The 57671-nt window shown below is 65.4% G+C and carries 46 protein-coding genes and 1 tRNA gene (2 of these 47 only partly in view); 26 read left to right on the top strand and 21 right to left on the bottom strand.

Going from position 1 to position 57671, the window contains the following annotated elements:
* Positions 1-228 carry the end of a cytochrome-c peroxidase gene (locus BOO69_RS04715; RefSeq protein ID WP_071973640.1) on the top strand. Its footprint begins 1104 nt before the window's first position, so the window shows 228 of its 1332 coding nt (coding positions 1105-1332); the start codon falls outside the window, past its left edge; its stop codon occupies positions 226-228.
* On the opposite strand, the gene BOO69_RS04720 is transcribed toward BOO69_RS04715, so the two are convergent.
* Together BOO69_RS04720 and BOO69_RS04725 are read right to left on the bottom strand one after the other, a co-directional pair.
* Entirely contained in the window at positions 225-1712 is a 1488-nt protein-coding gene (locus BOO69_RS04720; RefSeq protein WP_071970775.1) for a CRTAC1 family protein, read from the bottom strand. The genes BOO69_RS04715 and BOO69_RS04720 overlap by 4 nt on opposite strands.
* Positions 1709-2974, bottom strand: coding sequence for an ROK family protein (locus BOO69_RS04725; RefSeq protein ID WP_071970776.1), 1266 nt, complete (start codon positions 2972-2974; stop codon positions 1709-1711). The genes BOO69_RS04720 and BOO69_RS04725 overlap by 4 nt, the downstream gene beginning before the upstream one ends.
* A gap of 208 nt (positions 2975-3182) precedes the next feature.
* Between BOO69_RS04725 and xylF the strand changes: the two genes are divergently transcribed.
* The 5 genes from xylF (at position 3183) to BOO69_RS04750 (ending at position 8318) form a co-directional block, all read left to right on the top strand.
* Positions 3183-4214 (top strand): D-xylose ABC transporter substrate-binding protein, encoded by a 1032-nt coding sequence (xylF, locus tag BOO69_RS04730; protein WP_071970777.1) that lies wholly within the window; start codon positions 3183-3185, stop codon positions 4212-4214.
* A gap of 140 nt (positions 4215-4354) precedes the next feature.
* Entirely contained in the window at positions 4355-5656 is a 1302-nt protein-coding gene (locus BOO69_RS04735) for a sugar ABC transporter permease (RefSeq protein ID WP_071970778.1), read from the top strand.
* A complete protein-coding gene (locus BOO69_RS04740; protein ID WP_071973641.1) occupies positions 5656-6405 on the top strand; it encodes an ATP-binding cassette domain-containing protein in 750 nt (249 codons plus the stop codon). The genes BOO69_RS04735 and BOO69_RS04740 overlap by 1 nt, the downstream gene beginning before the upstream one ends.
* A complete protein-coding gene (gene xylB / locus BOO69_RS04745) occupies positions 6405-7841 on the top strand; it encodes a xylulokinase (protein ID WP_156874858.1) in 1437 nt (478 codons plus the stop codon). Before BOO69_RS04740 ends, xylB begins: the two co-directional genes overlap by 1 nt.
* 3 nt (positions 7842-7844) lie before the next feature.
* Positions 7845-8318 (top strand): CIA30 family protein, encoded by a 474-nt coding sequence (locus BOO69_RS04750; RefSeq protein WP_071970781.1) that lies wholly within the window; start codon positions 7845-7847, stop codon positions 8316-8318.
* Positions 8319-8321: 3 nt separating this feature from the next.
* Here BOO69_RS04750 and BOO69_RS04755 read toward each other — a convergent pair whose 3' ends face one another.
* Entirely contained in the window at positions 8322-9263 is a 942-nt protein-coding gene (locus tag BOO69_RS04755; RefSeq protein WP_071970783.1) for an NAD(P)/FAD-dependent oxidoreductase, read from the bottom strand.
* A 71-nt stretch (positions 9264-9334) separates the two neighbouring features.
* Entirely contained in the window at positions 9335-12733 is a 3399-nt protein-coding gene (locus tag BOO69_RS04760; protein WP_071973642.1) for an indolepyruvate ferredoxin oxidoreductase family protein, read from the bottom strand.
* A 131-nt stretch (positions 12734-12864) separates the two neighbouring features.
* Here BOO69_RS04760 and BOO69_RS04765 point away from each other — a divergent pair, with 131 nt between their 5' ends.
* From BOO69_RS04765 to BOO69_RS04830, 14 genes are all read left to right on the top strand, one after another.
* Positions 12865-13317 carry an Lrp/AsnC family transcriptional regulator gene (locus BOO69_RS04765; protein ID WP_335743934.1) on the top strand — a complete coding sequence of 151 codons (453 nt, stop codon included), beginning with the start codon at positions 12865-12867 and terminating at the stop codon, positions 13315-13317.
* A 103-nt stretch (positions 13318-13420) separates the two neighbouring features.
* Complete coding sequence (locus BOO69_RS04770; protein WP_071973643.1) at positions 13421-14548, top strand: S-(hydroxymethyl)glutathione dehydrogenase/class III alcohol dehydrogenase; 1128 nt, start codon at positions 13421-13423, stop codon at positions 14546-14548.
* Between the two features lie 385 nt (positions 14549-14933).
* The gene (locus BOO69_RS04775) at positions 14934-16142 is read left to right on the top strand and encodes a hypothetical protein (RefSeq protein ID WP_156874859.1); all 1209 of its coding nucleotides are present in this window, start codon (positions 14934-14936) and stop codon (positions 16140-16142) included.
* Between the two features lie 317 nt (positions 16143-16459).
* On the top strand, positions 16460-17767 hold the full coding sequence (locus tag BOO69_RS04780; RefSeq protein WP_071970789.1) for a hypothetical protein: 1308 nt from the start codon (positions 16460-16462) through the stop codon (positions 17765-17767).
* Between the two features lie 169 nt (positions 17768-17936).
* Positions 17937-19127, top strand: a complete 1191-nt coding sequence (locus BOO69_RS04785) for a hypothetical protein (RefSeq protein ID WP_156874860.1) — start codon at positions 17937-17939, stop codon at positions 19125-19127.
* 106 nt (positions 19128-19233) lie between these two features.
* Complete coding sequence (locus tag BOO69_RS04790; protein ID WP_071970794.1) at positions 19234-20454, top strand: TMF family protein; 1221 nt, start codon at positions 19234-19236, stop codon at positions 20452-20454.
* A 117-nt stretch (positions 20455-20571) separates the two neighbouring features.
* Entirely contained in the window at positions 20572-21030 is a 459-nt protein-coding gene (locus BOO69_RS04795; protein ID WP_071970796.1) for a (2Fe-2S)-binding protein, read from the top strand.
* 2 nt (positions 21031-21032) lie between these two features.
* A complete protein-coding gene (locus BOO69_RS04800; RefSeq protein WP_071970797.1) occupies positions 21033-23273 on the top strand; it encodes a xanthine dehydrogenase family protein molybdopterin-binding subunit in 2241 nt (746 codons plus the stop codon).
* A complete protein-coding gene (locus BOO69_RS04805; RefSeq protein ID WP_071970799.1) occupies positions 23273-23839 on the top strand; it encodes a hypothetical protein in 567 nt (188 codons plus the stop codon). Before BOO69_RS04800 ends, BOO69_RS04805 begins: the two co-directional genes overlap by 1 nt.
* Positions 23840-23875: 36 nt before the next feature.
* Complete coding sequence (locus BOO69_RS04810) at positions 23876-24910, top strand: pyridoxal-phosphate dependent enzyme (protein ID WP_071970802.1); 1035 nt, start codon at positions 23876-23878, stop codon at positions 24908-24910.
* An 88-nt stretch (positions 24911-24998) separates the two neighbouring features.
* Positions 24999-25072 (top strand) — tRNA-Gly (locus BOO69_RS04815).
* 89 nt (positions 25073-25161) lie between these two features.
* Positions 25162-26964, top strand: coding sequence for an ABC transporter transmembrane domain-containing protein (locus BOO69_RS04820; RefSeq protein WP_071970804.1), 1803 nt, complete (start codon positions 25162-25164; stop codon positions 26962-26964).
* A 149-nt stretch (positions 26965-27113) separates the two neighbouring features.
* On the top strand, positions 27114-28979 hold the full coding sequence (locus BOO69_RS04825) for an acyl-CoA synthetase (protein WP_071970806.1): 1866 nt from the start codon (positions 27114-27116) through the stop codon (positions 28977-28979).
* Entirely contained in the window at positions 28976-29926 is a 951-nt protein-coding gene (locus tag BOO69_RS04830; RefSeq protein WP_071970808.1) for an alpha/beta hydrolase, read from the top strand. Before BOO69_RS04825 ends, BOO69_RS04830 begins: the two co-directional genes overlap by 4 nt.
* A gap of 33 nt (positions 29927-29959) precedes the next feature.
* Here the strand turns inward: BOO69_RS04830 and BOO69_RS04835 are convergent, their stop codons facing one another.
* Entirely contained in the window at positions 29960-30796 is an 837-nt protein-coding gene (locus tag BOO69_RS04835; RefSeq protein WP_071970810.1) for an alkaline phosphatase family protein, read from the bottom strand.
* 67 nt (positions 30797-30863) lie between these two features.
* A complete protein-coding gene (locus BOO69_RS04840; RefSeq protein ID WP_257786726.1) occupies positions 30864-31826 on the bottom strand; it encodes an NAD(P)H-binding protein in 963 nt (320 codons plus the stop codon).
* Positions 31827-31968: 142 nt separating this feature from the next.
* On the opposite strand from BOO69_RS04840, the gene BOO69_RS04845 reads away from it, so the two are divergent.
* Positions 31969-32151, top strand: a complete 183-nt coding sequence (locus BOO69_RS04845; protein ID WP_083545453.1) for a hypothetical protein — start codon at positions 31969-31971, stop codon at positions 32149-32151.
* Positions 32152-32157: 6 nt separating this feature from the next.
* Positions 32158-32991 (top strand): hypothetical protein, encoded by an 834-nt coding sequence (locus BOO69_RS04850; RefSeq protein WP_071970814.1) that lies wholly within the window; start codon positions 32158-32160, stop codon positions 32989-32991.
* 21 nt (positions 32992-33012) lie between these two features.
* Here the strand turns inward: BOO69_RS04850 and BOO69_RS04855 are convergent, their stop codons facing one another.
* From BOO69_RS04855 to BOO69_RS04875, 5 genes are all read right to left on the bottom strand, one after another.
* Entirely contained in the window at positions 33013-34650 is a 1638-nt protein-coding gene (locus BOO69_RS04855; RefSeq protein ID WP_071970815.1) for an ABC transporter ATP-binding protein, read from the bottom strand.
* Complete coding sequence (locus BOO69_RS04860) at positions 34647-35462, bottom strand: ABC transporter permease (RefSeq protein WP_071970818.1); 816 nt, start codon at positions 35460-35462, stop codon at positions 34647-34649. Before BOO69_RS04860 ends, BOO69_RS04855 begins: the two co-directional genes overlap by 4 nt.
* Positions 35463-35586: 124 nt before the next feature.
* Positions 35587-36543: an ABC transporter permease gene (locus BOO69_RS04865; RefSeq protein WP_071970820.1), complete on the bottom strand. Its 957-nt coding sequence runs from the start codon at positions 36541-36543 to the stop codon at positions 35587-35589.
* Between the two features lie 16 nt (positions 36544-36559).
* Positions 36560-38158: an ABC transporter substrate-binding protein gene (locus BOO69_RS04870; protein WP_071970822.1), complete on the bottom strand. Its 1599-nt coding sequence runs from the start codon at positions 38156-38158 to the stop codon at positions 36560-36562.
* A gap of 122 nt (positions 38159-38280) precedes the next feature.
* Positions 38281-40275, bottom strand: coding sequence for a CocE/NonD family hydrolase (locus BOO69_RS04875; RefSeq protein ID WP_071970824.1), 1995 nt, complete (start codon positions 40273-40275; stop codon positions 38281-38283).
* A gap of 312 nt (positions 40276-40587) precedes the next feature.
* On the opposite strand from BOO69_RS04875, the gene BOO69_RS04880 reads away from it, so the two are divergent.
* From BOO69_RS04880 to BOO69_RS04895, 4 genes are all read left to right on the top strand, one after another.
* The gene (locus BOO69_RS04880; protein WP_071970826.1) at positions 40588-44388 is read left to right on the top strand and encodes a BapA/Bap/LapF family prefix-like domain-containing protein; all 3801 of its coding nucleotides are present in this window, start codon (positions 40588-40590) and stop codon (positions 44386-44388) included.
* Positions 44389-44462: 74 nt separating this feature from the next.
* Positions 44463-45785: a TolC family protein gene (locus BOO69_RS04885; RefSeq protein ID WP_071970828.1), complete on the top strand. Its 1323-nt coding sequence runs from the start codon at positions 44463-44465 to the stop codon at positions 45783-45785.
* Positions 45782-48001, top strand: coding sequence for an ATP-binding cassette domain-containing protein (locus tag BOO69_RS04890; protein WP_071970830.1), 2220 nt, complete (start codon positions 45782-45784; stop codon positions 47999-48001). Before BOO69_RS04885 ends, BOO69_RS04890 begins: the two co-directional genes overlap by 4 nt.
* Entirely contained in the window at positions 47998-49188 is a 1191-nt protein-coding gene (locus BOO69_RS04895) for a beta-barrel domain-containing protein (protein ID WP_071970832.1), read from the top strand. The genes BOO69_RS04890 and BOO69_RS04895 overlap by 4 nt, the downstream gene beginning before the upstream one ends.
* A 24-nt stretch (positions 49189-49212) precedes the next feature.
* On the opposite strand, the gene dtd is transcribed toward BOO69_RS04895, so the two are convergent.
* The 10 genes from dtd to BOO69_RS04945 all read right to left on the bottom strand — a co-directional run.
* Positions 49213-49659, bottom strand: a complete 447-nt coding sequence (gene dtd, locus BOO69_RS04900; protein WP_071970833.1) for a D-aminoacyl-tRNA deacylase — start codon at positions 49657-49659, stop codon at positions 49213-49215.
* A complete protein-coding gene (locus BOO69_RS04905) occupies positions 49659-50333 on the bottom strand; it encodes a nitroreductase (RefSeq protein ID WP_071970835.1) in 675 nt (224 codons plus the stop codon). Before BOO69_RS04905 ends, dtd begins: the two co-directional genes overlap by 1 nt.
* Positions 50330-51433, bottom strand: coding sequence for a TFIIB-type zinc finger domain-containing protein (locus BOO69_RS04910; RefSeq protein ID WP_071970837.1), 1104 nt, complete (start codon positions 51431-51433; stop codon positions 50330-50332). Before BOO69_RS04910 ends, BOO69_RS04905 begins: the two co-directional genes overlap by 4 nt.
* A gap of 65 nt (positions 51434-51498) precedes the next feature.
* Entirely contained in the window at positions 51499-52053 is a 555-nt protein-coding gene (locus BOO69_RS04915) for a cytochrome b/b6 domain-containing protein (protein ID WP_071970838.1), read from the bottom strand.
* A gap of 3 nt (positions 52054-52056) precedes the next feature.
* Positions 52057-52482 carry a hypothetical protein gene (locus BOO69_RS04920; RefSeq protein ID WP_071970840.1) on the bottom strand — a complete coding sequence of 142 codons (426 nt, stop codon included), beginning with the start codon at positions 52480-52482 and terminating at the stop codon, positions 52057-52059.
* On the bottom strand, positions 52479-52967 hold the full coding sequence (locus BOO69_RS04925; protein WP_071970842.1) for a cytochrome b: 489 nt from the start codon (positions 52965-52967) through the stop codon (positions 52479-52481). The genes BOO69_RS04920 and BOO69_RS04925 overlap by 4 nt, the downstream gene beginning before the upstream one ends.
* A 120-nt stretch (positions 52968-53087) precedes the next feature.
* Positions 53088-54209 carry an SPFH domain-containing protein gene (locus BOO69_RS04930; RefSeq protein ID WP_071970843.1) on the bottom strand — a complete coding sequence of 374 codons (1122 nt, stop codon included), beginning with the start codon at positions 54207-54209 and terminating at the stop codon, positions 53088-53090.
* A 236-nt stretch (positions 54210-54445) separates the two neighbouring features.
* Positions 54446-56140, bottom strand: coding sequence for a DUF262 domain-containing protein (locus tag BOO69_RS04935; protein WP_071970845.1), 1695 nt, complete (start codon positions 56138-56140; stop codon positions 54446-54448).
* 274 nt (positions 56141-56414) lie between these two features.
* Entirely contained in the window at positions 56415-57374 is a 960-nt protein-coding gene (locus BOO69_RS04940) for a DUF2927 domain-containing protein (RefSeq protein WP_071970847.1), read from the bottom strand.
* 7 nt (positions 57375-57381) lie between these two features.
* On the bottom strand, positions 57382-57671 hold the end of the coding sequence (locus BOO69_RS04945; RefSeq protein WP_071970848.1) for a toxic anion resistance protein. It continues 907 nt past the right edge of the window; the window shows 290 of its 1197 coding nt (coding positions 908-1197); its start codon lies off the right edge, out of view; it ends in the stop codon at positions 57382-57384.

The following is a 57671-nucleotide window of genomic DNA, read 5'->3' on the forward strand; positions in this document are numbered from 1 at the left end:
GACCAGGCGGTCTTGCCGGTCTTCGAGGCCGAGGATTTTGTCGTGATGCGGGATCCTGAACAGGTCGCCGCGATCCTGGGGGCGGTCAGGGCCCCGGCGGTCAAGCTGTCGCCCGGCGAAGTGGCCGAGATCGTCGCCTTTCTTGAGACACTCACCGATCCGGTTGCGGTCAAGGGACGCCTTGGCGTTCCCGAAACGGTGCCCAGCGGGCTGCCGGTGCCGCGCTAGGGCTTCTCGACGAGGTGAACTGTACCCGCGGCAAGGCTGTGCCGTGACTGGCTGCCGTCGGGCCATGTCACCGTGACCGCGGCGCTCTCGGCGCGGCCCAGTCCGAAGTGGCGCGGCAGCAACTGGCCGCCCGCATGTCCGCCGCCGATGACATGTTGCACCGATTGCCGACCCGCGTCCGAGCCGTCCAGCGCGATCACCGCGCCGATGGCATCGCGGTTGCCGCCTTTCTGACGCAGGCGCAGGCCGATCCAGTTGCCGGTGCGCGGTGTCACGTTCCGGTAGATTTCCAGCGGGGCGCGTCGGTTCAGCACCACGAGATCCTGCCGCCCGTCACCATCGAAATCCGCCAGCGCAGCCCCGCGCGACCTTTCGGTGGTGGCCACACCCGCCTCAACGGCGCGCTCCACGAAAGTGCCGTCGGCCTGCTGCATCAGAAGGTTGTTCGGATCGCGGGTGGCGAGGCCCGGCATCTGGTCCACGTTGCCCTTGGCGATGAAGAGATCCGCCCTGCCGTCGTTGTCGATGTCCCCGAACTCGGCGTGCCACCCGGTCGAGGGCCGGCCGTCGTCTCCGATGTGGGGCCGCTGGGCATAGGTGCCGATGGCATAGGGCGCGGCGGCGTAGCTGCCGTCCTCCTGCGCGATCTGCAACAACTGGTCGCCCATCGAGGTCAGCATGACCTCGTCCGCACCGTCGCCCGTCAGGTCGCGCGAGGCGATACCCATGCCCCAGAGCGAGACGTTCTGCCAGCCATCATCCGGCCCGAGAAAACGGCGCTCGTCGATGTCCCACATCTGTTCGTGACCGCCTGTCACGTAGTAGTGCCGGTCATTGGACAATCGCAGGGTGAGGCGGTTGCGCGCGTCCCGCGCGGCCAGCATCGACAGGGGGCAGAAGCCCGGCACGAGGCGTTCGCCGCGGTAGCCTTCCGTCGTCGGCCGCAGGATCGCGTTCTCGTCGCAGGCCTCGAACGGCCCGTCGGGGTCGCTGCGGTCGACGTAGTTGCCGATGGCCAGGGTAGGGCGGGCGTCATTACCCTGCCACCAGGCGGTGAAGGCAGTGCTCCACCTGTCGCTCGCGGGAAGGCCCCACGCGGCGGTGGCATCGGTGAAGCTGCAGTCGGGCCCGCCGCGCAAGGCCATGTTGGCACCCGCGCGCAACACGAAGAGATCGGTGATGCCATCGGCATCCATGTCGATCGGGTAGGCCCCGGTCACCCCGGTGATCGGCGGCAGCGGTGCGGGGTCGAAGCGGAACGCGCCACGGTTGCGGATCAGCGCGGCGGGAGAGGTGCCCCCGGCGGCGAAGATATCGGGCAGGCTGTCGCCGTCACAGTCGAAGACGGCGACGCCCCCGCCGACGAAGTGTTCCCAACCGCCGGTGTAGGCATGATCGGGCAAGGCTGCGGAATGGTCTTCGAACAGCGGATCGGCCTGCGCCGCCGCGGCGAGCAGGCCGGTGGCAAGGACGGCAGCTTTCATGCGGCTTCCCCCTCGCCGCCGATGAGGCTGTCGGTCAGGGCCGACAGCGCCAGCGCCGTGGCACCGCGCGCCCAGACCAGATCGCCCCAGGCGTGGATCGCCACCTCGCAAGGGGCGCGGCCCTCCGACAGGGTGAGTTCCTGCATTTCGGTCATCACCTCCGAGGCGTACAGGTAGTCGTACTGCATCCGCTCGCCCGACAGGATGATGAGTTCCGGATCGAACAATTGCACCACGTTCGACAGCCCCACGGACAGGTAGCGGCCCGCGCGCTCGAAGATGGTGCGTGCGGCGCGATTGCCGGACTTGGCGCGCTGGAACAGGGTTTCCAGCAGCATCTGGCTGCTTTGCGGTGTGTCGGGAGACTGGCCGAGGGCGGTGGCGGCTTCCCGGGCGAGGGCATAATCCGCGAGGTAGGCTTCGAGGCAACCGCGCTGGCCGCAGCGGCAGAGCGCCCCGTCGAGCTGCACCTTGGTGTGGCCCAGTTCCAGACCCATGCCGCGCGCCCCGCGGTAGAGCCGGTTGTTCAGCACCAGCCCCATGCCGACGCCGTTCTCGATGGTGACGACGGCGAAATCGCTTTTCTGGCGGCCCTCACCGAACCACAGTTCGGCCAGGGTCAGCATGTTGGCGTCGTTGTCGATGTAGACCGGCATGTCGAACCGCGCCACGAAGGCGTGGCGCAGGTTCTGGTCGCGGTCGGCCAGCAGCGCCGACCAGGCGATCGTCCCGGTGTCGTATTCGATGATCCCGGGCATCCCGATGCCCACTGCGCGTATGTCGGCACCAGCCTTGCCGCTCTCCGTGAGCACCCGGTCGATGAGTGCGCCGATCTCGTCCAGCAGTTGCGGCATGGTGCGGGTGGTGTGCTGTGTCGGGAGGGCGGCATCGGCCAGCATGGTCCCGGCAAAGTCCGTCAGGACGGCGGTGTGCCGGTTGTAGGACAGCTTGATCCCGATGACATAGGCCGCTTCCGGCACGACCTGAAGCGCGACAGGGGGGCGTCCGCGCCCCGTTTCGCGGGCCGCGCCCGACACCTCGCGCAAGAGACCCGCCGCGATCAGGTCCGCCGTGAGAGTGGTGGTGGATCCTGCGCTGATATCCAGCGCGCGGGTGATGTCGGCCCTTGCGGCGGAGCCGCTTGCGCGTACATAATCGAAGACCTGAAGGCGCAGCGGCACATGCGTTGCCCGCCCCTTGGTCAACTGTGGGCCGCACCCGGTAAGCGGGGTGTTCGCGAGTTCGGCGCTATGACCATCCATAAGTTCAGTCTCTAAACATAAAGCATCCGAAAATCGGCTTCATCGGGCAATTCTGGCCGAGACTACGGCGTTTTGGAAGAGAAATCTGCAATTGACGGCGCAATCTGCTTATTATTATTTTGACAGCTAAAATAAATTGAGCGACGTTACCATCAGGGTCACGCGACTCGCCTCCTGCGCGACAGGGGGAATCATAAGGGAGGAACAGATGTTCAAGAAAATGCTCGCGGCTGGCATTGCGGTCGCAGGATTCACCTCATACGCATGGGCGGAAAGCCACAGCATGACTGTCGGCGTCAGCTGGTCGAACTTTCAGGAAGAGCGCTGGAAGACCGACGAGGCGGCGATCAAGGAAGCGCTGGAGGCGGCAGGGGCGACCTATGTCTCCGCCGACGCACAGTCGTCCTCGGCCAAGCAGCTCTCCGACGTCGAAAGCCTGATCGCGCAGGGCGTCGATGCGCTCATCATCCTCGCGCAGGACAGCGCGGCCATCGGCCCCGCCGTGGATGCAGCTGCCGCCGAGGGTATTCCGGTTGTCGGTTACGACCGGTTGATCGAGGACAGTCGCGCCTTCTACCTGACCTTCGACAACGTCGAAGTGGGCCGGATGCAGGCCCGCGCGGTGCTGGAGGCGCAGCCGGAAGGCAATTACGTGATGATCAAGGGGTCGCCCACCGATCCGAACGCGGATTTCCTGCGGGGCGGCCAGCAGGAAGTGCTGCAGGAGGCGATTGACGCGGGCAAGATCACCATCGTCGACGAGGCCTACACCGACGGCTGGCTGCCCGCCAACGCGCAGCGCAACATGGAGCAGATCCTGACCGCGAACGACAACAACGTGGACGCGGTCGTCGCCTCCAACGACGGCACAGCCGGTGGTGTTGTCGCGGCGCTGACGGCGCAGGGGATGGAAGGCATTCCGGTCTCCGGCCAGGACGGCGACCACGCTGCCCTGAACCGCGTCGCCAAGGGCACCCAGACCGTGTCCGTCTGGAAGGACGCGCGCGAGCTGGGCAAGGCCGCGGGCGAAATCGCCGTCGAACTGGCCGGCGGAACCGAGATGTCGGCCATCGAGGGCGCGCAGGAGTGGACATCGCCGGGCGGCACCACGCTGACGGCCAAGTTCCTCGCACCCGTGCCGGTGACCGCCGACAACCTGACCGTGGTGACCGACGCCGGATGGATCACGCAGGAGGCGCTCTGCCAGGGCGTGACGGACGGCCCGGCACCCTGCAACTGACGCAGCATCCGGGGGGCGGCATCGGCCGCCCCCCAGACCCGCCGCTGCCCGCCCGCCGCGCGGGTTGACGCACACTCCCACATTCCGCGAGGCGTCGTGCCGTCCTTCGGGGGCCGCCCGCCCATGCGAGGGACAGAGACATGACCGACACCACGACAGATACCCGGCCCAGCCAGAAGGCGCCGAAGCGCAGTTTCCTCAATCAGCTCGAAATCGACACCCGGCTGCTGGGCATGATCGGGGCCTTCGTGCTGGTCGCGCTGGTCTTCAACGTCCTGACGGACGGCCGCTTCCTCACACCGCGCAACATCTTCAACCTGACGATCCAGACCGCATCGGTCGCGATCATGGCGACCGGCATGGTCTTTGTCATCGTGACCCGTCACATCGACCTTTCGGTCGGTGCGGTGCTGGCGGCCTGTTCGGCCCTAATGGCGATGCTTCAGGTGCGCTGGCTGCCGGGCCTCGGCCTTGAAATCGGGCACTGGGCAATCCCGTGGATCGCGATTGCCGGCGGCATCGCGCTCGGGGCAGCGATCGGGGCGTTCAACGGCTGGATGGTGGGCTATCTCGCCATACCCGCGTTCATCGTGACGCTGGGCGGTTTCCTCGTCTGGCGCAACGTGGGCTGGTACATGACCGCGGGTCAGACCATCGGCCCGCTGGACGAGACATTCATGATCTTCGGCGGGATCAACGGCACCTTGGGCGGCCCGCTGAGTTGGGCCATCGGTATCGTGGCGATCCTCGCCTCGGTGGCGCTGATCTTCAACGCGCGCCGGGTCAAGGTGGCGCATGATTTCCCGGTCAAGCCGCTTTGGGCCGAGATCGCGCTTGCGGTGGTCGCCGCCCTCGCCATCGCCGGGTTCATCGCGATCCTGACCGCCTACGAGGTGCCCGAGCGCGTGGTCGCGCGCGAGCCGGCCAAGTACGGCTGCGCCGAGGCCGAAGGCTGCAACGCGGTCTACGGTCTGCCGATCTCGGTCCTGCTGCTGCTGGCCATCGCCATCGTGATGACGGTGATCGCCCGCCGGACCCGGCTGGGTCGCTATATCTTCGCCACCGGCGGCAACCCCGACGCGGCAGAACTGTCGGGCATCAACACGCGGTTGCTGACGGTCAAGATCTTCGCCCTGATCGGCGCGCTTTGCGCGATCTCGGCCATTGTCGCCTCGGCGCGCCTCGCGAACCATTCCAACGATCTGGGCACGCTGGACGAACTGCGCGTCATCGCGGCGGCGGTCATCGGCGGCACCGCCCTGTCTGGCGGCATCGGCACGATCTACGGCGCCATCCTCGGTGCGCTCATCATGCAGTCGCTGCAATCGGGCATGGCCATGGTGGGGGTCGACGCGCCGCTGCAGAATATCGTGGTGGGCGCGGTGCTGGTGTTTGCCGTGTTCATCGACATCGTCTACCGCAGGAAGATGGGAGCGACATGATGACGACACCCCTGGTCGAAATGAAAAACGTCTCAATCGCCTTCGGCGGTGTTCAGGCCGTCGACGACGTCAGCATCACGCTGCACGCCGGCGAGGTCGTGGGATTGCTCGGTCACAACGGCGCCGGTAAATCGACGCTCATCAAGATGCTGTCCGGCGCCTACCGGATGGACTCGGGCGAGATCTGGATCAACGGGGAACGCGCCTCCATCGCCTCGCCGCGGGACGCGCGGAACTACAATATCGAGACGATCTACCAGACGCTCGCGCTGGCCGACAACCTCGACGCGGCCAGCAACCTGTTCCTCGGGCGCGAGCTGACCACGCCGCTGGGCTTCGTCGACGACGACCGGATGGAGGCGGAAACCCGCAAGATCATGGCGCGGCTCAACCCCAACTTCCGCAAGCTGAAGGAGCCTGTTTCGGCCCTGTCGGGCGGGCAGCGGCAGTCGGTGGCGATTGCCCGCGCCGTCTATTTCAACGCGAAGATCCTGATCATGGACGAACCCACGGCGGCGCTGGGGGTGCACGAGACCGCGATGGTGGCGGAACTGATCCAGGAACTGAAGAAGCAGGGGCTCGGCATCTTTCTCATCAGCCACGACACGCGCGAGATGATGGAGCTTTGCGACCGGGTGGCCGTGATGAAGAACGGCCAGATGGTCGGTACCGAACGGGTCGAGGACGTGACCGAGGATGACATCCTGTCGATGATCATCCTGGGCAAGAACCCGCGCGAGGCGGCCTGATGTATATCGGACTGGACCTCGGGACATCGTCGCTCAAGGCGATACTGATCGACGACGCGCAGCAGGTGCTGGCCGAACACGCGGTACCGCTGACCGTCCAGCGGCCCGCCGACGGCTGGTCCGAACAGGATCCGCAAAGCTGGTGCGACGCGGCGGTCAAGGCGCTGGGGGCGCTGGCGGCGGCGCAGGACTGCTCGGGCGTGACGGGCATCGGCCTGTCGGGGCACATGCACGGGGCCACGCTGATCGGCAAGGACGACGCACCGCTCCGGCCCTGCATGCTGTGGAACGACACCCGAAGCCACGCGCAGGCCGCGGCGATGGACGCCAAGGCCCGGTTCCGCGACATCACCGGAAACATCGTGTTCCCCGGCTTCACCGCGCCCAAGGTCGAATGGGTGCGGGAGAACGAACCGGAGATATTCGGCAGGATCGCAAAGGTGCTGCTGCCCAAGGACTACCTTCGGCTGTTCCTGACGGGGGAGCATGTTTCGGAAATGTCGGACGCCGCAGGCACCGCCTGGCTGAATACGGGTGCGCGCGACTGGTCGGACGAGCTGCTGGCCGATTGCAACCTGACCCGTGACCAGATGCCGTCGCTGGTCGAAGGCTCCGCCCCTTCGGGGCGCCTGCGCGCCGATCTCGCGACGCTGCTTGGCCTGCCGCGGGCCGTGGTCGCCGGCGGGGCGGGGGACAACGCCGCGGCGGCGATCGGCGCGGGAGTGGTCGAGGACGGCACGGCCTTTCTGTCGCTCGGGACGTCGGGGGTGCTCTTTGCCGCCACGAACGGCTATCGCCCGGATCCGGAGACGGCGGTGCACAGCTTCTGCCACGCGGTGCCGCGGACCTGGCATCAAATGGGCGTGATCCTCGCCGCCACGGACGCGCTGGAGTGGCTTGCGCGGCTCACGGGCCAGACGGCGGCCGACCTCACCCGCGACCTCGGCGCCGTCGAAGCGCCCGGCCGCACCCTGTTCCTTCCCTATCTCGGCGGCGAACGGACCCCGCACAATGACGCCGCGATCCGTGGCCAGTTCCTGCACCTCGACCACGCAACCGACGCCCGCGCCGCGGCGCGCGCGGTCCTGCAGGGCGTGAGCTATGCCTTCGCGGACTGCAACCGCGCGTTGGCCGCGACCGGTACCCGGATCGAAAGCGCGCTGGCAACGGGGGGCGGCGCGCGTTCGGAACACTGGTTGTCGATGCTGGCCAGCACGCTCGGCTTTCCGCTGGAAGTGCCGCAGGCGGGCGATTTCGGTGCGGCACTGGGGGCTGCGCGACTGGGCCAGATGGCCGCGACCGGTGCGGGGATCGAGATCGCCGGGAAACCGCTGATCGCCCGAACGGTCCAGCCCGATGCCGGCCTGCGCGCGGCGCTTGCCGACGGGCACGAACGGTATCGCGCGGCCTATGACCTTCTGCGCGGGATTGCCTGAGCGATGGAACTGACGCCGGACTGGGAATTCGTCGCTGACACCGTGATGGGCGGTGTCTCCACCGGGGAGGCCCGCCGCGAGGTCGTGGCGGGCCGGAACGCGATGCGGCTGACGGGCGACGTGTCGCTGGAGAACGACGGCGGGTTCGTGCAGATGGCGTTCGACCTGCAACCCGGCGGCGGCCCCATCGATGCCAGCGCCTGGACCGGAGTTGCGTTGGATGTGCGGGGCAACGGCGAGGCATACGACCTGCGTCTGCGCACGTCCGACCTGTCGCGGCCCTGGCAGTCCTTCCGGTGCGACTTCATCGCCGGGCCAGATTGGCAGACGCTCACTTTTCCCTTCTCTGAGTTCGAACCGCATCGGACCGAGGCCACCTTTGATCCCGCGCGCCTGCGCCGGATCGGGGTTCTGGGCATTGGTCGGGTCTTTCACGCGGACGTGGCGGTCGCGGCGGTCCGGCTGGTGAGGGCCTGACCGCTATGCGGTGTCCAGCATTTCCCGTGCAATGGCGCAGCCGCTGAGATACGCCGCTTCGACGCGCGGTCCGATGAAGCCATCGCCGCCGAGGTAGAGCGTGTTGTTGTCGGAAGCGAGGAAGGGCCGGCCCAGCGGGGCGGTCACGCGGGCATAGCGCCAGCGGTGGGCGGCGCGGTGGATCACGCGGGCGGGGTCGATCCGCAGCCGGTCGAGGAACAGCGGCAGCATCGCTTCCACGATGTGGTCCTTTTCCAGTTCGAGGTGCCTGCGGCTCCATTCCGGCGAGGCTTGCGCAACCCAGCAGTTCCCTTCCGGGCGCTCGGGCTTGCCGCCGTCCTGCGCGATCCACGCCAGGTCTGCTTCCGGGGCGCGGTGGTGATCGGGCAGATCGGGAAACGGGCGGTCGAGCGCGACCATCAGGGTCAGGCAGGGATCGTAGGTGATCCGGGACGGCGCGGGGACAAGCGGATGATCCTGCCCCAGAAGGGCGATGATCTGCGGCACGGGCGCGGTGCACACGACACGGTCAAAGGCGAGCCGCTGGCCGTCGATCTCGATCTCCGCGCCATGGCCCGTGTCGCGCATGGCGGTGACGGCATGCCCACGGCGGATGTCCAGACCTTCCGCCATGAACTTGGCCAGTCCTGTCATGCCCGGCACCCCGACGTAGCGGGTCTTGCCGTCCTGCGGCCCGCCGCGGGGCCACGTGCCGGCCTGTCCGGCCGCCTGGGCCCGCGCCAGCAATTCGGCGAAGCCATCGTCTTTCGCCGTGACATACTGGGCGCCGTGGTCGAATTGCAGCCCGTCGCCCGCCCGTCTTGTCGCCATGCGCCCGCCCAAGCCGCGCCCCTTGTCGAAGACGGTGACGTCCCGGCCCGCCCGTTGTAGCAGGCGGGCGCAGGATAGCCCTGCCATGCCCGCGCCGATAACCGCTGTCTTCATGTGCTGCCCCTTCCGTTCGGGGGAAGAGCTAGCGCCTGCGGCGGTCCTGCCAAGCGGTGCGTGGGGCAGCCTCAACCCGCCAGCCGGGTTCCCACCATGTCGCGCACGCGATCGGCGGCCTTTTCCTTGACCGGGCCATATCCCCGGATCTCCATCGGAGCGGCAAGCAGGTCGAGCTTGTCCTCCTGCGGCAGGTCGCTTTGGGCGATCCGGTCCAGCACATCCTCGTACCAGCCGATCAGCGCGACCTCCATCCGGCGGTCCGCTCCGTAGGAGAAGACATCGGCCCAGCTGCCCCGCAGGCCCTTCATGTGGGCCAGCACCCCAAAGACGGAACCCATCCATGGCCCGAACGTCTTCTTGAAAGGGCGCCCCCGCGTATCCCTGCCGGTGGGCCACATCGGCGGCGCGAGGTGGTACCTGACCTTGTAGTCGCCCTCGAACTCTTCGGCGATGCGGTCCGCGAACCCGGTCTGGCTGTGCAGGCGGGCGACCTCGTATTCGTCCTTGTACGCCATCAGCTTGAAAAGCGATTTCGCGGCAGCGCGCTGCATGTCATCGCTTGCGCCGGCCTGCGCGAACCGCGCCAGCGTGTCGGCATACCGACGGGCATAGGCGGCATCCTGATACTCCGTCAGAAAGGCCATGCGCCGGTCGATCAGGGCCTGCACGGTCTGATCCGGTTCCGCCGCACGCGGCAGTTCCAGCTTGTCCGGGGCTGCCGCCATGACACGGCCATAGGCAAAGGCATCCTTGTTCCGGTCGGGGGCCACGCCATTCAGCTCGATCGCCTGGAAAAGCGCGGTGAGAGAGACCGGCACAAGCCCTTTCTGCCAAGCGAACCCCAGCATCATGACGTTCGCGAACACCGCGTCGCCCATCAGGCGTTCCGCCGTCGCGTTCGCGTCGAAGGCCGCGATGTTGTCCTTGCCGACCACGTCCGCGATGACCGCCTCGCGGGTGTCGATCGCCAGGTCCGCGTCCCGGTTCAGCACGAGATCGCCGGTCGGCATTTCCGCGCGGTTCAGGACGATGCGGGTGCCCTTGCGATAGTGGGCCGAGGCCTTGGGGGCCGAACTCACCACCATGTCGCAGCCGATCACGGCGTCGGCGCTGCCTTCCTCGATCCGTACCTGGTGCACGTCGCCGGGGCGGTTGGCCACGCGGACGTACCCGAGGACGGTGCCGAACTTCTGCGCAAAGCCGGTGAAATCGAGCACGGAGGCGCCCTTGCCCTCGAGATGCGCGGCCATGGAGATCAGGGCGCCGACGGTCACCACCCCGGTGCCGCCGACGCCGGTGACAAGAAGGTCATAGGGGGCGTCGAGCCTCGGCAGGTCGGGAGCGGGCAGGGCGGTGGCCATTTCGGCCACGTCAAAGCCCGCGCCGGATTTGCGGCGGCGCGTCGCCCCTTCGATGGTCACGAAGGACGGGCAGAACCCGTTCAGGCACGAGTAGTCCTTGTTGCAGGTGCTGAGGTTGATCTGGCGCTTGGTGCCGAACTCGGTCTTCTTCGGCTCCACGCTGAGGCAGTTGGATTCGAGGCTGCAATCTCCGCAGCCCTCGCACACGAGGTCGTTTATCATCACGAACTTCGGCGGGTCTTCGAGCGTGCCGCGCTTGCGCTTGCGGCGTTTTTCGGTCGCGCACATCTGTTCGTAGATCAGCACGGTGACGCCCGGAATGTCGCGCAGCTCCCGCTGGACGGTATCGAGGTCGCGACGGTGATCGAAGCTGGTCCCGCCCGGGAAGTCGGAGCGGATGAACTTCTCGGGCATGTCCGAGACGACCGCGATCCGCTGCACCCCCTCGGCGCGGGCGGACTGGGCGATGGCGCCGACGGAGACCGGGCCGTCCACCGGTTGCCCCCCGGTCATGGCGACGGCGTCGTTGTAGAGCACCTTGTAGGTGATGTTCGCCTTGGCGGCGACGGCCTGACGGATCGCCAGCGACCCGGAGTGGTACCATGTCCCCTCACCGAGGTTCTGGAACACGTGCTTGCCGCCATTGAACATCGAGGTGGCGATCCATGGCACGCCTTCGCCGCCCATCTGGGCGAACCCGGCGGTGTCGCGGTCCATCCACGAGGCCATGACGTGACAGCCGATGCCCGAATTCGCGGAAGAACCTTCGGGAATCTTGGTCGACGTGTTGTGCGGGCACCCGGAGCAGAAGTAGGGCGTGCGCGTGGCCCCCGGCACGTTGAGCAGGGTCGGCGGCGTGTCGGTCAGCGCCTTTGCCTTTTCAGCCAGCCCTTCATCGGGAAAGAACGTGTGCAGGCGGGCCGCGACGATCGGCACCAGCTTGAGCGGCGACAGCTCGCCGGTCCATGGCACGAGTTCGTCGAGATTTTCGTCGTGCTTGCCGACCATGCGCTTGGGCTTGGAGCCGGGCCAGTCGTAGAACGCCTCCTTGAACTGGCTTTCGATAATGCCGCGCTTTTCCTCGATCACCAGAACTTCCCGCTTGGAGCGGACGAAGGCCAGCGCGTCACGGCGGGCCAGCGGCCAGACCATGCCGATCTTGTAGATGTCGATGCCAAGCGCGCGGCAGCGGTCCTCGGTCAACCCGAGAAGGCGGAGCGCTTCCATCAGGTCGAGATGCCCCTTGCCGGTCGTCACGATCCCGAAGGATGCGTCGGGCAGGTCGTAGATGCGCCGGTCGACGGGGTTCGCTTCGACAAAGGCTTCGACGGCGGCAAGCTTGTCGCGAAGCCGTGTCTCGATCAGGGGGGAGGGCAGATCGCCCAGCCGGACATGCAGGCCCCCCTGCGGTGCGGTATAGTCCGGCTGGACGAAGTCGCGGTCCGCGGCGAGATCCACCGAAGCCCCGGATTCGACGGTTTCCGAGATGGCCTTGAACCCCACCCACGTCCCGGTGAAGCGCGACAGGGCAAAGCCGTATTCGCCGAACGCCTGGTATTCGGCGACACTGGCGGGATTGAGCGTCGGCATGAACCACGACATGAAGGCCACGTCGGATTGATGCGGCATGGAAGAAGAGACGCAGCCGTGGTCGTCGCCCGCGACCACCAGCACTCCCCCCTTGGGCGCGGAACCGTAGGCATTGCCGTGTTTCAGCGCATCGCCGGACCGGTCCACACCCGGCCCCTTGCCGTACCACATGGAAAACACCCCCTCCACCTCGGCGTGGGGGTCCAGATGGGCCTGCTGGGCACCCAGCACGGCCGTGGCCGCCAGATCCTCGTTCACGGCGGGAAGGAACTTGATCCGGTCCTTGTCCAGCCGATCCCTGTTGCGCCACATCTCCTGATCCAGCCCGCCAAGCGGAGACCCGCGGTACCCCGACACGAAGCCGGCGGTGTTCAGGCCCGCGGCGCTGTCCCGCCGGGCCTGATCCAGCATGATGCGCACCAGCGCCTGCGTTCCCGTCATGAAGACACGGCCGCGCGGCAGCGCATAGCGGTCATCCAGTTTGTACGTGGAAAAATTCTCATTCTGCTTGGTCATGGCGGCCTCCTGAAAGATCAACCTAGCATGGGATCGGTGGCATTCCGTGTCTATCTTCGCGCCGAAAAGGCTGATATGCGGGTAACCGGTTCGCAGGAATGCGAGAATCTGGAAATATTGTTCGTACAGACATGGACGCCGTCGACCGCAAGCTCATTCACCAGTTGCAGCAGGATTCCCGGCAGTCAAATGCCCAGCTGGCGGAAAAGCTCAACATCTCGACCTCGGCCTGTTGGCGGCGGGTCAAGGCGCTGGAAGACTCGGGCATCATCGAGCGCTACGGCGCACTGGTGAACCCGGCGGCCATGGGGCTGGGGTTCGAGGCGATCGTACATGTGCATCTTACACGGCACGACACCGAGGCGCTGGCGCGGTTCATTGCGGCGGTTCACCTGCGCGAGGAGGTCACCGAATGCTACGCGACCACCGGGCAGGCGGACTACCACCTGCGCGTCCTGTGCCGCGACATCGAAGCCTATAACGGTTTCCTCGAGGAATTCCTCTTTGTGCAGCCCGCGGTGAACTCCGCGCAGACCAACGTGGTGCTGCGGCGGATCAAGGCGAATGCGCCGTTGGGAGGCTGACCTCGCGTGGCCGCGAAATTGCCGCTCTTCCGGGCTCGCGCGCTTGACATCAAGGCACGGCTTGGGCCTTTTGCCTGAAACCAGAACCGGAGGATATCCCATGATGAAGACCCGTGCCGCCGTCGCCCTCGAGGCGGGAAAACCCCTCGAGATCATGGAAGTGAACCTGGAAGGCCCGAAGAAGGGCGAAGTCCTGATCGAGATCAAGGCCACCGGGATCTGCCATACCGACGAATTCACCCGGTCGGGCGACGATCCCGAAGGCCTGTTTCCGGCGATCCTCGGGCACGAGGGCGCTGGCGTCGTGCTGGAAGTGGGCGAGGGGGTGACCACGCTGAAACCGGGCGATCACGTGATCCCGCTCTATACCCCCGAATGCCGCGAGTGCGCGGCCTGCCTTTCGGGCAAGACCAACCTCTGCACCGCGATCCGGGGCACGCAGGGCAAGGGCCTGATGCCTGACGGCACCTCGCGCTTCTCCTTCGACGACGGGACGCCGATCTATCACTACATGGGCTGTTCGACCTTTGCCAACCACACGGTGATGCCTGAAATTGCGCTGGCGAAGGTGCGCGAGGACGCGCCCTTCGACAAGATCTGCTACATCGGCTGCGGCGTGACCACCGGCATCGGGGCGGTCATCAACACCGCGGGAGTCGAGATCGGTTCGACCGCCGCGGTCTTCGGTCTCGGCGGGATCGGGCTCAACGTGATCCAGGGTCTGCGCATGGCGGGCTGCGACAAGATCATCGGCGTGGACCTGAACGACGACAAGCAGGAGATGGCGCGCAAGTTCGGCATGACCGACTTCATCAACCCCTCCAAGGTCGAGAATACCGTGCAGGCGATCATCGACCTGACCAAGACCGAGAAAGACCCGTTTGGCGGCGTCGATTACAGCTTCGATGCGACGGGCAACGTGAAGGTCATGCGCGACGCGCTCGAGTGCTCGCACAGAGGGTGGGGGGTCAGTGTCATCATCGGCGTCGCTCCGGCGGGGGCCGAGATTTCGACCCGGCCGTTCCAGCTGGTCACCGGACGGGTCTGGAAGGGAACGGCGTTCGGCGGGGCCAAGGGCCGTACCGATGTGCCCAAGATCGTCGACTGGTACATGGACGGCAAGATCGAGATCGACCCGATGATCACGCACAAGCTGACGCTCGACGAGATCAACAAGGGTTTCGACCTGATGCACGAGGGCAAGTCGATCCGCGCCGTGGTGGAGTTCTAGTCCTCCGTTCCCTTCACTGGATTGATTATTGATCCAGGCCCGGCTGATTTCTATGATAGCGGGAATTGGCCGGGCCTTTTTCGTGTGCGATGCGATTCGTCTTGCACCTCCGGCCAAGTTGACTCGGCCCAAGGTTGCGCTGTCGCGAGGTTAACACTTTTGCCGGCAGCTTGCCGCAGGTTGCCTTGTTTCCGGCAAGAAGTGCATGCATCTGCACAAGGTTTACCTGCTCCGGCCGGAAAGCTGCTGATTTTCCTGATTTTGTTTATTTAGCACCGGTTCATTTGAATCCCGGTCCAAAAGCCCGTTCGGTCAGAATACATGCCATAGTAATTACAAAAACCGTTCTTACAACTTAAGGGGTAAACGGTTTTGGAGTTTTGAAATGACCAGACTAAAGACCTCCATGATGGGAGCGATCGTGCCCCTCATGATGACTTCTCTCCCCGCACATGCACAGCTTATCGACATCGACCTTGATCTTGGGGCGTTGCTCGGGGCCGGACTCTGCATCGGCGGCGGTTGTAACGATGATTTCGAGTCCCCCAACGACGAACTGACTCTGTCGGGCACGGATGTCAGCATCCTGTTCGACGACACATCGGTGGCGCCTGCCGCGCGCAATGACTGGCGCATCGTCATCAACGAGCCCGGCTCGACCGGACAGGATTTCTTTGCCATCAATGACGTGACTGGCGGGCAGCAACCCTTCCGGATCATGGGCGGCACGCCGTCAAATGCCTTCATGCTCGCGGCCTCGGGCAACGTGGGGTTCGGCACCCAGTTTCCCCAGCGTGATCTGCACGTGACAGCCACCGACAGCCCGTCGATCCGGCTGGAGCAGACCAGCGGCGGACCGGGCGCGCAGGTCTGGGACGTGGTGGCGAACGAGGAAAACTTCGTCATCGTCGACACGACCAGTGCCCAGGTGCCCTACAAGATCGAGGCCGCCGCACCCACCAACAGCCTTGTGATCACGGAGACCGGCAACGTCGGGTTCGGTGTCGGGGAACCCGCCGAAAAGCTGCACATCCTGACCACGGCGCCGGACACGGATTCCTTCGCGCTGTTCGACGCCCAGGGGTCCGGGTCGGACTCGGCGTTCAGGATCCGGCAGAACGGCATCATCCCAACAACGTGGGAGTTCCGTAACCAGCAAAGCTCGGGGCGGCTGAACGTCGGCATTGCGGGCGGGAACACGCCCTTCAAGATCGACAACCTCGCCAACAACAACCTGCTGCGGCTGGGCTCGGACACCGAAACCGATGTGGTGCGCGTCACCGGTCGACTGGTTGTCAACGACGTGACCGTCGCGGTGCCCGACTATGTCTTCAAGGACGACTATGTCTTGCGCCCCCTGGCCGAGGTCAAAGCCTTTATCGAGGAGAACAGCCACCTGCCCGAAGTGCCCTCTGAAAAGGACATCGCCGCTGGTGGGGTCGACATGACAGGGATGCAGATGGCGCTGCTCAAGAAGGTGGAGGAGCTGACTCTCTACACTCTCCAGCAGGAAGAGGCGATCTCGGCACAGATGGCACGGAACGACGCGCTGCGTGACCGTCTGGCCAAGGTCGAAGCGAAGCTGGCGGAGTGATCCGCCGGGCCTGACCACTTTCACGTCCCTCCGACAAGAAAGCGGCATCCGTTTCCAGACGGACCCCGGACATGGGGTTCAGCGGGAAGCGGGTGCCGCCTTGTATTTCAGCCAGAGCCGGTGATGTGCGGCGCCGCTCGCCGGCGCGTCCGTTCATTGCATGGCTTAATCAGGTGACCGGCCCCCCCGATTGCGGGGGAATTGACCGAACTGTCAAAACTTTTTAGCCTTCAACATAATACTCGGCGCGGTCCTCATTTTCGGACATTTCACCGCGCCATCATTGCCTTGTCGTTTTTAATACTCGGAGTTTTCCTATGACACGTTCCATTTCGATCATCACCGGTCTGGTATGCGCTGCAGCGCTTGTGCCGTCACAGATCGCAGCGCAAAACCTGAATGGACAGAACCTGACACTGTCGGGAAGTATCACCCAGAACGGCGCTGGCCTGAACTTTTTCGACGGTACGTACTCCTACTTTGACGGCAGCGCATGTTTCGGCAATGCCTGCGAGTCGTCGGGTTCCAACGGTACCGGAAATCCGCCGTTGAAGTTGAAGTGGACCGAACCCAGCATCATTCTGGAGGACACCAGCACGGCCAGTTTCGCTGACCGCGACTGGCGCATTCACATCAATGGCGGGGGAACCGATTCCTTTGCCATCGATGACGAGGGCGACGAGTGGGAGGTCGACGATCCGACAACGGTTTTCACGATCGAGGGCGGGGCGCCGGCAAACGCCTTCTGGATGGCGCCGGACGGCGATATCGGCCTGGGCACATCGATTCCTCAGGCGGACCTTCACATCGTTGACACCGTCCAGCCCAGTGTCCGGCTGGACTACACGGGAACCGGGCCGCAAAACTGGGAAATGCAGGCGAACGGTGACCTTTTCTCAATCGCCTACCAATCCAGTCTCTTCAGACCCTTCGCCATTTTCGAAGGCGCGCCGACCGGCAGCCTGATCATCGATCCGGCTGGAAACGTCGGTTTCGGTACGGGGTCGCCCGAGGAAAAGCTGCACATCGTTACCACGGCGCCGGACACCGATTCCTTCGCGCTGTTCGACGCCCAGGGGCCCGGGTCCGACTCGGCGTTCCGGATCCGGCAGAAAGGTCTGATCCCCACCACGTGGGAGTTCCGGAACCAGCAAAGCTCCGGCCGGCTGAACGTCGGCATCGCGGGCGGGAACACGCCTTTCAAGATCGACAACCTCGCCGCCAACAACCTGCTGCGGCTGGGCCGCAACGGCCGCCCGGACGAGGTCGTCGTGACCGGCACGCTTGTCGTCAACAACACCGACATGAACGTGCCTGACTACGTCTTCGCCGACCACTACGCGCTCAGGTCCCTGGCCGAGGTCCGGGCCTTCATCGATGCCAACAGCCATCTGCCGGAGGTGCCCTCCGAGGCCGAGATCAGGGCGGAGGGCGTCGACCTGACCCAAATGCAGATGACGCAGCTCAAGAAGATCGAGGAACTTACGCTCTATACCCTCGCGCAGGAAGACCGCATCGCCGCGCAGGAAGACCGTATCGCGCGGCAGCAGGCGGAGATCGCAGGTTACCGCGAAACGCTTTCGGTGCTGGCCCGACGGCTCGACCGGCTAGAGGCGGGGCAGTGATGGCAGACCCGCGCGACCTGCCTTCGCGGGGGCCTGACGTCACATCGGACCGGGCGTCACGACCGTTCAAGGCCACCCGACACATTCACCAACTTGGGTTTCTGCCATGATTTCCGTTCAGTGCGCTCGAAGGTTTCGTTCCATTCCGTTGTTTGCCGTCGGTCTCGCGATGTCTGTGGCCGCCGCTCAGGCGGATCAGGTGATCCCGGACGACCTGATCGTCAAGAGAGACATCTGTGTCGGCGGGATACAGTGCGTGGACGGCGAAGTGTTTGGCGATGCCGACATCAAGATCAAGAGTTCCGATCCGGAATTGCAATTCTTCGACACCAGTACCAGTGCCCCCTCGTGGAGCATCATCACCAACCGGGGCACTCTTCCCGGCTTCACGATCCGGCAGGATGACAGCGGGCGGAGGCCCATTGAGGTCGCGCTGGGGGCGGCAACCAATACCCTGTTCCTCGGCAACGATCTGAAGGTGGGGATCGGCACCTCTGTCCCGGAGGCGAACCTGGACATCGTCAGCCAAGGCGGGACGGCCAGAATTGGGCTGAAGAGCAATGGGTCGCCGCAAGTTGGATTCAAACTTAGCGTGGATACCCTTGGCTTCTTCTTGAACGACGACAGCGACGATGCGGTGCCCTTCGCAATCGACTCCGGTGCGCCGACCGGGTCCATCTACGTCGTTTCCAACGGGAACGTCGGCCTGGGCACCGTCACGCCGCAGGAAAAGCTTCACATCCGCACCACCGCACCCGATACCGATGCCTTCGCGCTGTTCGAGGCGGCGGGGAGCGGATCGGATTCCGCCTTCCGCATCAGGCAGAACGGCCTGATCCCGACCACGTGGGAGTTCCGCAACCAGCAGACCTCGGGGCGGCTGAACGTCGGCATCGCGGGCGGGAATACCCCCTTCAAGATCGACAACACCGCGGCCAACAACCTGCTGCGGCTGGGTCGGAACGGCCGCCCGGACGAGGTCGTGGTGACCGGCACGCTGGTGGTCAACAACACCGACATGAACGTGCCCGACTACGTGTTCGAACCCGGCTACGACCTGCCGACGCTCGCGGAAATCGACGCCTTCATCGCGGACAACGGCCATCTGCCGGGCGTCCCCTCTGCGGCCGAAGTGGCTGGATCCGGGCTCGACATGACCCGGATGCAGATGGCGCAGCTCGAGAAGATCGAGGAACTGACCCTGCACACGATTTCGCAGGAAAACCGCATTGCGGCGCAGGAAGACCGGATCGCCGCGCAGGAAGACCGTATCGCGGAGCAGCAGGAGGAGATCGCCAGCTACCGCGAAACGCTTGCGGTGCTGGCCCGACGGCTCGACCGGATAGAGGCGGGCCAGTGATGGCTGATCCGCACGACCTGCATTTGCCGGGGGCCGATGTCACATCGGGTTCGGCGTCACGACATTTAACTGCCACTCGACACATCCTCCAACCCGGGATCCCGCAATGATTTCCTTTCAATACATCCGACACTTTCGATCCATTCCGTCGCTTGCCGTCGGTCTCGCCATGTCCGTGGGCGCCGCACAGGCGGATCAGGTCATCCCGGACGACCTGATCGTCGTGAGAGATCTCTGCGTCGGCTCGGCCCAGTGCGAGGACGGCGAAGCGTTTGGTAATACGGACCTGAAGATCAAGAGTTTCAGTCCGCAATTGCAGTTCTTCGACACCAGCATCGGCGCCCCCTCCTGGAGCATCCTGACCAATCGGGACAGCCTTCCCGGCTTCACGATCCAGCATGATGACAGCGGGCGAACCCCCTTCGAGGTCGCACCGGGGGCGGCAACCAATACCCTGTTCCTCGGCAACACTTTCAAGGTGGGGATCGGCACCTCTGTACCCGAGGCGAACCTGGACATTTCGGGCCAAAACCCGACCGTCAGCATTCGCCTGAAGAACAATGCGTGGACGCAAGGTGGATTCAGCCTTAATGTGGACAGCTTGGGTGTGTTCTTGAAAGACGAAAACGACGGTAGGACGCCCTTCGCGGTCGACACCGGTGCCCCGACCGATTCCCTCTACATCCGTTCCGACGGCAAAGTCGGCCTGGGCACCTTCGCACCACAGGAAAAGCTGCACATCGTGACCACGACGCCGAACACGGATTCCTTTGCGCTGTTCGACGCGCAGGGGGCCGGGTCCGACTCGGCGTTCCGGATCCGGCAGAACGGCACCATCCCCACCACATGGGAATTCCGCAACCAGCAAAGCTCGGGGCGGCTGAACGTCGGCATCGCGGGCGGCAACACGCCGTTCAAGATCGACAACACCGCCGCCAACAACCTGCTGCGCCTTGGCCGCAACGGCCGCCCGGACGAGGTCGTGGTGACCGGCACGCTTGTCGTCAACAACACCGAGATGAACGTGCCTGACTACGTCTTCGCCGATGATTACGCCCTCCGGCCCCTGGCCGAGGTCCGCGCCTTCATCGACGCGAACAGCCATCTGCCGGAGGTGCCCTCCGAGGCCGAGATCAGGGCGGAGGGCGTCGACCTGACCCAGATGCAGATGACCCTGCTGAAGAAGGTCGAGGAACTGACGCTTTATACGCTGGAGCAGGACGCCACGATCGCAGACCTGAAGGCAAAGGCCGCCCGAAGCGAGGCCCAGGCCGCGAAGATCGAGGCATTGGAGGCACGACTGACGCAGCTCGAGGCAACACGCTGAGCGCGAACAGTCTCCTCCTCAAGGCTGCCGCGCCGTCATCCGGCGTGGAGGAGACTGTCGCTTTACCTGCCGTGTTTTGGCGCTAAGCTGGCCACCGAAGCAAGCGGGAGGCACGGCATGCGGCTGCGCGTCAACGGAGCGGATCACGAGGTGGATGTCGAAGACGACATGCCGCTGCTGTGGGTCCTTCGAGACGAACTGGGGATCACCGGGCCCAAGTACGGGTGCGGAATCGCGCAATGCGGGGCCTGCACGGTTCACATGGGCGGTGTCGCCGTCCGATCCTGCCAGGTGCTGGTCGGGGACGTAGATGACGAGGTGACCACGATCGAGGGTCTGGGCACGCCGATCGCGATGCACGCGGTCCAGGAAGCCTGGGTCGAACATCAGGTCGCCCAGTGCGGCTACTGCCAGGCGGGGCAGATCATGCAGGCTTCCGCCTTTCTCGACCTCAATCCCGATCCGACGGACGCGCAGATCGATGCCGCGATGAGCGGGAACCTCTGCCGTTGCGGGACGTACCCCCGCATCCGGGCGGCGATCCGCACGGCGGCGGCCAAGTTGCAGGGGGTCTGACCATGGGACGGGCGGGAACCATCGCGCGGCGCACGTTCCTCGTGGGGTCGGTCGCGGTAGTGGGGGGGGTCGCCTTTGGCGCCTATGTCTACAAGCGCCCGGTGAAGAACCCGCTCGAGGCCGATCTGCAGCCGGGCGAAGCGACGTTCAATCCTTTCGTCAAGGTGGATGCGCAGGGTGTGACCCTGATCACTCCGCGGGCGGACGTGGGGCAGGGCGCTTATTCGATCCAGGCGCACCTGCTGGCCGAGGAGCTTGACGTGGACCTCGCCGAAGTGCGGATCGACCCCGGCATGCCATCGCCCGCCTATTACAACAGCGTCGTCGCGGCCGAAGGATTTCCCATCGCGGCGACCTCTGACAGCCTGATGGCCCGCACCGGTCGCGGTGCGGCGGAGGTGGCTGCAAAGGTGCTTGGCCTGCAACTGACCGGTGGCTCCTCGACGGTGCCGGACATGTACGACCGCCTGCGCCACGCGGGGGCCGTCGCGCGCGAAACGCTGCTGGCTGCCGCGGCGCGGCAGACCGGACTGGATCGCGACCAGTTGAGCACCGACAAGGGGGCGGTGGTGCTGCCCGACGGGATGCGGCTGGCCTATGCGGACCTTGCCGCCACGGCCGCCGAGATCGCGCCGGTGCAGGACGTCACCCTGCGCGACCCGTCGGAATGGCGTGCGCTGGGCAAGGCGCACATGCGGACCGACACGGTGGCGAAATCGACCGGCACGCAGCTTTACGGCGTCGACATGTGGATGGAAGGGATGGTCCATGCCACGACCCGCACCAACCCTGCGCTGGGCGGCGGGATACTCGGGTATGACGCGGGCGAGGCCGAGAAGATGCGCGGCGTGCGGGCGATCCTGCCGATTTCGAGCGGGTTCGCGGTGGTCGCGGACAACACGTGGCGCGCCTTCCGCGCGGCGGATGCCGTCAAGCCGGACTGGGGGCCATCGCCCTATACCGGCGACAGCGCGGCGCAATTCGCTGCCGTGGCCGCGTCCCTTGTCGCGGATCGGCAGGACAGCCGGTTCAAGGATGAAGGCGATGTGGACTCCGCACTGGAAAGCGGCGAAGTGCTGGAGGCGGAGTACCGTATTCCCTATCTCGCCCATGCGCCCCTCGAACCGATGTCGGTTGTGGTGCACCTGGCGGACGGCGTGCTCGACATCTGGACAGGCACCCAGATTCCCCGCTTCGTCCAGGACGGCGCCGCGGCCGTGGCGGGGATCGAGCCCGACGCCGTGCGCGTTCATGTCCTGATGTCGGGGGGCAGTTTCGGGCGGCGGCTCGAAGACGACTATGTCCGGCAGGCTGTGGAGATCGCGGTGCAGATGCCCGACACGCCGATCAAGATGGTCTGGACCCGCGAAGAGGACATGACCCATGACTTTCCCCGGCCGCTGGCGATCGGTCGCGCGCGGGGCGCGGTCAGGGACGGGCAGGTCGCGGCCTACGACCTCGGCATCGCGGCGCCCTCCGTCGCGGCCTCTTCTCTGGGGCGATTGGGACAGCCCGTGATCGGCCCCGACGTCGCGATCGTCGCGGGGGCATGGGACCAGCCTTACGCGATCCCCGACTACCGGGTCACCGGCTACCGCGTGCCGCCCATGGTCCCGGTCAGTTCGTGGCGGTCGGTCGGGGCGTCGGGCAACGGTTTCCTGCACGAAACCTTTCTGGACGAGCTTTGCCACGCAGCGGGCGCCGACCCTTTGGAAGAGCGTCTGCGCCTGTGCTGGCACGCGACGTCGCGCAAGGTGCTCGAGGCGGTTGGCGACATGTCGAACTGGGGCAGCGACCTTGGCACCGGGCGGGGGCGGGGCGTGGCCTTCACCCTGTCGTTCGGGGTGCCGGTGGCCGAGGTGGTCGAGGTCACGCAGACGGAGAGGGGCCTGCGTATCGACAAGGTATTCGTCGCGGCCGACGTGGGCCGGGTGCTGGATCCGGTGAACTTCGAAGCGCAGCTTTCGGGCGGCGTGATCTGGGGGCTGGGCCACGCCATGAACTGCGAACTGACCTACGTCGACGGTGCGGCCCAGCAGAACAATTTCCATGCCTTTGAAGGCATGCGCCTGTACCAGACGCCGCAGATCACCATCCGCGGGCTGGAGAACGGCGACCGGATACGCGGCATCGGCGAGCCGGGCGTGCCGCCCGCGGCACCGGCCCTCGGCAACGCGATCTTTGCCGCGACCGGCCAGCGTATTCGCGAACTGCCCTTCTCGAAGCACGTGGATTTCGCCTGATGCGGGGTCTCGTCGCGGCGCTTCTGCTGGCCACCCCGCTGGCGGCGCAGGACACCGGCGCCAGTCGCGACGAGGGTCTGGCGGCCTGGAACCGTATCTTCGAAAAGGTATCGCATCCGCGCTGCACCAATTGTCACGTCGGCGACAGCAACGTGCCGATGTGGAACGGGCTGGGATACGGTCCGGACACGGTGCATGGCATGGGCGTGATGGCGGACGAGACCCGGATCGGCGCGCTGAGCATGCCCTGCCGGACCTGTCACATCACGTCGGACCGGCCCAACACGGTGCCGCACGCGCCGCCGCACATCGACGACGCGTGGCGGCTCGCCCCGGTTCAGTTGCAGTGGTTGGGGCGGACGAGCGCCGAGGTCTGCGCCCAGATGCGCGACCCCGAGACGAACGACGGCAACGACTTTGCGGAGCTGGCGGCGCATCTGCGGGACTCGGCCTTCGTGGCGTGGGGCTATGACCCCGGCGCGGGCCGGTCTGCCCCCGGTGGCACACCCGAAGACATCGCCCGCGACGTGGAGATATGGGGGGCCGCCGGTGGCCCCTGCGAGTAGCCGTTTCCAGGGGCCGCCCGAACCGGTTGGTGCCGCATGGAGGTTCTGAAGGTCGACCGCCCGGTCGCCGTGTCGGGCCTGGCGAACGTCCCCTTTCCACTGTCCGACCCGGCAGAAACCGAAGCGCTGCTGGCCCGCTGCCCGGTCGCTGCGGAAACGCCGCTGGTCGAGGCCGAAGCCATCGCGGTCGAAGCGGGCGTGGCGCAGGTCTGGGTCAAGGACGAGCGCAGGCGCATGGGGCTCGGCAGCTTCAAAGCGCTCGGGGCCGCGCATGTCATCGCCCGCCACGGGGCGCAGGCGCGGGACCGCACCTATGTGACCGCCAGCGCGGGAAACCACGGGCTTTCCGTTGCCGCGGGGGCAGCGGCCTTCGGGGCGCGGGCGGTGGTCTATATCGCCCAGACCGTCCCGGACACCTTTGCCGAACGGCTGGAAGAGCAGGGCGCCGAGGTGCGCCGGGTCGGCGAAACCTACGAAGCCGCAATGGCCGCGGCGGAGATGGAAGCGACCGCGCAAGGCTGGCATCTGCTGTCGGACGCGTCGTGGGAAGGCTATTCCGAGGATCCGCTGCGGGTGATGGAAGGGTATCTCGCGCTGATGGCAGAGGCGGTTCGCCAGATGCCGACCGTCCCCAGCCATGTCTTTCTGCAGGCAGGGGTCGGCGGGCTGGCGGCGGCCTGCGCGGCCCTGGCACGCGCGGCATGGGGGGATGCCCCGCGGATCGTGGTGGTCGAGCCTGAAGCCGCGCCCTGCCTGCGCGACTCGATCGTTTCGGGGCGGGCGATGACGGTGCAGGGCGCCGTCAGCATCATGGGCCGGCTCGACTGCAAGGTGCCGTCGCTGATCGCGCTCAAGGGCCTTGCACGGGATGCGGATGCCTATGTCCTGATTTCGGAGGAGGAGGCGCAGGTCGGGGCGGGCACGGCCATGGTGGCGGGGCTCGGCTCGACCCCGTCGGGGGCGGCGGGCCTGTCCGCGCTGCTGGCGCTGGACGACACGGGCCGCGAGGCGTTGGCGCTGACGGCCGAATCCTGCGTCCTGTGCATTCTCAGCGAGGGGCTCGAGGGCTAGATCGGGCCCTGCGCCGGGTGGTCCGAAGTGCAAAGTCCGCATGCCCCGGCTTGACGCCTCGGACGGGATGACTTAACTCCGGGGCAGCGCGGGCGTTGTGTAATGGTAAGACCTCAGCCTTCCAAGCTGATGATACGGGTTCGATTCCCGTCGCCCGCTCCATCTTCCTCGGCCAGTGACTGCGACACCTCGGGCGCTTGACCCGCGCTTCCCGCCGCGCCAAGACACGGCACGACGACAAAGGACGACGCATGGCACGCACCCCCGCACCCGCACCGACCCAGACCGAGGAACGCGCGAAATCGCGGCAGATCGGGGCGTTGAAGGCGCTGCTGCCGTTCATGAGACCCTATAGGGGCCTTGCCGCCCTGGCCGTGCTGGCGCTGGTGCTGACCGCGATGGTGTCGCTCACCCTCCCGCTGGCCGTGCGCCGGGTCGTGGACAACTTCCGCGTCGCGGAAACCGAGCTGCTGGACCGCTATTTCCTCGCCGCGCTCGGGATCGCGGCACTTCTGGCGGTAGGTACCGGCCTGCGCTACGCGCTGGTGACGCGGCTGGGCGAACGGGTGGTTGCCGACATCCGGCGGTCGGTTTTCGACCGGGTGATCTCCATGAGCCCCGCGTTCTACGAACGCATCATGACCGGCGAGGTTCTGAGCCGGATCACCACCGACACCACGCTGATCCTCAGCGTCATCGGGTCTTCGGTCTCGATCGCGCTGCGCAACATCCTGATCTTCGTCGGCGGGCTTGCCCTGATGCTGCTGACGTCGGCCAAGCTGACCGGTCTGGTCCTGCTGATCGTGCCGGCCGTCATCATCCCGATTCTCGTGCTGGGCCGCAGGTTGCGGGTCATCAGCCGCGAAAACCAGGATTGGATCGCGGCGTCATCCGGCAATGCCTCGGAAAGCCTCGGCGCGGTGCAGACGGTTCAGGCCTTCACCCATGAGACCGTGACGCGCGATGCCTTTGCCCGGATGACCGAAGGCTCCTTCGATGCGGCGCGCCGCAGGATCAAGACCCGCGCGGCGATGACCGTCATCGTGATCTTCCTTGTCTTCACCGGTGTGGTCGGCGTGCTCTGGATCGGGGCCAACGATGTCCGGGCGGGCGACATGACACCCGGCGCGCTGGTGCAGTTCGTCATCTACGCCGTGATGGTCGCCGGCGGGGTCGCGGCACTGTCGGAAATCTGGGGCGAGTTGCAGCGCGCGGCGGGGGCGACGGAACGGCTCGTCGAACTGCTGCACGCCGAGGACAGCGTGCAGGACCCGGTTAGCGCATCGGCGCTTCCGGAACCGGCGCGGGGGCATATCGCGTTCGAGGACGTGCATTTCTCCTATCCCGCGCGACCGGACACTGCCGCGCTCGACGGGGTGACGCTGGACATCCGGCCGGGAGAAACGGTGGCCTTTGTCGGGCCGTCAGGCGCCGGCAAGACCACGATCATCCAGCTGATCCTGCGGTTCTACGACCCCGTGTCCGGCCGGATCACGCTGGATGGCGTGGACCTGCGGGACGTGGCGCGCGATGCCTTCCGGCGGGCGATTGCGCTGGTCCCGCAAGACCCGGTGATCTTTGCCGCGTCGGCATCGGAAAACATTCGGTTCGGTCGACCGGACGCCACCGATGCCGAGGTGGAAGCCGCCGCACGCGCCGCCGCCGCGCACGATTTCATCGCCGCGCTGCCCGAGGGTTACGACAGCTATCTCGGTGAGCGGGGCGTGATGCTTTCCGGCGGGCAGAAACAACGCATCGCCATCGCACGCGCCATCCTTCGGGATGCGCCGGTGCTGCTGCTGGACGAGGCGACCAGCGCTCTCGACGCGGAAAGCGAACGTGCGGTGCAACGGGCCGTCGATCACCTCAGCCGCGACCGCACCACGCTGATCGTCGCGCACCGGCTGGCCACGGTGAAAAAGGCCGACCGTATCGTCGTGCTGGAGGCCGGACGGGTGGTCGCCATGGGCACCCATGATGATCTGGTGGCCAAGGGCGGGCTCTACGCGCGGCTGGCGCGGCTGCAGTTCACCGACGGTATCGCGGCCGAGTAGACATATCGCCAATGTGGCGGTGTTCCGCTGCGTCATCCCGCGTGCCCCAGCGTCACCGGTGGACATCATCTTGCGAACAGCCGCTTTTCATCGCATCCTCCGGGCTGGAAAAAATTCAGCCGGAAACCGGCAATCGGGGAGGATAGGCCATGGGATACAGTGGTATCGAAGACCGCACGAAGATCGAAAGCGAAATGCCCTGGGCGGAGCGGGATCTGCCCAAGACACTGTACGGCCTGATCGAACGGACGACCGGCAAGTTCCCGAACCACAAGGCGATCAGCTACCAGATCCTATCCGGGCCCAAGGACAAGGCCGAGACGTTCACCTGGACCCAGCTCAAGGACAAGGTCAGCCAGACGGCGAACCTTTTCAGGTCCCTCGGGATCGGCCCCAAGGACGTGGTGGCCTACGTCCTGCCCAACTGCAACGAGACCGTACTGGCGCTGCTGGGCGGTGGGGTTGCGGGGATCGCCAACCCCATCAACCCGCTGCTGGACGCCGAGCAGATCGGCTCCATCCTGCGGGAGACCGGCGCATCCGTGGTCGTGACCCTGCGGCCCTTTCCCAAGACCGACGTGGCCCAGAAGACCGCCGAGGCGGTCAAGCTGGCGCCGGGGGTGCACACGGTGCTCGAAGTCGACCTCGTGCGCTACCTGACGCCGCCGAAATCGTGGATCGTGCCGCTGATCCGACCCAAGGGCTTGACCGAGAACCAGGCCAAGTACCTCGACTTCAACGCCGAGATCGCGAAGCAACCCAAGGAACTGACATTCGAGGATGTTCAGGAAGACCGCGTGGCCTTCTACTTCCACACCGGGGGCACGACCGGCATGCCCAAGGTAGCTCAGCACCTCTATTCCGGCACGATCTACAACGGTTGGGTCGGCTCGGAACTGCTGCTGACGGAAGACGACGTGATGCTGTGCCCGCTGCCGCTGTTCCACGTCATGGCCTGCCAGGTGATGCTGCTTGGGGCGTTGTCGTCGGGGGCGCACATCGTTTTCCCGACGCCGCAGGGCTACCGGGGCGAGGGCGTGTTCGACAACCTGTGGAAACTGGTCGAGCGGTGGAAAGTCACCTTTGTCGTTTCCGTGCCCACGGCCCTTGCAGCGACGATGCAGCGGCCCGTCGATGCCGATATCTCGACCGTCAAGACGGCCTTTTCCGGGTCGGCGCCCCTGCCGCTGGAACTGTTCCGGCGCTTTGAAAAGACGACCGGCATGACCATCGTCGAAGGCTACGGCATGACCGAGGCCACCTGTCTCGTGTCCGGCAACCCCATTGACGGTCTCAAGAAGGTCGGCTCCATCGGCATTCCCTTCCCCTATACCGAGGTGAAGATCGTCAGCAACGGCAAGGAACTTGGCGTGGACGAGATCGGCGAGATCTGCGTGTCGAACCCCGGTGTCTATGTCGGCAATACCTACACCGAGGCGGAGAAGAACAAGGATCTCTATTACGAGGGGCGTTTCCTGCGCACCGGAGACCTGGGCCGGATGGATGCGGACGGTTACCTCTGGATCACCGGCCGGTCCAAGGACCTGATCATTCGCGGCGGTCACAATATCGACCCCGCCGAGATCGAGGAGGCGCTCCTGGGCCACGACGCGGTCGCCTTTGCCGGGGCGATCGGGCAGCCCGACGCCCACGCGGGCGAGCTGCCCTGCGCCTACGTCGAACTTGTCGAAGGCTCGGAGGTGACCGAGGAGGAACTGCTGGCCTACGCCACCGAAAAGGTCCACGAGCGTGCGGCACAGCCCAAGCACATCACCATCATGAAGGAACTGCCCAAGACCGCGGTCGGCAAGATCTTCAAGCCCGACCTGCGCAAGGACGCGATCACGCGGGTTTATGATGCGGCTCTCAAGGACGCGGATTGCGCGGCGCGGGTCGATCACGTGGTCGATGACAAGAAGCGCGGTCTGGTTGCCAAGATCAGCATGAACGGCGCGTCGAAGGAAGCCGTGGGCAAGGTGCTCGACAGCTTCACCCGCCCCTGGGATGCGGCGTGAGCAAACCTGACTACCGCAGCCTGATCGACGCCGAGACCTGGGCCTATATCGAGCGGCTCGACGCGGCCTATCCGCCCGATGCCGTCGATCTCTCCGTCGAGGATCAGCGGCGCGTCTACGATGCGATGTGCCGGATCTTCGACCAGGGCAGGCCGCCGGGTCTCATGGTGCGCGACCTGCCCTATGGCGCCGTGCCCTGCCGGATCTACGAAAAGACGCCAACGGACGTTACGGTTGTCTACTACCACGGGGGCGGCTTCGTGGTGGGCGGGCTGGACAGTCACGATGACGTCTGCGCCGCCATCTGCGACCGGACGGGGTACCGGGTGATCTCCGTCGATTACGGGCTGGCGCCTGAGACCGTCTTTCCCGGCTGTTTCGAGGACGCCTATGCCGCGTTCAAGGCCATTGCCCGTGTCCATCCGGGGCCGCTGGTCCTTGCCGGGGACAGTGCGGGCGGCAACCTCGCCGCCGCCGTGTCGCATCAGGCGCGGCGGGCTGCGCCGGGCCGGATCGTGGGCCAGGTGCTGATCTATCCCGGCCTCGGCGGGGATTGGGGGCAGGGGTCCTACGTGGAACATGCCGAAGCGCCGCAACTGACCGTAGCGGACATGGCGTTCTACCAGAAGGTCCGTACCGGCGGGGCCGAGCCGCCGGTGGACGACCCGCGCTACGCGCCGTTGAACGACAACGATTTTTCCGGCTTGCCGCCAAGCGTGCTGGTCACGGCGGAGTGCGACCCGCTGGCCAGCGACGGTGAGGCCTACCGCGACAAGCTGCGCGCGGCGGGTGGTCAGGCGGTGTGGTTCAATGAGCCCGGCATGGTGCACGGTTGCCTGCGGGCGCGGAGCATGTCGTCGCGCGCCGCCGTCTTCTTCGACCGGGTGGTCGACGGGATCGCCGCACTGGGTCGAGGCGACTGGCCCTACGGGGACGTCGACGGCTGACCCCTTGCGGGCACGACGCCCGGGCGGTGGCGTTCAGTCGAGGAAGCTTTTCGCCTTCATCGTATCGGCCACCGGGGCGCCCAACCGATGCAGTATCGTGGGCGCGAGCTGAAGCTGGTCGATCACCGTATCCGGGCGCGGCCCCTTTGCCGGACCGAAGTAGTAGAGCGCGGCATCCTGCTGCAACTCGCCCCGGCCGCCGTGGTGGCCGCGTTCGTCCTGCCCATGGTCCGCCGTCACGATGATCTCGTAGCCCGCCGCCATCCACTTGGAGATGAAGGGCGCCAGCATCTCGTCCATCACGGCGCAGGCGTGGTCCATCTCCTGGCAGTCGTGGAAGAACCGGTGTCCCATGCTGTCCAGCGTGCAGGTGTGCAGCATACCGTAGTTGAGCCCGAACCGGACGCAGAGGTTTGTCAGCGTGGCAAAGAGATCGACGTCGGAGGGGGTCATCTGGTTGACCAGCCCGTAGCCGGTCATCGTGTGAAACCGTCCGTGGTTGATCGTATCGCTGTCCGGCTCGTCGTACTCGATGTCGCGGACGTAGTCGAAGGGGTGACGGTTGAAGAATTCCGACCAGAAGGAATGGGCCACGGCGCCCGTCACGCCGCCGCCCGCGCGGACCTGGGCAAAGACATCCTTTTCCTTCAGGCGAAAGACGTTCCCGTTGCCGGTACAGCCATGCTGCGCGGGGGCGACGCCGGTGTGGATCGACGCATAGCACGACGCCGAGATGGAAGGCAGGACCGCGCGGATCTTCCAGACGCGGGCATCGCCGGACTGTACCCACCCTTCGAGATTGCCGAACAGGCGGCGCCAGTTCCGGTAGGGCACGCCATCGAGGATGATCAGCAGCAGTTTCTTGTCCATTAAGGCACCTCCATCGTTGCGGCAGTATGACCGCAGGCGGCGCGGGGGTGCAACGGCTTACCTGCGGTCAGAACACCGCGTGATCGCCGCGTTCCGGCAACGCGCGCCCGGCCAGCAGGGCGGCGAAATGATCGAAGAGCCTGTCCTGCCCGGTTTCCGGTGTCGCGTCGGCGTCGTATCGCCCTTCCGCGGCGTTCCAGACCAGCATGGATTCGGTGGCGTAGTAGTGGCCGATCCGCGCGAATTCCGCCTTCGCCCCCAGTCGCGGGGTGAACCGGCCGCCAAGGTCGAGCCCCCGCGCCACGCCGCGCAGCAGGAAAGGCGGCACGCTGCGGTATCGCGGCGGCATCCCCGCCAGTTTGAACAGCGCCGCGCCCATGTCGCGCGGGGTCAGCGCGGGGCCGGGGCCGCCGATCGGCAGGACGCGGTCCGCCAGCGCCGGGTCGTCGAGGCAGCGGACGATATAGGCGCCGAGGTCGCGGTTGCTGATCGGCTTGCAGGCGGTCAGGTCGCCACGGCCGAACAGCAGGTAGGGCTTGCCCTGACGCACGCGCTCCACCTGTCCCGAGAGGGACTTGAAGAAGGCCGTGGGCCGCACGATGCCGTAGCGCAGGCCGGAACCGATCAGGCGGTCCTCGAAGGCGCGCTTGGCGTGCTGGAAGGCGAGGCGCGGTTTCTGGACGCAGATCGCGGACAGCAGGATGAACTGCCCCACGCCCGCGTCCTGCGCGGCCCGTAGCAAGGCCAGGTTGGCATCATGGTCGGTCGCCCATGCGTCGGCGGGCGCGCCGGTGCGCGACGCGATGCAGGAAACGACACCGTCCACCCCCGCGGTGCGCAGGCTCGCGGCAAGCTGTCCGGTGTCCATCATGTCCGCTTGCTGGAAGTCGATGCCGGGCAGGTTCGGATCGCGCCGCCCCAGCGCCAGTACCGCGTGGCCTGCATCGCGAAGGGCCATCGCGGTGGCCCGACCTGCGGTGCCGGTTGCCCCGGCAATGGCGATCCTGCGGGGAGCAGTCGGGTGGCACACGTGCGTTTCTCCGGTTCGGACCGCTTCATTCGACACCAGCGAGGCGGTCGGTGCAACGGCGGGTTTTCCCTTCTCGCTTGTCCACTTTGGCGAAAAGTCGACCCGTGATAGAATCCGTCCATTGGAATCAGAGGTCAATTTCATGAAACACTGGATTACACGGGTGACGGAAGACGCGGCCACGTCGCGTAAGGACGATCAAGGCGTGGTGCGGCTGGGCACCGGAAAATGCATGGAAAAGGGCTGCGGCTGCCCGAGCTTCGTGGATCCGCCGGGCGGCTTCAATTGTGCCCGATGCGGTCATGCGAAATCCGAACACTGGTAAGGCAAGGTGACGAACACCGACCTGCGGGCCGAGAACGACCGGCTGCGCGCCCGCCTGAGCGCCTTCGAGAGAGCCGCCGAGGAAAACAACCGCGACAAGCGGTGGTACAGCGACAATACCTGGCAGGATTGGGTCAAGCTGTCCGGCCTGCCATTGGCCTTCGTTCTGGCCTGTTACACCTTCTATGACGATGTCTACCTCCGCTACATGGGCCGCGACAGCGCCACGCTTGGCACGATCGAAAGCAACCTGCGGGAAATCCAGAAGCTGAACGAGAAAGCCTATGCCCTGAACGAGTCCGACAGCCTGTCCGGTGCGCAGGGTTTCGAGGCGGCGAATCTCGGTTTGCGTCAGCGGCTGGCCAGCCAGACCTTCGGGCACTGGCAGGACCACCCCGGCTTCTTTCAACCGGCGGAGGCGCAGATCCTTGCCGATCAACTGCTTCTGCTGGGCAGGACGCGGGACGCCTGGGCGGTCGCGGAAACGCTGGACGACGGTGCGCGCAGCGCCTCGGAAAGGGTCGAGCTGGCGCTTTTCCGGGGTCGCATCCTCGGGGCGGAGGGGGACGCCTTCGACCTCGACGCAGCCCGCAAGCAATTGGGAGAAGCCTACGCCCTCACCGACGAGGTCGCGGTTTCCTCCCGTGCGTTGGCGCTGCGGCGGATGATCCTGCAGTACCGCGTGCACATGGAGCTCTACTACGAGCAACCCTGCGACAAGATCGGTCCATTGGTCGAGGCGCTGGAGGCATGGACGCTCGACGGCACGCCTGCCGAGGATGCGCAGGACCGGAACGCAAGACGTCTGATAGAGACCTACACCGCGCGCTGCGCGGGGTAGGGCAGGGGCCAGTTTAGTAGTCTAGTTCCCGGCGCTTTCCATGCGGCGGGACTCGATCACTTCTTCGAGCCAACCCAGCTTCATCTCCGGTACGGACGACAGGAGCAGGTCGGTGTAGGCGTCGAAGGGCGGGGCGAGGACCTCGCTCTTGGGGCCATAGCGCACCACCTTGCCCTGGTACATCACCGCGATGCTGTCGGCGATGGCCTTCACCGTGGCCAGATCATGGGTGATGAAAAGGTATGAGACGTCCTCGATCTTCTGCAATTTCAGGAGCAGCTTGAGGATGCCGTCGGCCACCAGCGGGTCGAGCGCCGACGTCACCTCGTCGCAGATGATGAGCTTGGGCTTGGCCGCCAGCGCGCGGGCGATGCAGACACGCTGTTTCTGACCGCCTGAAAGCTCTGCCGGGTAGCGATCCTGGAACCCGTCGCCCAATTCGATCTCGTCCAGCAGTTCCTGTATCCGCTCCTGCTTGGCGCGGCCCTTGAGGTTGAAGTAGAATTCCAGCGGCCGGCCGATGATGGTGCCAACCGTCTGGCGCGGATTCATCGCGGTGTCCGCCATCTGGTAGATCATCTGCAATTCGCGCAGATCCTCGTAGCTGCGCTGCTTCAGCGCGGGCGACAACGCCCGCCCGTCGAACACGATCTGGCCTTCGCTCGGAGGCAGAAGCCCGGTGATGACCCGCGCCAGCGTGGACTTGCCCGAGCCGCTTTCGCCGACGATGGCGAGGGTCTGGCCCGGATGCAGTTCGACGTTCACGTCCTTGAGCACGTCGAAGTCGGTGCCGCGGTAGCGCGCGGTCACGTTCTCCACCCGCAGCAGCGGGTTGTCGGTGGGTTTCTTCTCCTCGTGCCGGATCGACCGGACGGACACCAGCGCCTGGGTATATTCTTCCTGCGGGTTGTTGATGATCTGGTCGGTCGTCCCGTACTCGACCATCTTGCCCTGCTGGAGAACCATGATGTGGTCGCTTACCTGCGCCACGACGGCGAGGTCGTGGGTGATGTAGAGCGCGGCAACCCCGGTATCCGCGATGGCTTCCTTGATGGCGGCAAGCACGTCGATCTGCGTGGTGACATCGAGCGCGGTCGTCGGTTCGTCGAAGACCACGAGGTCGGGCTCGGGGCAGAGCGCCAGCGCGGTCATGCAACGCTGAAGCTGCCCGCCGGATACCTGATGCGGATACCGGCTGCCGATGTTGTCGGGGTCCGGCAGCCCCAGTTTGGCAAAGAGCGCCCTCGCGCGGCTCTCGGCCTCCTTGCGGGAAAACTTGCCCTGACGCACCGCGGCTTCGGTCACCTGCTCCATGATCTTCTTGGCCGGGTTGAACGAGGCGGCGGCGGATTGCGAGACATAGGTCACTTCTCCGCCGCGCAGGCGACGCACGTCGCCCACGCCGGTCTTGAGGATGTCGCGCCCGTTGACCCAGACTTCGCCGCCGGTCAGTTCCACACCGCCACGGCCATAGGCCATGGTGGCGAGGCCGATGGTGGATTTGCCCGCGCCGGATTCGCCGATCAGGCCCAGCACCTTGCCGGCCTCCAGATCGAAATCCACGCCATGCACGATGTCGATGTCGCGGGGGCGTTCGCCGGGAGGATAGACCGTCGCGCCGATCTTGAGGCCGCGGACCTTGAGAAGCGGTTCGGTCATCCTCTGCCTCCTTTCAGCGAGGTGGTACGGTTCAGGATCCAGTCGGCCACCAGGTTGATCGATATGCACAGGGTGGCGATGGCATAGGCCGGGTAGAGCGCCGCCGAGATGCCGTAGTTGATGCCTTCCTTGTTCTCCTTCACGATGCCGCCCCAATCCGCCAGCGGCGGTTGCACGCCCAGCCCGAGAAAGCTGAGGGTGGAGATGAAAAGGACCATGAAGATGAAGCGCAGCCCCATTTCCGCGACCAGCGGCGACAGGGCGTTGGGCAAAGTCTCCCGAAAGATGATCCAGCCGATCTTTTCACCGCGCAGCCGTGCCGCCTCCACGTAGTCCATGACCGTGATGTCCACCGCAACGGCGCGGGCCAACCGGTAGACGCGGGTGGAATCAAGCAGGCCCATCAGGACGATCAGGATGGTGGTGGTGGTCGGCATCACCGACAGGACCACAAGGGCGAAGATCAGCGAGGGGATCGACATGATCAGGTCGACGAAGCGCGAGATCGCCTGATCGACCCAGCCGCCGGACACCGCTGCGAAAAAGCCCAGCACCGCGCCGGTCACGAAGCTGAGTATCGTGGCCATCGTGGCGATGAAGATCGTGGTGCGTCCGCCATAGATCAGGCGGGTCAGCAGGTCGCGCCCGATGCTGTCCGTCCCCAGAAGGAACTGGGATGACGGCGCTTCCCACACGTCGCCGACGGTTTCGGCCATGCCGTAGGGCGCGATCAGCGGGGCGAATATGGCCATGAGGAAATACAGGCTGGTGAAGAACAGGCCGATCATGGCGGAAATGGGAATGTTTTTCATGGCCAGGATTCCGGATGGCGCGCGGGCAGGACGGATGGGGCGGCGACAGGGCAGGTGCCGAAGCCTGCGCCGGCCCGGCAAGCGCGGTGGGGGCGGGGCGAGATGAATGCGCGGGCGGCGGGCTTCATCTCGGATGCCTCAGGCGCGGGTTGGCGAGGATCGACACGATATCGGCCACGAGGTTCAGCCCGATGTAGACGGCCGCAAAGATCAGGCCGCATGCCTGCACCACCGGCACGTCCCTCTTGCTGACGTGATCGACGAGGTACTGTCCCATGCCCGGATAGGCGAACACCACTTCGACCACCACGACGCCGACGACGAGGTAGGCGAGGTTCAGCATGACCACGTTCACGATCGGCGCGATCGCGTTCGGGAAGGCATGACGGCGGATGATCGTCAGCATCCTCATGCCCTTGAGTTCGGCGGTTTCGATGTACGCGGACTGCATCACGTTCAGGATCGCGGCGCGCGTCATGCGCATCATGTGTGCCAGCACCACGAGTGTCAGAACCATGACGGGGATCGCGATGGCATTCAGCTTCTGGCCCAGCGTCATCCCGTCGTTGATGATGGCGACGGAGGAAAACCAGCCCAGCTTGATCGAGACCCAGTAGATCAGAACGTAGCCGATCATGAATTCGGGAATGGAAATGGTGGTCAGCGTGACCGCGGAGATCAGTTTATCCGGCCACCGGTCCTTGTAGCGCACGGCCAGCAGGCCGAGGAAGATCGCCAACGGAACTGAAATCAGGGCGGCCCAGAAGGCGAGGAAAAGCGTGTTGGCAAGGCGTCCGCTGAGGCTCTCCCAGATGTCGCGCCCGTTGGTCAGCGCGGTGCCCAGATCGCCCTGAAGGAAACCGCCGAGCCACGAGAAGTAGCGGGTCACGGCGGGTTCGTTCATGCCCAGTTCCTCGCGCAGGTTGGCAAGTGCCTGGGGCGTTGCCGACTGACCGAGAATGGACTGTGCGACATCGCCGGGCAGGATCGATGTGCCGGCGAATATCAGGATGGATGCCGCAAAGAGCAGCAGGATGCCCAGCGCAAGGCGCTGGGCAATGAGGGTCAGGATGGGATGCATATCCGTGCCGCCCCGATCAGGCGGTCTTCAGCCAGCACTTGATCATCGCCTGGTTGGACATCATCTCGCCGTTCGGATCGTCGATCCAGCCGCCGAGATCGTTGGACACGCCGTTCACGAAGTCGTTGAACATCGGCAGGATCAGACCGCCTTCGTCGCGCAGCATCATGGCCATCTTGGAGTAGATTTCCTTGCGCTTGGCCTCGTCCAGTTCGGACTTCGCTTCGTTCAGCATGGCGTCGAACTCGGGACGCTTCCACCGGGTATCGTTCCAGTCCGCCGTGGAAAGATAGGCGGTGGTGTACATCTGGTCCTGCACCGGGCGACCGCCCCAGTAGGAGGCGCAGAAGGGCTGCACGTTCCATACCTCGGACCAGTAGCCGTCGTTCGGCTCGCGCTTGATCTCCAGCGGGATGCCGGCGGCCTGTGCCGATTGCTGGAAGAGTGCCGCGGCGTCCACGGCACCGGGGAAGGCACCGTCGGACACCCGCAGGATGATCGGGCTGCCGTCGTGGCCCGACTTCTCGTAGTGCTCGCGCGCCTTTTCGACCGAGTGCTCGCGCTGCGGAATGCTTTCGTCGAACAGCGGGTAGGCCTCGTTGATCGGGAAGTCGTTCCCGACGGAGCCGTAGCCGCGCAGGATCTTGTCCACCATCTCTTCGCGGTTGATGGCGTATTTCAGCGCCAGCCGCAGGTCGTTGTTGTCGAACGGTGCCGTGTCGATGTGCGCGATGAACACGTAGTGACCACGCCCGGCAACCGAGCGGACCGATACGTTCGGCGCCCGGTCCAGCAGGCCCGCCACCTTGGGGTCGACGCGGTTGATCGCGTGCACCTGGCCGGACTGCAGTGCTGCGGTCCGGGCGGTGGCGTCGTTGAGCACCAGCTGTTCCAGCTCGTCGGCCCAGCCGCGGTTCTCGCTGTCCCAATAGTCGTCGCGGCGCTTGAAGGCGTGGCGCACGCCGGGCTCGTCGATTTCGAGCGTGTAGGCGCCCGTCCCGATGGCCGCGCCGGGATTGTCCATCCCGCCGTTCGGCTGGATGATGAGGTGGTAGTCCGCCATCAGGTAGGGCAGGTCGGCATTCGGGGTTTCGAGATCGACGATGAAGTTGTCGCCATCGACCTTCATCTCGGCGATGCCCTTCATGATGCCGAGCGCGCCGGACTGGCTGTCCTCGTTGGAGTGGCGCTGCATCGTCTTGAGCACGTCCTCGGGGGTCATGTCCTTGCCGTTGGAGAAGGGAATGCCCTTGCGGATCTTGAAGACCCACTGCTTGGCGTCGGCGGACGGCTCGACGCTTTCGGCCATGCGGTATTCGATCTCGCCGTTGGCGTCGACCTCGACCAGGGTCTCGCCCCAGGCGTAGAGGTTGTTCAGCGGCACTTCGGAAGCGGTCAGTGCCGGGTCCTGCGTGTTGGTCGATTCGCCGCCGGAGGAACCGATTCGAATCATCCCGCCGCGCTTGGGCGTTTCCTGTGCCGCGGCGCGTTCGGCCAGCATGGTGTTGGCGACGGCGGCCGTCACGCCGAGAGCCGCCGCGCGACCCACGAATTCACGTCGGGTCATGAGGCCCTTGGCCACCTGACTGGTCATATGTTTCAGTTCGTCATTCATGGTCTGATACTCCCCATCTGGTTCTGGACGTGTGCCGTCCGTTTTTGTTGATTGCCGAGTTAAGTTTGCGCATTCGGCCTTCGTTCGCAAGGCCTAATACCCCGGCGCATGTAACGTCCCCGCTACAGGTGATCCCTCGGGATGCTGTCTTCGATGTCCCTCGCGTATACCAGTTCGTCGTTTTCATAGGCTTCAATGCGGGCATTGAGGTGAAATGCCGTGGCGCTGCTGGTCATCATGCAGGTCGCTTCGGTCCGCAGGACAATGTCGTCGCGGACGAGTTCATCGGTCCAGTGGCACTGACCGCGCGCCGACAGGGGATCATCGGGATTGATGGTCCAGGCCTCGCGCGCGACGCTGCCCGCGATCAGCCCGTGATCGCTGTCGCGGACCGCGCCGAAGTCGTCCTCGATGAAAAGTGTGATGTCCCCGGTGACCATGTCGGTCTCGCGCCGGCGAATGTGGCTTTCCGGGCGCAGTTCCTCGGTTTCCCAAGGCGGGGCCGCGGTCGGCGGTTCGAACCTGTGTTCGTCGCCGCCGGATGTCGGCCGCTGCGGCAGGTCGATGTGGCCGGCGCTCAGATCCAGTCGCGTGCGGGCCGGGCTGGGCCAGATCAGCGGCCAGTAGGCATCCGAAATCGAGACACGCAGCCGGTGTCCCGCCGGCACGCGGTAGGCGACATGGTCGAGATCGAGCGTGATATCCACCGGCTCGCCCGGTGGCATCTCGCGCAGCGCCTCCGCATCCGCGCGGTGAGAAAGGTTCAGCACGCCGTAGGTGATCCGCGTGGCGGCCCCGTCCGGGTGGACGTGGTTCAGCCGGACGACGATCTGTGCCTGCGGCTGGTCGCTGGCAAGGGTCAGGGAGATCCGGGGCGCGCCGACGATATCCATGTCGTGCGCCGATGGCGCGCTGTCGAAGGTGGTGGAGAGCGCGTCATCGGCACGCTGGTCGCCGGGCAGTTCGGGGCCCAGCCAGATGGCGCAGTATTCGCCAGCGTCGGCCCCGCAATGCGGCGGGGAAGACACGCGTGCCGCCAGCGGCGCGGCGTCGACGGCCAGACCGGCGTCCGTCAGGTGCAGCCTGGAGGTGTCCAGATGTGCCGTCGCGCCCTCATGCTCGACGATCCAGCGGCCCGGTCTTTCAGCGTACCATGTCGCCGGACGCACGCCATCCATCAGGTAGGCGCGGTAGTCAGGATCCGCCTCGACACCGGTGTCGATGTCCTTGAGCCAGCGGTCCCACCAGCGCAGCGCCTCCTGCAGGAAGCCGATGCGCGGTTCGGGGATGGCGAAATGGGGATACTTGTGGACCCAGGGTCCGACGATGCCCTTGGCGCCCGGCAGCGCTTCGACCAGTTGCGGTACCGCGTTCTTGTAGCCGTCGCCCCAGCCGCCGATGGCCAGCACCTTCGCCTTGATGGCGCTGTAGTCCTCGATGACCGACCCGTGCCGCCAATAGGCATCGCGGCGCTGGTGCCGCAGCCAGACCGCCGGCAGGAACGGCTCCGCCTCGAGCCGTTCAAGCCACATCTCGCGCCAGTCCTCGCGCAGGGCCGGGTCCGGCGCGCGGCTGGAATAGGACCACATGGTCGCCCCCCAGCCCAGGTTCTCGTTCAGCAGGCAGCCGCCCTTGTAATGAATATCGTCGGCAAAGCGGTCCACGGTCGAGCACAGGGTGACCACGGCCTTGAGCGGCTCGGGCGCCAGCGCCGCGACCTGAAGGCCGTTGAAACCGCCCCAGCTGATCCCCATCATGCCCACGTTGCCGTTGCACCAGGGCTGGGCCGCCAGCCAGTTGATCACTTCCACCGCATCGGCCTGTTCCTGTGCGGTGTACTCGTCCTCCATCAGGCCCTCGCTGTCGCCATTCCCGCGCATGTCCACGCGCAGGCAGGCATAGCCGCGTTCCGCGAACCACGGATGCGTCAGGGCATCGCGGGCGCAGGTGCCGTCCCGCTTTCGGTAGGGCAGGTATTCTAGGATCACCGGAACGGGGTCGTCCTTGGCATCCACCGGTCGCCACATCCGGGCGGACAGGCGGCACCCGTCGGATAATGTGATGCCGAAGTCGGGATCTTCGGCGACGTCGCGGAGGCTGTTCTGGGGGCTGTTCATGTCGTGAGACATTCGCGTGTAGGCGGAATTTGTCAACTGTTGCCGGAATGTCGACGGTTCCTGTGCGCCTGCAATTGTCGTTATGTGAAAAGCGGTTATCCAAAAAGGGTGACCGGATTTGTGTCAGTTGCCGACACACGCCCTGGTTGAAAGTGCAGAATGTGGCAAAAAAATGTCTAGTTTCGAACGATTTTTGCGAGTATCCGGAAGGCATTACAGGCACGGGTACGGACGATTGAACGGCCGACGCGGGCAATATCAATAACAGAAGCTCCGCGCAGAACGAGAGCTTCGAGGTAGAGTGGTGGTGCTATGAAAGCGATTGATTTCGTCGTCCGCGATCAAGCGGGCGGATTGCGACGTGGTGTTGTGTCACAAGACACGAAAGCCCATGTCATCGAGGCCGGAACGGGCCAGGAAATTTCCCTCAATCTCAGACAGACGGACCTTGCCGGCCAGCAGCGCGCGGGCAATGACCTTTTGCTGACGCTGGCGGACGGGCGGGTCATCACGGTCCAGAACTACTTCAACGCGGATGGTGCCGCGAACCGGCTGTTCATCTCGGCCGATGGCTATCTGAACGAGGTCACGCTGGTCGACGGCGGCGACGGTACCCTCTACGCCCAATACGGGCCGACCGAGGCCTGGGGCAAGTGGAGCCCGTCGGACGACCTGATCTTCCTTGGCCGTACCGAAGTGGCCGAAGCGGCGGCCGCGGCCGACGACGAAGTTTCGATGTTCGCCGCGCCGCTGCTCGGCGGCGGCCTTCTGGGCGGCGGCGCAGGGGCCATCGCGGCGGCGGCAGGCGGCGCCGCGGTTCTCGGCGGGCTCGGCGGCGGCACCTCGGACGGGGGCAACAACGCGGGCGAAGGGACCGGCGGCACCGGCGGCGGCACCGGGCCGGCGGCGCCCTACGTCAACGACGCGGACAGTTCCAGCGACATCGGCGGTGATGGCGCGGACGAACAGGTGATCATCACCGGCGGCGGCGAGCCGGGAAGCCATGTCGTCGTGATCCTCGGGGATCAGCGCATCGAGACCGTGATCGACGAGGACGGCGTATTCGAAGCCGTGTTCGAGGACGAGACATTCCCGCCGGACGGCACCTACGAGGCCGAGGTGATCGTGACCACCGAGGGCGAGGACACGGTGCTGGACGGCCCGGAATACGTGATCGACACCACGCCGCCGCAGATCGAGGTGACCTCCGGCACGCAGTCGGTCGAGGATTTCTTCAACGCGGAGGGATTCAACGACGGTGTCACCATCACGGGCACGGGCACGGGCGAGGCGGGGGCCGCGGTCGTCGTGACCATCGCCGGGATCGAACAGGCCACCACCGTGGCCGAGGACGGGACATGGTCCGTCACCTGGGAGCAGGGCACGCTTGACGCAGGCGAATACACCACGGACGTGACGATCTGGACCTCAGACGCCTTTGGCAACACGACCACGATTGCTGATGTGCTGGTGGTGGATACGGTGATCAACCTGACCATCGACAGCGACCTGGTCGGGGGGGACGGTGTGATCAACGCGGCGGAACATGCCGAAGGCGTGACCGTGACCGGCACGGCGGATGCCGGCGCCAGCGTGGAAGTGACCCTGGGCAGCGGTACCCGCATCGTCACCGCGACGGCCGAGGGGACATGGAGCGCGGTTTTCGAGGCGGGCGAGATGCCGGTGGGGGAAACCACCGCGACCATCACGGCCACGGCGACCGACCAGTACGGCAACACGACGACGACCGGCGGCGACGTCCGCATCGACACGATCGCGCCGGAGATCGCGGTCACCAGCGGCACGCAGTCCGTCAACGACTTCTTCAATGCCAGCAGCTTTGCGGACGGGGTCACCCTGACCGGCACCGGTGAGGCGGGCGCGTCGGTCGAGGTCACGATTGCCGGGATCGCGCAGACGACGACCGTGGCGCAGGACGGGACGTGGTCTGTCACCTGGCCCGCGGGTACGCTGGAGACCGGTGAATACAGCACCGACGTTCAGATCGTCACCGCTGACGCCTATGGCAACACGACCACCGTGTCCGACGTGCTGGTGGTCGATACCGTCACCGACGTGACCATCGACACCGACAGTGTCGAGGGCGATGGCATCGTGAACGGGGCGGAGCGTCTGGACGGCGTGACGCTGACCGGGACAGCGCAGCCGGGGGCGACCGTCATGGTGACGTTCGGGACCGGAACGCGGCAGGCCACGGTCGATGCGAACGGTGACTGGACCTGCGATTTTCCGATGGCCGAGGTGCCCTCGGGAGAAGTGAGCGCGCCGGTGACCGCCATCGCGACGGACGGTTTCGGCAACAGTTCGACCGTGACCGGCGAGGTCGAGATCGACACGCTGGTGCGCGACTTCGGCTTCACCGGGACCACCGGCGGCGCGGACGGGGTGATCAACATCGAGGAGGCCCGTCAGGATCTGGTGATGACCGGGACAACCGAACCCGGTTCGTCGGTGCTTGTCACGCTGGGCGGGGCCACCCATGCGGCGACGGTCGACACGAACGGCAACTGGACCGTCACATTCGCGTCCTCCGAAATTCCGGGCGGGGCGCAGACCGCCGTCATGACCGCCGTTGCCACCGACGCCGCAGGCAACGTGGAGACGATCACGCAGAACGTCGAGATAGACCGCGACGCGGGGATCCTCACGATCTCTCCCGCGCCGGTCGAGGGCGACGACGTGGTGAACGCGGCCGAGGCGAGCGATGGCGTGGTCTTGACGGGCACCTCGACGCCAGGCGCTCAGGTGACCGTCACGCTGGCGGGGGTCAGCCACACGGTGACCACCGACGCGGCGGGCAACTGGACGGCGCAGTTCGCCGTGCACGAGGTCGCGCCGGGCGATTACCTTGCCGACATCCACGCCACGACGACCGACAGCGCGGGCAACGTTCTGGAAGCCGTGGACAGTGTCGCGGTCGATACCCGTGTCGACAACCTCGCCGTCCACGCCGACCGGGTCGAAGGCGATGGTGTCATCAACGGGTTGGAGCGGACCGGTGGCGGCGGCGTGCAGATCACCGGGACGACCGAAGTGGGCTCCACCTCGGTCGTGGTGACGCTGAACGGCGTTGCAGTGAACGCCGCGGTGGACGCCAACGGCAACTGGATCGCGGAATATGCGCCCAGCCAGATCGCGCAGGGCACCTACGATGCCGCCGTTTCGGTGCAGGCCACGGACGCGGCGGGCAATACCGCCACCGTGACCGACACCATCCGTGTCGACACCGAAGTGATGCCGCTGACCATGACCGATACGGGGGGCGGACCCGACAACGTGGCGTCGGCGGCCGAAGCGGCCACCGGCATCGATCTGAGCGGCCAGGTGGAGGCGGGCTCCACCGTCGTGGTGACCTTCGACGGGGTGAACCACACCGCCGCGGTGGATGCGGCCGGCAACTGGGCGCTGACCATCCCGCCCGCGGCGATCCGCAACGGCACCTACGACGCCGCGATCGTCGTGACCGCGACAGACGCCGTCGGGAACGTCGACACCCTGTCGGACACGCTGGCGATCGACACCGACGCGCCCGAGGGGCCGGTCATCGCCTCCTACACGCGTGACGGGGACGGCATCCGGGGCATCTCGACCGATATCAACGACGATCTGGTCGAGATCCATCAGGTCAATGGCAACGGAACGGTCAGCGAGGTCGACGCGACCTCGGTCGACATTCCGCAGATCGGCGAGACGAACTTCCAGTTCGGCGCGCAGGTGCCGGACGGTTCGCACCTTGTCATCACCGCCACGGATGCCGCGGGCAATTCATCTGGCACCTACGTCGTGCTGGACGACGAGTCGGTCAATTCCGAAGTCTCGCTGAACGCCGACGTGCTCGGCGGTTTCAATATCGAGACCATCGACCTGAGCTTTGCCGAGGAGGGCAACCTCACGATCGACGAGGCGACCCTGCTGGACCTGTCGTCGAACACCAACGAGCTTCGGATCGACGGGGGGAGCGACGATACCGTGACCGTCACCGGGGCGGTGCGCGCCGGTTCGACCGTCCGCGACGGCCAGACCTACGACATCTACACCTTGGGCGAGGAGGGCACGCTTTACATCGACGACGATGTAACGGTGGTGATCTGAGCCGACTGAGGACAAGGCAGGCGCGGGCGGCGAATGACCCGCGCCCCTGAAATACCGGCGATCGAGGGCAGGGCATGGCATTTGGGATAAGAGGGGCGTTCGGGGTCTGCGCGGTCGCGGTCACCCTGTCGGGATGCCTGTCCGATATCGGGGACGGCTGGCCGGCGACCGGCCTCGTCACCCGCGGCCGGTCGGCCGATCCGCTCGCCCCCGCACTGGGCGGCCCGGCAGACCTTGCGAATGAGCAGAGCCACATCATCGCCGGCCTTGCCGGTCGACGGACGCTCCTGCCGCCGGGCAGCAGCTTCGACGAGGTGGCCAAGGCGGTGCTGGCCGCCAACGCCCGCACCGCGGAGGCCGAACTGCGGGCCGCACGCCTGCGTTCGGTGGCGGCGAGCAAGAACTGGCTGCCGCGGATCGGGCCCGACATCAGCCTCGGGTCGCTCGGGTCGCTTGTCGCGAACCTCGTGGTGGACCAGGTTTTGTTCGACAACGGTCGCCGCAAGGGGGAGCGCGAATTCGCCGTCGCGGACGTGGAGGTCGCGGCGGTCAACCTTGCCGCCGATACCAACACCCGCGTGCACACGGGGCTGACGCTGTACCTCGCCGCAGCCGAAGCGCGGGAGAAGGCGGCCCTATCGGATGCCGCCCTTAGCGACATGGGCCAATTCGAATACATCATGAACGAGCGGGTGCGTGGCGGTGTCTCGGACATGTCCGACCTCACGATCCTGCGTCAGAAGCTGGCCGAGATCCGTGCGGCCCGGACGGCGAATGCCGAACTGGCGGCCACGTCGGTCGCCGAACTGAATGCGATGTCGGTCCGCCCTCTCGGTGATCTGCGGGGCCTGCCCGATATCGAGGTGGACGCGACCGCGGCGCGGCCTCTTGCGGTGGTGCTTGCCGAGGCCGAGAAAACCCGCGCCATCGCCCGCGCGAAGGTGGAGCTCGCGGGCCTTCTGCCCGGCCTGTCCGCCGGGGGCACGGTCGGTGACAGTACCAACGTCGGGCTGCGCGTCACGTCGGACAGCCTCATCGGGTTCGGCACCTCTGACAGCCTGCAGGCCATCGAAGCCGCGCGCGAGGCGGCGGAACGCCGGGTCGCCCAGACCAGCGAAGACACGAACCGGACCCTGAAAAAGCTGGAAAGCCGGATCGCCGCCAAGACCCGGCAAGCGGAAGAGGCCGCGCGGCTCACGGCGCAGGCGCGGGCGAACCTCGACCTCTTCCAGCAGCAGTACGACGCGGGCCAGCGGCAGGTCATGGACGTGGTCGGCGTCTACGAGACCTTCTCCCGCCAGCAGCAGGCACAGGTGACGCTGAAGTACGATGCCCTGCGGCTGCGGATCGAGATGGCAAATATCCTTGGCCTACTGGCGGACGGGGATCGGATTTGACCCGCAAACGCGCCCTGACGCTGACCATCAGCAACGGCGGTGCGTCGCGCCGCGCGGTCGCGCCTCCGGCGCGCGCGGACAACGCCAACCGGTTCGAAGACCGGATTTCCGCCCGCGCGGAACTGGCGGCGACATATGCCGGACTGCTCGGCGTCGACGCGGTGGCACGCGACCTTTTCGAAAGCATCGGCGCAAGAACCGGCACCGGACGTGGACGGGCAGAGGAAGCGCAGGCGATCTGCCACGGACTGAAGGAGCTCGGCCTGCTGGCGCAGGTTTCGGAAGTGACATCGCCCATGCCCGCGCTCTGGCCCGCGCTGGCCTACATGACTTCGGGTCAGGTGGTTCTGGTGCTGGGGCAGTCCCGGGACGAGCTGACAATCTACGACCGGACATGCACCGACCATCGCGCGCAGGTTCCGCTTGCCGAGTTCGCGCCCTTTTTCGGGGGCATCGTCGTGCGGGCCGAGGCGTCCCTGCGAAAGGTGGCGGAGACCCACAGGACAGAGACCCGACAGCCGCACTGGTTCTGGGGCCAGTTCGACCGGTTCCGGCGCCAGTTGGCCGAGGTCGCGCTCGGGTCGCTGGTGGCGAACCTTTTGGCGGTGGCCGTGGCGCTGTTTTCGCTGCAAGTCTACGACCGGGTGATCCCCCACCAGTCCGAGGCGACGCTCTGGGTGCTGGCGGCGGGCGCGGGGCTGGCCCTGCTGATGGAGGCTTTCATCAAGATTGCCCGGGCGCGGCTCATGGATGGCGCCGGCCGGCAGATCGAGCTCGGTGTGCAGCGCATCCTGATGGGGCGGATCCTCGGCATGCGGTCGGATATCCCCGGGCAGGCGCCGCACCAGGTCTTCTCCGCAATGCGTGAGTTCGGGTCGGTCCGGGAATTCTTCACCGCCTCGACCGTGGGAACCCTTGCCGACCTGCCGTTCATCCTCGTGTTCCTGCTTCTCGTGGCCAGTATCGCGGGCAACGTCGTCTGGGTGCTGATCCTTGGCGGGATCCTGATGGTGGTGCCCGGCTTCGTCCTTCAGAAACGGATGATGCGCCTGACGCAGGAAACGCAGGGAGCATCGGCCAAGTCGTCGCGGCTGCTGCACGAGACGCTTTTCGAACTCGACACGCTCAAGACCCAGCGCGGCGAGGATCGGGTCATGCGGCTGTGGTCCGAGTTGAACGCGCTGTCTGCGATGAAGTCGTCCGAGCAGCGCAGGCTGGCCTCGGTGCTGACTTTCTGGAGCCAGGGTGTCCAACAGGCGACCTATGTTGCCGCGGTCATCACCGGAACGTACCTCGTGTTCGCCGGGGAGTTCACGGTGGGATCGATCATCGCGGTCGGCATCCTGACCGGCCGCACGCTGGCGCCGCTGACGCAACTCGCGGGGACGATGGCGCGCTGGGGCAACGTGAAATCCGCGCTCGACGGGCTGGAGGCGGTCGCGCAGGCACCGCAGGACGCGGACTCAAGGCGCACCTACCTCAGACGCGAGACGCTGAGGGGTGATTTCGAGTTCCGCGACGTGACCTTCCGCTACGAGGAGGACGGTGCGCCCATCGTCGATATCCGGGCGCTTGCGATCCGACCGGGCCAGAAGGTGGCCGTGCTGGGCGCCAACGGATCCGGTAAATCGTCCCTCCTGAAGCTGATGAGCGGTCTCTACGCGCCGGCCACGGGCAGGGTGATGATCGACGGCACGGACCTGAGCCAGATCGAGCCGCGCGATCTGCGGCGGCTGATCGGTTATCTGGGACAGGACGTGCGCCTGTTCGCGGGCACCCTGCGCGACAATCTCAACCTGACCATGCTGGAACGGGACGATGCCCGGCTGATGCAGGCGCTCGAGTTCGCGGGCCTCGGGCCGTTCGTTCAGGCCCACCCCAAGGGTCTGGACCTCGAGATCAGGGACAGCGGCGCGGGGCTGAGCATCGGGCAGCGGCAGTCCGTGGGCTGGGCGCGGCTCTGGCTGCAGGATCCCCGGGTCTGCCTGCTTGACGAGCCGACCGCCGCGCTGGACCAGACACTCGAGGCGACACTCGTGGCGCGGCTGGGTGACTGGATGGCGCAGCGTACGGCGATCATCGCCACCCACCGCGCCCCGATCCTGGCGCTGACCGACCGGGCCATGCTGCTGCAGGCCGGGCGGATGACCGTCGACGGCCCCCGCGACAAGGTTCTCGGCCACCTTGCCGGGCTCAACGGGGGACGTGCGGCATGACGCTGGCCGATCCGACCCGCCTTGATGCACAGCTGGGCCGCGACATGCGCGGTCCTTCCACCGTGATCTGGCTGAGCGGGGCGGCCGTGCTGGTGTTCCTGATCTGGGCGGCCTTTGCCTGGGTCGACGAGATCGTGCGCGCCGAAGGCTCCATGATCTCCTCCTCGCGGCCCCAGATCATCCAGAACCTCGAAGGCGGCATACTGGCGCAACTCGCGGTGGGCGAGGGCGACGTGGTGGAGAAGGGCGACGTGCTCGCGCGGCTGCACGGAACGCAGTTCAAGTCGTCGGTCGATGACCTGCGCAACCAGATTTCGGCCTTCGAGATCCGCCGTCTGCGGCTGGAAGCGGAACTGGCGGGACAGTTCGACTTCGACGTGCCCGAAACGCTCGCGGCCCGGACGCCAGATATCGTCGCGTCGGAGCGGGCGCTGCTGCAGGCGCGGCAGTCGGATTTCGTGTCGCGGACGGAAGGGGCCAAGCGGGTGCTGGCCGAAGCGGCCAAGGAGCGGGCGCTGATGGACGATCTTCTGGACCGCAAGATCGTGTCGATGATCGAGGCGACCCGCGCGCGCAAGGTCCATGCCGATGCGCGCATCAAGTACGACGAGATCGTCACCCGGTCCGAACTGGACCGGGCGGAGGAATATTCCGACGTGCTCAAGGAACTCGGCACCTTGCGCCAGAACCTCAAGGCTGCCATGGACCAGCTGGACCGAACCGTTCTGACCAGCCCGATGCGCGGCGTCGTGAACAACCTCGGTGTCACGACCATCGGCGGCGTGGTGCGGCCGGGCGAGGAGATCCTCCAGATCATTCCGCTAGACGAGGAGCTTTTCGTCGAGGCGCGCGTGAAGCCCGAGAACATCGCCGGCATCCGTCCGGGCCAGCAGGCAACCGTGAAGCTGAGCGCCTACGATTACACGATCTACGGCACGCTCAAGGGCCGGGTGAAACTGGTTTCGGCCGATACGTTCAAGGACGAACGTGCGCGCGATCCGGACGGCAACCCGCATTACAAGGTCACGGTGGAAGTGGACACCGCGCATCTTTCCCCCCGGCAGGCCTCGCTTCAGATCAGGCCGGGGATGCAGGCCAGCGTGGAGTTGCACACGGGGTCCAAGACAGTGCTCCAATACCTGCTGAAGCCGCTCTACAAGTCGCGGGAGGCATTTCGGGAGCCTTAGGCGGCGTGACGGTCCGCCGCCCGTTCAGGGCGCGTCGGTGTCCAGCCAGATGGTCACCGGCCCGTCGTTCACGAGCGCCACGGCCATGTCCGCCCCGAAGACGCCGGTCTGCGTTTGAATACCCAGTTCCTTCACCCTCTCGACGAAGTATTCGTAGAGCGCGCGGGCCTTGTCCGGTTTCGCGGCGTAGGAAAAACCGGGCCGCGTGCCCCGCGACGTGTCGGCGGCGAGGGTGAACTGGCTGACCACGAGCGCGGCGCCGCCCGTCTGCGCAAGGCTGAGGTTCATGCGGCCCTCGTCATCCTTGAACAGCCGCAGGTTCACGATCTTCCGCGCCAGCGCGTCGGCGGTTGCCTCGGTATCCTCGGGCATCGCGCAGACGAGGATCAGCAGGCCGGCGTCGATCTCGCCGGTCGTTTCGTCCGCCACCGCGACCGAGGCGCGGCTGACCCGTTGCAGCAGGGCCCGCATCAGTCCTGCCAGTCGATGATGTCTGCGGGGGTCGCACGCTCGGTGCGAAATGCATTCGCGGGCGCGGTCTCGTCGGCGTAGCCGAACGAGATTGCGCAAAGCACGAGACGGTCGTCGCCGATGCCCATCAGATCCCGCACGAGCGGCGCGTAGGCCGCGATGGCCGCCTGCGGCACGGTGGCGACCCCAAGGGCAGTGGCGGCGAGGGTGAAGGCGGTCACGAACCCCCCGGTGTCCATCGCGCCGTAGGGGCCCAGTTCGGCGGGTGAATGCACGATCGCCACGTGCGGCGCGTCGAACAGCGCGTAGTTGCGCAGCATCTGCGCCCGGCGGGCGTTGCGGTCGGACTTTTCGATCCCCACCGCATCGTACAACTGAAAACCACAGGTGCGGCGGCGCTCGGCATAGGGGCCGGAGTAGCCCTTGGGCCAGGCGAGGTCCGGCTTGGGCGGCGCGCCTTCGGTCGCGGCCTTGGTAAGTGCATCGCGGAAGCGGTCGGTCGCAGCGCCGCGCGTGACGCTGACCTGCCACGGTTGCGCGTTGCACCATGACGGTACGTGGCGCGCCGCGGCGACGATACGTTCGACGGTCTCGTCCGGGACGGGGTCGGGGCGGAAGGCCCGGCAGGAATAGCGGGCCTCCAGGATGTCGGTGAAAGTGTCGTATTGGGTCATTGCTGTGCTGCCAGATATCCGATGATTGCCGCGGCCGCGAGGCCGAGAATGACGGCGAAGGCGATCTTGATCGCCGAATAGGGCCGTTCGCCCTGCACCCGGCCGGTGCGGCCGTTCACCACGAAGCGGTAGGTCTTGCCCCGGTACTTGTAGGCCGCCAGCCAGACGGGCAACAGGATGTGCTTGAAGGTCAGGTTGCCGAGCTGCGTCTCGATACCGTGGATGCGTTGGCGGTCGCCCCCGATGTCGAACCGCACGTCCCGCTCGATGACCCGGTCCATGTGGGCGCGGGCCTGGACGAAGCCGTCCTGCAACGAGACGGAATACGCCTCGGCGCGGAAACCGGCCAGATACTCCGGCGCGTAGGGTTCAAGGGCGGAAAGATCCCATGGCTCAAGCGCATCGGTATAGCGCTTGGGCAGCGCGGTGGACGCGAGCACGAGCACGTCGTCGAAGAACCGGCCGACCCGGCCGGACACCGGCTGCCACCGGATCTGGGGGACCTGCTCCTGCACGCGCTTGCCATCGCGCATCACGGTCCGGGTAACGTAATAGACCGTCCCCCGTTCGCCCCTGTAGGCGGACTTGGTGTCGGCATCGTAGGTCCAGTAGGGCACGTAGATGCCCTGCATCCGACGCCCCTTTCGGGCATATTCCTGCAGGCCGCCGGGCGCGAACCAGAGCCGACCCAGCCAGTTTGTCATGGCGTCGCGCGCCGTCGCCTCGTCGAGCGCGAAGGGCAGGACGCCGCGGGGCTTGATCTGGCGTGTCGTGCCGGTATCGACGACGACCGGCGTGGCGCAGAAGGGGCATTCCTTGGCGTGTTCGGTGCCGTCGAACTCGACCTGCGCCGCGCAGTTGGGGCAGGTGGTGACCCGTGTCTCCTGCATTTCGCCGGCGTCCAGCGCGGCGGCAAAGCCCGATTCAAGGTCCAGTTCGGCGATCGCCCCGGCCGGGGCGGAGGCCCCTTCGAGGGGTTGGGTATTGCCGCAGTGGTCGCAGACAAGGCGTCCCGCGCCCGGATCGTAACGCAGGTCCGATCCGCAGCTGTCGCAGGGAAAGCGGTGCTCGGCCCTCGGGGCTGGTATCTGCTCGTCCATCTCGGCTCCGGTGGCGGTCTTCGGGGCACGTTAGCGCCGATGCACGGGCGCTTCCAGCCGGGAGATCACAAAAACCGGTGCAAGGCACGCGGGGCCATGATCCGCAGGGCATTGTCGCGCAGCTTCAGGTGCCGCCAGACGTGGAAAGCGGCATGTCCCGCCGCGATGGCCGCCAGCAGGTAGAATTCGAAGATATGGATCTGGCCGATGATCTCGTTCGCGCGGCGCAGGCCCAGCGGCGGGGCGATGGGCAACACGCCGCCCGCCTTGAGCAGGGTGGCGGAGGTAAGACCCAGCAGGAAGCCGCTGAGCGCCACGCCGAACAGGCCCCAGATCAGCGCCTTGTGCATCCACTGGTGCAGCTTGCGGCCCCAGCCGGGCAGCTTGGGGCCCGGACGGCTGGCCAGACCGCGGCGCATGTAATCGGCCGTCCACCATAGGCAGAGCGTGACGAACAGGAGTGCCAGTGCCGAATGGGCCTGAAAGGCGGCCGGACCGAAGGGCAGCACGTCGTCCGGCGTGACAACGATGAACCAGACCAGCATCGGCACCATCGCCCAGTGGATGACCTTGAGCGTGGGGCGCCGGCCGGGCAGGCGGTCAAGCAGCGCGCGGCCCATCGGTCAGAGCCATTTGTGCATGATGCGCGGCAGGATCAGCCGCAGCGCGTTGTCGTAGAGCGCGGTGTGCCGCCAGACGTGGAACACACCGTGAAACGCGCCCGCGGCCAGGGTGATGTTCAGCAGGATCCACGCGTCGAGATACCGCAACGGATGCCCCGCGAGGCGTAACAGGCAGGCCAGCGCGGTCAGCGCGAGCAGGATATGAAGCGTTCTGTGCATCCACGGATAGGCACGGCGCATCCCGGGGGAAAGTTTCGGGCCGGGCCGTCCGATCAGGCCTTTCGCCAGCGTCAGCGCTTCCCACGCCGCGACCACCCCGACGAATAGCCACAGTGCCCAAGGGGTCGACACACCGCCCTTTATCATGATCAGGATGAGCAGGAACGCGGCCCAGTGCAGGCCGATGACGATGCCCCTGCGGCTCACCGCAGGAACGGGATCATGCGGCGCAGCGTGCCGTCGCGGGCGACGTACTGGTGGTAGAGCGCCATCAGCGTATGCCCGACGATCAGGATCACGAGGACGTTGACCGCGATTTCATGGGCTTCCGCGGCGGGCTTTACATGGCCGTACCACGCGGTGGCGCCAAGGACGGGCACGAGGATCATCATGAGATAGAGCGCCCTGTGCCCCCAGAGGGCGGCCGTTTCCTGCCAGCCCGTGCTGCCCGCCGCGGGGGCGGGCGCGCCCGTCCGCAGGCGCACCGCGATCCGGATCAGGACCAGCAGAAAGACCGCGCCACCGATCCAGACGTGCAGGGTGTTGCCCTCGATCCCGGTGGTCCCTGCCTCGATCCGCTTGTCGAGGATACGGCCCATGCCGTCCCCGAGGAACCAGGCGGCCGCGATCAGGAAGGCGATCAGCCAGTGCAGTGTGATCTGAAGACCGGAATAGGGGGATCTGGTGGCCATGACGAGGGGTCCATCGGTTGGTGGCGTGGGATGACATCGGATATGGCGCGAGGCGGCGCGCCGGCCAGTCAAGCCGGCGCCCTTTTCTGCATGGATGCGCGCGCGGTCATCGGCCTCAGGTCAGGGGGCCGGCGGGGGCGGCGGCATCACCGTGAAGAGCTGGGCAAGCTCGGTCACGTCCTCGGCCCGCTGCCAGCCGTCCTGCCCGGGGGTCCAGACATAGGTGTCGCGGGTCAGTTTGCCTTCGGTCACCATCCGCCCCATGCGCGCCTTCGAATAGGGGCCGCTGGTCTCGCCGCCCTCTGCGATGTGCCACACATGCTCCACCGGCGGGGGCGGCGGGGGCGCCATGCCCGCCTGTGGCGCCGCGCCGGTCGCAGGCCGCGCGCCCCAGGGGCCGGCGCTTGCCGCGGCCTGACCGATCTGCATGCCCAGCCCCGCGCCAAGGCCCGCCTGCATCGCCGCACCGGCCCCGCCGTCGCGCCCCAGCGCCTCGGCCGCCTGGAACTGGGTGTACTGGTTCAGATCGCCGATGACGCCCATGGAGGATCTCTTGTCCAGCACCTGCTCCACCGCCGGCGGGAGCGAGACGTTCTCGATGTAGAGTTCGGGGATCGTCAGCCCGTATTCCGCCACCGTCGCCGATATCTCGGTGCTGACAAGCTTGCCCAGTTCGCGGGTGTTGGCCGCCATGTCGAGAACGGGGATCTTGGACAGCGCGATCGTGCGGGAGAATTCCTGAACGATGATGTTGCGGATCTGGAAGCTGATCTCGTCCATGGTGAATTCGCCGTCGGTGCCGACGATTTCGGTCAGGAAGCGCGCCGGGTCGCTGACCCGGACCGAATAGGTGCCGAAGGCGCGCAGGCGCACGGGGCCGAACTCCGGATCGCGCACGATGATCGGGTTCTTGGTGCCCCATTTCAGATCGTTGAACCGCGTCGTGTTGACGAAATAGACCTCGGACTTGAAGGGCGACCGGAACCCGTGGTCCCAGTGCTGCAGGGTGGTCATGATCGGCATGTTGTTGGTCTCGAGCATGTAGAGACCGGGGGTGAAGACATCGGCCAGCTGCCCCTCGTGGACAAAGACCGCCGCCTGTCCCTCGCGCACCGTCAGCTTGGCGCCGTACTTGATCTCGTGATCTTCGCGCTCGAACCGCCAGACCATCGTGTCGCGGGTATCGTCCGTCCAGTGGATGACGTCGATGAACTGGCCGGAAAGGAAGTCTAGGATGCCCATGTCTTGGTCCTTGGCTGTGGGTCGCTGAAGGAGAGGATATGGTGGGGGAGGGGGGCGCGCAAGGTTTGGGGGAGTTTGGTTTCGGCCTTGCTCTGATCTTCGTGCGAGGCGCGGCGGACAACCAATTCCAGCCTTGAAGCGGACACAATCGTCATCCGCAGCAGGCTATGGAGCTCAAAAAAACTGAGCCGAGAAAGTTATCCGTACAGTAGTTGACTCATCTAAATTCGTTGAATCTAAACCTTCCATATTTTTTCCCGCGAAAGCTCTGCTATGCGCTGCGTGTTTGATCGTATGATCTCCTCACTTAATTCATCAACGCCATCAAAAAGCTCTGGTAGCTTGTAACCCCTACTCTCCAAGATCACTTTCTTTTCCTTGAATTCGTTCGTGGAAAGCAACTCGTTGGTCTTTTGATCAACAAGCATGAGGTTTCCGAGTTGTCCCACGATTAAGTGATCTTCATCCGACTTATAGCTGGATTGTGGAACAAGATGCTCGATTGTAAGGTCGTCGGTTTCCCCAATGAACGGCTGACTCTCAAAAATTGCAACCTTTCTAAGGATATACTGAACGAGAGTCTTTTGGGATGAGTGCCTATTTGTGTAAATAACTTGCTCGAAGCCTACATCAAACTCTGAGCTTAGCACCTCTCGCTCCTGCAGTTTCGATACCAAATCAGCAATGACACGCGCAGCTTCGCCGCTATCGTTGCACTGAAATATTTGGCGTCCAAAGGAGGAATACATACCCGAAATTCCCCCGGATGACCGAGAGGAAGTTATAGCGTTGAACGAAAAATGGAATTTTTCAATATTCGAAAGTGCATTTCTTAACGTCCTGTACTTAATTGTCTTATCTCGGTATGCGCGAACCAAAGAAAGAATACCCGGCGATGGTTGGACTACTTTGAACGTTCGAAGTGCCTTAAGCGACCTTGCCGCTTCCCTTTCAGATTTGGACCAAAGATATTCCGTGTCGAAAATTGATCGCCACTGTTCAGAATCGGAAACGAAACGATCAAGATGTGATTTTGCGTTCTTCTTGTTGACCCGGTCCTTAACCTTTTGAAAGGTCTTTGCTTTGGTTACGAAATCGTAGCGTGACTGCCACGAGTGAACGATGAAGGTATCAGGGTCTAGCTGTATCGGGGAGCTCTTAATGGTGTCCTGAACTCTTGACCACTTCTCTTTGACCTGGTCGACTTCACTAGCTGAACGGATGAGCTTGGCAAAATGGTTTCTCAAAAGATCGGCAAGGGCCAAATCTTTTCCGCGGGTGTTGAGGGTCTCAAATATCAGATAGGCATCATCTTCGGTGTCCAGAGTGACAAGTATCAAGTTGAGATCGAAAACGGTGTCACGCAGAATAGAAAGCCATCCAATCGCATCTTTTTTATTGTCATCTGCACTTTGCTCTTTGTTGTCGAGATATTCGGATACTTTTTCCGATATGTTATTCTTGAATATATCAAACGCCCTCTGGATTGCCTCCTCTTCTCGCCCTACTTCAAACGGAACTTCTGCGGGATCACTTTTCAGTATTTCCTCTTGAAGAAAAGGAAAGGAGGATTCAGTTTTAAGAACGTAAACCGTCTTATTTTCTCGATCTTTCTGCTCGATGTACGCCTGCAAGCCTTCGGCCAGTTCAGGTCGATCAAGGTCTTTGAAGGCTTCACGAATCGCACAAAGTAATATCGTGATTGTGGTCAGGCGTTGCTGCCCGTCCACTACAGCTAAAGTTGAGCGTTCAACTTTGTATACGACCATAGCCCCAATAAAATACGCCTCGGTCATATTCTCTATAAGATCAGACCAGAACGCCGCGACGTGGTCAGGCTCCCAAGAGTATTCACGTTGAAAGCGAGGAATAAGAAAAATATTACCTTTCAAAAGCTCGTCTATTCTCTTGTCTTGGGATTCAATTTTCATTTTCGACCGCCTCTAAAATCACAAGGTTTAGTCTATCGACTCACCAATCCGTTCACAACGTCTGGCTGTGTACGACGCTGTCTATGTACGAAAGCAAGCTATCCGGCTCACTAGGTTCTGCATTGCTTGGCCACGCACGCGTTCAGTCCTCTGCCAATTTCGCTTTCTGCGCATGGCGGACATTCGTGCCCAGTCCAGCTACAGGTAGCTTTTCGCCTGCGCCGGACCTAAGAGGCGCGTGCCCCTCGGACCTCCGCTCCCCGCCCAAGGCCCCCTAAACCGGCCCCCCTGTCAGCTCTGCGGCGATCTCCTGCACCGTTTCCCGGGCGTCGCCCGCCACCATACCCGGTTTCAGGCGCGGATCGTAGAGCATCTTCAGCAGCAGTTCGTCGTGCCCGGTCAGCAGCGCGAATTCGTCGTCGTCGTTGAAGATCGAGGGGCGCGCGGCGGGGCTGTCGTTGGCCAGCCCCATTCCCTGCGCCAGTTCCTCTTGGATGCAGGACAGGCGGAGCAGGTCCGGGTTCTCCGACCGGATCACCGCCACCGCCGCCGTGTAGGTATTGGAGGACGGACCGGCGGCGTAGGCGGCAACGGCGCAGTAGGTGTCGCGCCGCATCTCGCTCAGCGCGCGCAGGCTGGCGTCCGATATGCCCGGCAGGCGATTGGCGATCTTGGCCAGTGTCTCGGCCCTGTCGTCTTCGGAGGCGATGACGACAACGAAGTTGGGCCGCCCCCCGGTGGAGACGGGATGGCCGGTGACCAGCCCGAGCCTGCGGGCATAGGCGTGCACATCCTTGCGGTCGGCGGCCTGCTGCGAGGGCGGGACGCTGTCACCGAAAATGACCTCCATCCGCACCGGATCCTCCCAGCGGCGCAGCGGGCTGGGGCCGCCGCGCCCGGTGAACGCCCCGTCGTATTCGTTGAAGAACGCGATCTGTTCGAAGTTGCGCGCCAGCACGGAGGCGGTGAAGGGCGTGTCGACGCCGCCACCGTCCTGCCGCAGCAGGCCCTGGCTGAGCTGGGCGGTCTGAACCTGGTTGAGATAGCTGCGCAGCGCCGCGCTCTTCTTGGAGGTCGGCTGGGCGACCTGGGGCGGGGGCGCCGCCGCGGCGCGCTCGGGTCGCGGTTGCGGCTTGAGCGAGGGTTCGACGGGCGCCGGCATGTCGCAGGCCAGCAGGCCGGACGCGACCGCGCCCGCCAGTCCCCATTTGGTGAAGTGAGTCCAGCCCCGCATGGCGGCCCTATCCCGGAATGCTGGTGGCGGCCGTGTCGCCCGCGCCGGTCTGTTTCGCCTTTGCCGATGCAAGCGTGTCGCGCAGGCGGGTCTCCATCTCCTGCAGTTCGACCTCGGCGGCGGCCCGCTTGGCCTTGCCCTCGTCGGCGATCTGCAAGCTTTCCTGAATGGTTCCGATCAGGTCGGCGTTCGCCTGCTTGACCGCCTCGATGTCGAACACGCCGCGCTCCATCTCCTCGCGGATCATCTTGTTGTTCTCGCGCAGGTTCTTCGCGTTGGAAGTCAGCAGTTCGTTGG

This window comes from Sulfitobacter alexandrii (genome assembly GCF_001886735.1).
Lineage (GTDB): Bacteria > Pseudomonadota > Alphaproteobacteria > Rhodobacterales > Rhodobacteraceae > Sulfitobacter > Sulfitobacter alexandrii.

Excerpts from the sequence above, each read along its gene's own strand:
- BOO69_RS04720 (WP_071970775.1), bottom strand. The coding sequence starts at position 1,712 with ATGAAAGCTGCCGTCCTTGCCACCGGCCTGCTCGCCGCGGCGGCGCAG.
- BOO69_RS04725 (WP_071970776.1), bottom strand. The coding sequence starts at position 2,974 with ATGGATGGTCATAGCGCCGAACTCGCGAACACCCCGCTTACCGGGTGC.
- xylF (WP_071970777.1), top strand. The coding sequence starts at position 3,183 with ATGTTCAAGAAAATGCTCGCGGCTGGCATTGCGGTCGCAGGATTCACC.
- BOO69_RS04735 (WP_071970778.1), top strand. The coding sequence starts at position 4,355 with ATGACCGACACCACGACAGATACCCGGCCCAGCCAGAAGGCGCCGAAG.
- BOO69_RS04740 (WP_071973641.1), top strand. The coding sequence starts at position 5,656 with ATGACGACACCCCTGGTCGAAATGAAAAACGTCTCAATCGCCTTCGGC.
- xylB (WP_156874858.1), top strand. The coding sequence starts at position 6,405 with ATGTATATCGGACTGGACCTCGGGACATCGTCGCTCAAGGCGATACTG.
- BOO69_RS04750 (WP_071970781.1), top strand. The coding sequence starts at position 7,845 with ATGGAACTGACGCCGGACTGGGAATTCGTCGCTGACACCGTGATGGGC.
- BOO69_RS04755 (WP_071970783.1), bottom strand. The coding sequence starts at position 9,263 with ATGAAGACAGCGGTTATCGGCGCGGGCATGGCAGGGCTATCCTGCGCC.
- BOO69_RS04760 (WP_071973642.1), bottom strand. The coding sequence starts at position 12,733 with ATGACCAAGCAGAATGAGAATTTTTCCACGTACAAACTGGATGACCGC.
- BOO69_RS04765 (WP_335743934.1), top strand. The coding sequence starts at position 12,865 with ATGGACGCCGTCGACCGCAAGCTCATTCACCAGTTGCAGCAGGATTCC.
- BOO69_RS04770 (WP_071973643.1), top strand. The coding sequence starts at position 13,421 with ATGAAGACCCGTGCCGCCGTCGCCCTCGAGGCGGGAAAACCCCTCGAG.
- BOO69_RS04775 (WP_156874859.1), top strand. The coding sequence starts at position 14,934 with ATGACCAGACTAAAGACCTCCATGATGGGAGCGATCGTGCCCCTCATG.
- BOO69_RS04780 (WP_071970789.1), top strand. The coding sequence starts at position 16,460 with ATGACACGTTCCATTTCGATCATCACCGGTCTGGTATGCGCTGCAGCG.
- BOO69_RS04785 (WP_156874860.1), top strand. The coding sequence starts at position 17,937 with ATGTCTGTGGCCGCCGCTCAGGCGGATCAGGTGATCCCGGACGACCTG.
- BOO69_RS04790 (WP_071970794.1), top strand. The coding sequence starts at position 19,234 with ATGATTTCCTTTCAATACATCCGACACTTTCGATCCATTCCGTCGCTT.
- BOO69_RS04795 (WP_071970796.1), top strand. The coding sequence starts at position 20,572 with ATGCGGCTGCGCGTCAACGGAGCGGATCACGAGGTGGATGTCGAAGAC.
- BOO69_RS04800 (WP_071970797.1), top strand. The coding sequence starts at position 21,033 with ATGGGACGGGCGGGAACCATCGCGCGGCGCACGTTCCTCGTGGGGTCG.
- BOO69_RS04805 (WP_071970799.1), top strand. The coding sequence starts at position 23,273 with ATGCGGGGTCTCGTCGCGGCGCTTCTGCTGGCCACCCCGCTGGCGGCG.
- BOO69_RS04810 (WP_071970802.1), top strand. The coding sequence starts at position 23,876 with ATGGAGGTTCTGAAGGTCGACCGCCCGGTCGCCGTGTCGGGCCTGGCG.
- BOO69_RS04820 (WP_071970804.1), top strand. The coding sequence starts at position 25,162 with ATGGCACGCACCCCCGCACCCGCACCGACCCAGACCGAGGAACGCGCG.
- BOO69_RS04825 (WP_071970806.1), top strand. The coding sequence starts at position 27,114 with ATGGGATACAGTGGTATCGAAGACCGCACGAAGATCGAAAGCGAAATG.
- BOO69_RS04835 (WP_071970810.1), bottom strand. The coding sequence starts at position 30,796 with ATGGACAAGAAACTGCTGCTGATCATCCTCGATGGCGTGCCCTACCGG.
- BOO69_RS04845 (WP_083545453.1), top strand. The coding sequence starts at position 31,969 with ATGAAACACTGGATTACACGGGTGACGGAAGACGCGGCCACGTCGCGT.
- BOO69_RS04855 (WP_071970815.1), bottom strand. The coding sequence starts at position 34,650 with ATGACCGAACCGCTTCTCAAGGTCCGCGGCCTCAAGATCGGCGCGACG.
- BOO69_RS04860 (WP_071970818.1), bottom strand. The coding sequence starts at position 35,462 with ATGAAAAACATTCCCATTTCCGCCATGATCGGCCTGTTCTTCACCAGC.
- BOO69_RS04865 (WP_071970820.1), bottom strand. The coding sequence starts at position 36,543 with ATGCATCCCATCCTGACCCTCATTGCCCAGCGCCTTGCGCTGGGCATC.
- BOO69_RS04870 (WP_071970822.1), bottom strand. The coding sequence starts at position 38,158 with ATGAATGACGAACTGAAACATATGACCAGTCAGGTGGCCAAGGGCCTC.
- BOO69_RS04875 (WP_071970824.1), bottom strand. The coding sequence starts at position 40,275 with ATGAACAGCCCCCAGAACAGCCTCCGCGACGTCGCCGAAGATCCCGAC.
- BOO69_RS04880 (WP_071970826.1), top strand. The coding sequence starts at position 40,588 with ATGAAAGCGATTGATTTCGTCGTCCGCGATCAAGCGGGCGGATTGCGA.
- BOO69_RS04885 (WP_071970828.1), top strand. The coding sequence starts at position 44,463 with ATGGCATTTGGGATAAGAGGGGCGTTCGGGGTCTGCGCGGTCGCGGTC.
- BOO69_RS04895 (WP_071970832.1), top strand. The coding sequence starts at position 47,998 with ATGACGCTGGCCGATCCGACCCGCCTTGATGCACAGCTGGGCCGCGAC.
- dtd (WP_071970833.1), bottom strand. The coding sequence starts at position 49,659 with ATGCGGGCCCTGCTGCAACGGGTCAGCCGCGCCTCGGTCGCGGTGGCG.
- BOO69_RS04905 (WP_071970835.1), bottom strand. The coding sequence starts at position 50,333 with ATGACCCAATACGACACTTTCACCGACATCCTGGAGGCCCGCTATTCC.
- BOO69_RS04910 (WP_071970837.1), bottom strand. The coding sequence starts at position 51,433 with ATGGACGAGCAGATACCAGCCCCGAGGGCCGAGCACCGCTTTCCCTGC.
- BOO69_RS04915 (WP_071970838.1), bottom strand. The coding sequence starts at position 52,053 with ATGGGCCGCGCGCTGCTTGACCGCCTGCCCGGCCGGCGCCCCACGCTC.
- BOO69_RS04925 (WP_071970842.1), bottom strand. The coding sequence starts at position 52,967 with ATGGCCACCAGATCCCCCTATTCCGGTCTTCAGATCACACTGCACTGG.
- BOO69_RS04930 (WP_071970843.1), bottom strand. The coding sequence starts at position 54,209 with ATGGGCATCCTAGACTTCCTTTCCGGCCAGTTCATCGACGTCATCCAC.
- BOO69_RS04935 (WP_071970845.1), bottom strand. The coding sequence starts at position 56,140 with ATGAAAATTGAATCCCAAGACAAGAGAATAGACGAGCTTTTGAAAGGT.
- BOO69_RS04940 (WP_071970847.1), bottom strand. The coding sequence starts at position 57,374 with ATGCGGGGCTGGACTCACTTCACCAAATGGGGACTGGCGGGCGCGGTC.